37 protein-coding genes, 2 tRNA genes and 2 pseudogenes (1 of these 41 running past the window's edge) are annotated in these 57,671 nt (G+C 49.0%); 13 read left to right on the top strand and 28 right to left on the bottom strand.

The features are described 5' to 3' along the window. Window positions 1-418 carry the end of a TIGR04133 family radical SAM/SPASM protein gene (locus tag EV202_RS04120; RefSeq protein WP_131925640.1) on the top strand. The gene continues 650 nt to the left of window position 1, outside the view, so 418 of the gene's 1,068 nt are visible here — the last part of the coding sequence; its start codon lies off the left edge, out of view; it ends in the stop codon at window positions 416-418. Window positions 419-733: 315 nt separating this feature from the next. On the opposite strand, the gene EV202_RS04115 is transcribed toward EV202_RS04120, so the two are convergent. The 4 genes from EV202_RS04115 to EV202_RS04100 all read right to left on the bottom strand — a co-directional run bounded on the left by EV202_RS04115 (window position 734) and on the right by EV202_RS04100 (window position 8,501). After that, window positions 734-2,155: a sialate O-acetylesterase gene (locus tag EV202_RS04115; RefSeq protein WP_131925638.1), complete on the bottom strand. Its 1,422-nt coding sequence runs from the start codon at window positions 2,153-2,155 to the stop codon at window positions 734-736. 21 nt (window positions 2,156-2,176) lie between these two features. Next, window positions 2,177-4,654 carry a beta-galactosidase GalB gene (gene galB, locus EV202_RS04110; protein ID WP_394364506.1) on the bottom strand — a complete coding sequence of 826 codons (2,478 nt, stop codon included), beginning with the start codon at window positions 4,652-4,654 and terminating at the stop codon, window positions 2,177-2,179. Window positions 4,655-4,796: 142 nt separating this feature from the next. Further along, window positions 4,797-7,124: a glycoside hydrolase family 20 protein gene (locus EV202_RS04105; RefSeq protein ID WP_131925634.1), complete on the bottom strand. Its 2,328-nt coding sequence runs from the start codon at window positions 7,122-7,124 to the stop codon at window positions 4,797-4,799. A 258-nt stretch (window positions 7,125-7,382) separates the two neighbouring features. Next, window positions 7,383-8,501, bottom strand: a complete 1,119-nt coding sequence (locus EV202_RS04100; protein ID WP_131925632.1) for a Fic family protein — start codon at window positions 8,499-8,501, stop codon at window positions 7,383-7,385. A gap of 208 nt (window positions 8,502-8,709) precedes the next feature. Between EV202_RS04100 and EV202_RS04095 the strand changes: the two are divergent. Further along, a pseudogene (locus tag EV202_RS04095) lies at window positions 8,710-9,207 on the top strand (porin family protein); the annotation flags it as partial. A 160-nt stretch (window positions 9,208-9,367) separates the two neighbouring features. On the opposite strand, the gene EV202_RS04090 reads toward EV202_RS04095, so the two are convergent. Together EV202_RS04090 and EV202_RS04085 are read right to left on the bottom strand one after the other, a co-directional pair. Then, window positions 9,368-9,946, bottom strand: coding sequence for a hypothetical protein (locus EV202_RS04090; RefSeq protein WP_131925628.1), 579 nt, complete (start codon window positions 9,944-9,946; stop codon window positions 9,368-9,370). A gap of 21 nt (window positions 9,947-9,967) precedes the next feature. Beyond that, window positions 9,968-10,261 carry a DUF6804 family protein gene (locus EV202_RS04085; protein ID WP_131925626.1) on the bottom strand — a complete coding sequence of 98 codons (294 nt, stop codon included), beginning with the start codon at window positions 10,259-10,261 and terminating at the stop codon, window positions 9,968-9,970. Window positions 10,262-11,488: 1,227 nt separating this feature from the next. On the opposite strand from EV202_RS04085, the gene EV202_RS04080 reads away from it, so the two are divergent. Further along, a complete protein-coding gene (locus EV202_RS04080; RefSeq protein ID WP_131925624.1) occupies window positions 11,489-14,839 on the top strand; it encodes a glycosyltransferase family 117 protein in 3,351 nt (1,116 codons plus the stop codon). An 89-nt stretch (window positions 14,840-14,928) separates the two neighbouring features. After that, on the top strand, window positions 14,929-15,585 hold the full coding sequence (locus tag EV202_RS04075; protein WP_106069400.1) for a polysaccharide deacetylase family protein: 657 nt from the start codon (window positions 14,929-14,931) through the stop codon (window positions 15,583-15,585). 13 nt (window positions 15,586-15,598) lie between these two features. On the opposite strand, the gene EV202_RS04070 is transcribed toward EV202_RS04075, so the two are convergent. The 3 genes from EV202_RS04070 to kduI all read right to left on the bottom strand — a co-directional run bounded on the left by EV202_RS04070 (window position 15,599) and on the right by kduI (window position 18,669). Then, window positions 15,599-16,831, bottom strand: a complete 1,233-nt coding sequence (locus EV202_RS04070; protein WP_131925622.1) for a DUF4861 domain-containing protein — start codon at window positions 16,829-16,831, stop codon at window positions 15,599-15,601. 140 nt (window positions 16,832-16,971) lie between these two features. Continuing rightward, complete coding sequence (locus EV202_RS04065) at window positions 16,972-17,775, bottom strand: gluconate 5-dehydrogenase (protein ID WP_131925620.1); 804 nt, start codon at window positions 17,773-17,775, stop codon at window positions 16,972-16,974. 51 nt (window positions 17,776-17,826) lie between these two features. Then, entirely contained in the window at window positions 17,827-18,669 is an 843-nt protein-coding gene (gene kduI / locus EV202_RS04060) for a 5-dehydro-4-deoxy-D-glucuronate isomerase (RefSeq protein ID WP_131925618.1), read from the bottom strand. A gap of 814 nt (window positions 18,670-19,483) precedes the next feature. Between kduI and EV202_RS04055 the strand changes: the two are divergent. After that, window positions 19,484-22,086, top strand: a pseudogene (locus EV202_RS04055) (TonB-dependent receptor). 1,304 nt (window positions 22,087-23,390) lie between these two features. On the opposite strand, the gene secDF reads toward EV202_RS04055, so the two are convergent. The 5 genes from secDF to EV202_RS04030 all read right to left on the bottom strand — a co-directional run bounded on the left by secDF (window position 23,391) and on the right by EV202_RS04030 (window position 31,284). Then, window positions 23,391-26,399 (bottom strand): protein translocase subunit SecDF, encoded by a 3,009-nt coding sequence (gene secDF, locus EV202_RS04050; RefSeq protein WP_131925616.1) that lies wholly within the window; start codon window positions 26,397-26,399, stop codon window positions 23,391-23,393. 82 nt (window positions 26,400-26,481) lie between these two features. Further along, window positions 26,482-28,566 (bottom strand): M3 family metallopeptidase, encoded by a 2,085-nt coding sequence (locus tag EV202_RS04045; protein ID WP_106069393.1) that lies wholly within the window; start codon window positions 28,564-28,566, stop codon window positions 26,482-26,484. 39 nt (window positions 28,567-28,605) lie between these two features. Next, complete coding sequence (locus EV202_RS04040) at window positions 28,606-29,706, bottom strand: endonuclease/exonuclease/phosphatase family protein (protein ID WP_131925614.1); 1,101 nt, start codon at window positions 29,704-29,706, stop codon at window positions 28,606-28,608. A 23-nt stretch (window positions 29,707-29,729) separates the two neighbouring features. Next, entirely contained in the window at window positions 29,730-30,620 is an 891-nt protein-coding gene (locus tag EV202_RS04035) for a rhomboid family intramembrane serine protease (RefSeq protein WP_131925612.1), read from the bottom strand. Then, window positions 30,601-31,284 (bottom strand): rhomboid family intramembrane serine protease, encoded by a 684-nt coding sequence (locus EV202_RS04030; RefSeq protein ID WP_164996230.1) that lies wholly within the window; start codon window positions 31,282-31,284, stop codon window positions 30,601-30,603. Before EV202_RS04030 ends, EV202_RS04035 begins: the two co-directional genes overlap by 20 nt. Before the next feature lie 247 nt (window positions 31,285-31,531). On the opposite strand from EV202_RS04030, the gene EV202_RS04025 reads away from it, so the two are divergent. Continuing rightward, on the top strand, window positions 31,532-31,798 hold the full coding sequence (locus tag EV202_RS04025) for an HU family DNA-binding protein (protein ID WP_106069390.1): 267 nt from the start codon (window positions 31,532-31,534) through the stop codon (window positions 31,796-31,798). 128 nt (window positions 31,799-31,926) lie between these two features. Next, a complete protein-coding gene (gene argS, locus EV202_RS04020; protein ID WP_131925611.1) occupies window positions 31,927-33,744 on the top strand; it encodes an arginine--tRNA ligase in 1,818 nt (605 codons plus the stop codon). 322 nt (window positions 33,745-34,066) lie between these two features. On the opposite strand, the gene topA is transcribed toward argS, so the two are convergent. The 4 genes from topA to EV202_RS04000 form a co-directional block, all read right to left on the bottom strand. After that, the gene (gene topA / locus EV202_RS04015) at window positions 34,067-36,445 is read right to left on the bottom strand and encodes a type I DNA topoisomerase (protein ID WP_131925609.1); all 2,379 of its coding nucleotides are present in this window, start codon (window positions 36,443-36,445) and stop codon (window positions 34,067-34,069) included. A gap of 59 nt (window positions 36,446-36,504) precedes the next feature. Further along, window positions 36,505-38,142 (bottom strand): TonB-dependent receptor, encoded by a 1,638-nt coding sequence (locus tag EV202_RS04010; RefSeq protein ID WP_131925607.1) that lies wholly within the window; start codon window positions 38,140-38,142, stop codon window positions 36,505-36,507. A 35-nt stretch (window positions 38,143-38,177) separates the two neighbouring features. Next, on the bottom strand, window positions 38,178-41,219 hold the full coding sequence (locus EV202_RS04005; protein WP_131925605.1) for a tetratricopeptide repeat protein: 3,042 nt from the start codon (window positions 41,217-41,219) through the stop codon (window positions 38,178-38,180). Between the two features lie 280 nt (window positions 41,220-41,499). After that, entirely contained in the window at window positions 41,500-42,030 is a 531-nt protein-coding gene (locus EV202_RS04000; RefSeq protein WP_131752041.1) for an NUDIX hydrolase, read from the bottom strand. Between the two features lie 145 nt (window positions 42,031-42,175). Here EV202_RS04000 and EV202_RS03995 point away from each other — a divergent pair, with 145 nt between their 5' ends. Continuing rightward, on the top strand, window positions 42,176-42,679 hold the full coding sequence (locus EV202_RS03995; protein WP_131925603.1) for a 3'-5' exonuclease: 504 nt from the start codon (window positions 42,176-42,178) through the stop codon (window positions 42,677-42,679). Between the two features lie 19 nt (window positions 42,680-42,698). Here the strand turns inward: EV202_RS03995 and EV202_RS03990 are convergent, their stop codons facing one another. After that, a complete protein-coding gene (locus EV202_RS03990; protein WP_106069384.1) occupies window positions 42,699-42,968 on the bottom strand; it encodes a GNAT family N-acetyltransferase in 270 nt (89 codons plus the stop codon). Between the two features lie 666 nt (window positions 42,969-43,634). Between EV202_RS03990 and EV202_RS03985 the strand changes: the two genes are divergently transcribed. Together EV202_RS03985 and EV202_RS03980 are read left to right on the top strand one after the other, a co-directional pair. Further along, window positions 43,635-44,438 (top strand): inositol monophosphatase family protein, encoded by an 804-nt coding sequence (locus EV202_RS03985; RefSeq protein WP_106069383.1) that lies wholly within the window; start codon window positions 43,635-43,637, stop codon window positions 44,436-44,438. A 43-nt stretch (window positions 44,439-44,481) separates the two neighbouring features. Beyond that, complete coding sequence (locus EV202_RS03980; RefSeq protein ID WP_131925601.1) at window positions 44,482-45,186, top strand: ComF family protein; 705 nt, start codon at window positions 44,482-44,484, stop codon at window positions 45,184-45,186. A 40-nt stretch (window positions 45,187-45,226) separates the two neighbouring features. On the opposite strand, the gene EV202_RS03975 is transcribed toward EV202_RS03980, so the two are convergent. Together EV202_RS03975 and EV202_RS03970 are read right to left on the bottom strand one after the other, a co-directional pair. Continuing rightward, window positions 45,227-45,300 (bottom strand) — tRNA-Asn (locus EV202_RS03975). 23 nt (window positions 45,301-45,323) lie between these two features. Continuing rightward, window positions 45,324-45,397, bottom strand: a tRNA-Asn gene (locus tag EV202_RS03970). Window positions 45,398-45,478: 81 nt separating this feature from the next. Between EV202_RS03970 and EV202_RS03965 the strand changes: the two genes are divergently transcribed. Then, entirely contained in the window at window positions 45,479-46,465 is a 987-nt protein-coding gene (locus tag EV202_RS03965; protein ID WP_131925599.1) for an adenosine kinase, read from the top strand. 5 nt (window positions 46,466-46,470) lie between these two features. Beyond that, window positions 46,471-48,156 (top strand): S41 family peptidase, encoded by a 1,686-nt coding sequence (locus EV202_RS03960; protein ID WP_131925597.1) that lies wholly within the window; start codon window positions 46,471-46,473, stop codon window positions 48,154-48,156. Window positions 48,157-48,280: 124 nt separating this feature from the next. On the opposite strand, the gene EV202_RS03955 is transcribed toward EV202_RS03960, so the two are convergent. The 5 genes from EV202_RS03955 to rpoN form a co-directional block, all read right to left on the bottom strand. After that, window positions 48,281-50,146: a 4-hydroxy-3-methylbut-2-en-1-yl diphosphate synthase gene (locus EV202_RS03955; RefSeq protein WP_131925595.1), complete on the bottom strand. Its 1,866-nt coding sequence runs from the start codon at window positions 50,144-50,146 to the stop codon at window positions 48,281-48,283. Window positions 50,147-50,225: 79 nt separating this feature from the next. Further along, window positions 50,226-50,735 carry a 5-(carboxyamino)imidazole ribonucleotide mutase gene (gene purE, locus EV202_RS03950; RefSeq protein ID WP_106069378.1) on the bottom strand — a complete coding sequence of 170 codons (510 nt, stop codon included), beginning with the start codon at window positions 50,733-50,735 and terminating at the stop codon, window positions 50,226-50,228. Window positions 50,736-50,927: 192 nt separating this feature from the next. Then, a complete protein-coding gene (gcvH, locus tag EV202_RS03945; RefSeq protein WP_125238796.1) occupies window positions 50,928-51,308 on the bottom strand; it encodes a glycine cleavage system protein GcvH in 381 nt (126 codons plus the stop codon). 37 nt (window positions 51,309-51,345) lie between these two features. Continuing rightward, window positions 51,346-52,008: a phosphatase PAP2 family protein gene (locus EV202_RS03940; protein ID WP_165483504.1), complete on the bottom strand. Its 663-nt coding sequence runs from the start codon at window positions 52,006-52,008 to the stop codon at window positions 51,346-51,348. Window positions 52,009-52,035: 27 nt separating this feature from the next. Next, window positions 52,036-53,526, bottom strand: a complete 1,491-nt coding sequence (rpoN, locus tag EV202_RS03935) for an RNA polymerase factor sigma-54 (protein WP_131925593.1) — start codon at window positions 53,524-53,526, stop codon at window positions 52,036-52,038. Between the two features lie 1,025 nt (window positions 53,527-54,551). On the opposite strand from rpoN, the gene EV202_RS03930 reads away from it, so the two are divergent. After that, entirely contained in the window at window positions 54,552-55,925 is a 1,374-nt protein-coding gene (locus tag EV202_RS03930; protein ID WP_131925591.1) for an aminopeptidase P family protein, read from the top strand. A 162-nt stretch (window positions 55,926-56,087) separates the two neighbouring features. Here EV202_RS03930 and EV202_RS03925 read toward each other — a convergent pair whose 3' ends face one another. Together EV202_RS03925 and EV202_RS03920 are read right to left on the bottom strand one after the other, a co-directional pair. Then, window positions 56,088-56,936, bottom strand: coding sequence for a thiol-activated cytolysin family protein (locus EV202_RS03925; protein WP_131925589.1), 849 nt, complete (start codon window positions 56,934-56,936; stop codon window positions 56,088-56,090). 47 nt (window positions 56,937-56,983) lie between these two features. Next, window positions 56,984-57,671, bottom strand: a 688-nt coding sequence (locus tag EV202_RS03920; RefSeq protein WP_131925587.1) for an IS4 family transposase, incomplete at its 5' end; no start/stop codon positions are given.

The following is a 57,671-nucleotide window of genomic DNA, read 5'->3' as shown; positions in this document are numbered from 1 at the left end:
GGAGTTCCAATTGACGGATGAAGAGTTTACGGGGCTCATGGAGTTCATCAAAGCTGTACGTAAGGAGAAGAAGATGCACTTGAGCTATGGCTGCGAAGGGTTCTTGGGTAATTACGAGGGCGATGTGCGGGATAACTTCTATTCCTGCAATGCCGGCATCAGCGTGGGCTCTGTATTGATAGACGGTTCCATATCGGCTTGTCCCAGCATTCGCAGCAATTTCCATCAGGGCAATATCTATCGGGATGATTTCATGGAAGTGTGGGAAAATCGCTTCCACGCTTTCCGCAACCGCGAGTGGATGAAGAAAGGCGCATGTGCCGATTGCAGTTTCTTTCGCTACTGCGAGGGAAACGGGATGCACTTGCGTGACGAGGCGGGGGAGTTGTTGCTCTGCCATCTCAAGCGATTGTCCTGAAACTGCGCCCGTCTTCGTTTGCCGGGGCTATCCGGAAAGTCCGCGGGTGTCCCCCTCCCCCCCTCCGCTTATGCCATTCAGCCTCTTACTGCCGATGAATCGTGCCCCCGCACTTTAGCGGTTCCATGCCCACACTTAGTGAGCCGTAAGCCCGCACTTTATCAGGCATAAGCCCACACTTGGCGGACCGTATGCCCACACTTTAGGAGTCATATGCCCACACCTTAGGAGTCGTATGCCCGCACTTCGGGGAAGACGAACTGTGGGGAGACAAAAGCCAACCCACGCGAACTTTCCGGATGGCCTTTCCCGTGTCTACCAGTTGTCCGTGCGGAACGGAATGGTGGGAAGTTCATTCCCGCCAATCATCGTGCCGGGCAGGAAATCGCGGAAGCAATAGCGCACGGCAACGGGAACGGCAACTTCCTCCGAAGAGACCACCACCTCGTTGGTTTGCCAATGCAGCCACACTTTGTCTGCCGGATGGAACACACGGTCTTGGCCCGCCACCTCGAAACCGCGAAGGTCGTAGTTGCGGCAGATACCCATCTCGAGATGGTCGAAAGACACCCATGCTTCTTTTCCTTTCGCTTTCCACGACTTGTATTGCGGGCCGAAGCAATGTATCTGTTTCTGTCCGTACGTGAGGTTCAGTGCCAGATAGCTGAGGCGGCGTCCCACTGCCGTCTTGTTGCGGGGATGGATATTATACACTTCATACGGCTCCACAAGGTCGTTGGTAGAAACCATGCCGCTGTTCGGAATCAGGCTTTGGGCTTTGAACTGGGCTTCGCGCAGATAGGCGGCCGCTTGTCCCTGTTCTCCTCCGTAGGCATAAGGGGCAATCTCCACGAAATAGAAAGGAATGTCGCCCAGCCCCCACTCCGTGCGCCAGAGGTTCACCATATCGGCAAGGCGTCCGGCATAGGTGTCGTGGCGTCCCACGTTCGATTCGCCCTGATACCAGATAATCCCTTTGATGGTATAGTTCTGAAGCGGTTTCAGCATGGCGTTGTACATCAACATGGGGCGGTGCATGGGATGCCGTTTCTCAATGGAGTCACGATGCAGAGAAACGTCCGGATAAGTCTCCAGCAACTCGCGGTTTATCCATCCCTCCACCGTGGAGCCCCCATAGGAAGAGTTGATGATGCCCACGGGAATGCGGAGCGCACGGCTCAGCGAAGTGGCGAAGTGGTAGGCCGTGGCGCCGAAATCGGGTGCAGTCTCTATTGAGGATACTTTCCAACTGCTGTTGCAGTCGGCCTGCGGTTCGTACGTCTGATGCTTGGGCACGGTGAACATGCGCACGCCTTTGTTTTCGCCGGCGGCGATGATGTCGTCCACTCCGTTCAGGGTGCAGCAACCGGCAAAGCCTTTCAGGGGCATCTCCATGTTGCTCTGTCCGGAGGCAAGCCATACTTCGCCGATGAGGATGTTTTTCAAAGTGGTTTTCTCTCCGTCGTCGAAACAGATTTCATACGGTGTAAATCCTGCCGCCGGAGTTTTCACGGTGAGCAGCCAACGGCCCTCTTTGTCGGCACGGCACGTCCGTGTCTGTCCGTCCCACGAAGGAGTGACACGTACTTCGGCTTTCGGTGCGGCCGTCCCCAAAAGTTTAACTTCGGCTTGTTGTTGCAGTATCATGTTGTCGCCCATCAAGGCCGGCAGTTTCACTTTTGCGCCTATCGAGGCGGCACAACAAAGCAGGATGAATGCAAGAACTTTACTTTTCATGGTATATCTTCTATTGTTTTTTTATTTGCTTTCAATCGTCAGCACACCTTTCGCCAATCCTTTGGCGGTGGCTTCCAGCGTAATCTTTCCCGGAGTTTCGGAGGAAGCGACAATGGCGGTCATCATTCCACTGAAAACCTTCATCTTGGGAAGTTGGAAAGATTCGAGCGAAACGGGGTTGCCGTTGGCTCCTGCACGGTAGCTGCCAGCGCCTTTCACCTTGAATCTTATCTCGTTCTCGGCCATCGGGCAGAGATTGCCCTGTTCGTCCACCACACGGACGGTGACAAAAGACAAATCCTTTCCGTCGGCTTTAATCTGCGGGCGGTCGGGCGTCAATTCGATGTGATGGGGCTTTCCGGCGGTGTGTATCTCTTTCTCGGCCACAGCTTTGCCGTTTTCATCATAGGCAACCACCTTCACCGTGCCCGGCTCGTACTTCGTGTCCATCCACATCAACCGGTAGCGCTGTTGGCGTTTGAGGTTGGACATGGAAAGAGAATCCGCACTGTTATCAACCGTGACGGACAAGTCTTTCGCGCGCCTGCCCTGACTCTTGCCGTTGATGAAGAGTTCGGCCGACGGATAGTTGGTATATACGAACACCGGCGTCACTTTGCCTTCGCGTCCTTCCCAATTCCAGTGGGGCAGGATGTGGAGGGTCTCCTCTTTCTTGTTCCAATGGCTGCGATAAAGGTAGTAGCGGTCTTTGGGCAAGCCGGCAAGGTCTACGATGCCGAACAAGGAAGAGTGGCTGGGCCAATCGGTATAATAAGGAGTAGGCTCTCCCAGATAATCGAAACCGGTCCATACAAACTCGCCGATGCAATAAGGCAGGTCTTCGTGCTGTATGAAATCGTCTTCGGGCAGGTTCGACCATGAACAATGCTCCACATCGTAGGAAGAAGCCTGATGGTCGGGGTACTTCTGCATGGAGCGGCGAACCACCGGGAACTTATACACGCCTCGCGAACTGACCGTCGAGGCGGTCTCGCTGCCCAGAATAATCTGTTGCGGCAGCTTCTTGTAGTTCGTCTGATATTTGTGAGGACGGTAGTTGAATCCGGCCACATCCATCACGGCGGCCATATTGTTGTTTACCACGGCATCGGGCGCATCCATGCCTTGCGTCACCGGTCGCGAAGGATCTTCCCGGTGGCAGATGTCCTGCAAGAAACGGGATAACTTCGGCCCCCGGTCGCCGTTCCATTGGTCGGGCACTTCGTTGCCTATGCACCACATCACAATGCTCGGATTGTTGCGATACTGATGCAACAGATTCACCAAATCCTTCTCCGCCCACCGGTCGAATATTTTATGATAACCATTCTGCACCTTTGCCGCCTTCCATTCGTCAAACGACTCGGCCATTACCATCATGCCCATCTCGTCGCAAGCGCGAATCAGTTCCGGCGCGGGCATGTTGTGCGAAGTGCGGATGGCATTGCACCCCATGTCCTTCAATATGCGAATCTGGCGGCGGATGCCGGCCTCGTTGGCAACAGCTCCCAAAGGCCCTAAGTCGTGATGGTTGCACACGCCTTTGAACGGGGTGCGCTCTCCATTCAGATAAAAGCCTTTGTCCGGAATGATCTCGATGGAACGGATGCCGAACGGTGTGGTATATTCATCCTTCAGCACACTGCCCTCATAAATCTTTGAAACAGCCGAATAAAGCGTCGGCGAGTCGGGCGACCACAATGCAGGAGCATTCACCACAAACGCTTGCTCGAATACATTGCCGTCATGCGCTGTTCCTTGTCTCTCACCGGAGGTTACTACTTTCCCGTTCCCGTCTTTCAGCTCGGTGACGATGCGGTAGTCCGAAAAAGCCTTGTGTCCGGGAATGTTCAGGCGGGTTTTCAACACAATCTTGGCATATTCTTTCTTCACCACAGGAGTGGTGAGTTGCGTTCCCCACGTCGGGATAAAAGCATCCTCGTTGATAACCAAATGGACGTTGCGGTAAAGTCCCGCTCCCGGATACCAGCGCGAAGATTCCGTTTCGTTTTCCAGGCGTACAGCCAGCGTGTTTTCTTCACCGGCTTTCAGATAGGGAGTGGCGTCTATGTGGAAAGAGTTATAGCCGTAGGGCCAATAACCGGCTTCCTCTCCGTTGATGTATATGCGGGCATGGCTCATGGCGCCGTCAAAGACGAAAGCAGCCTTCCTGCCCGAAGCAAACTCCGGCGCTTTGAACTTCAGGCGATACCATCCCACTCCTACAAAGGGGAGTCCTCCCGTGCGTCCGGCATGTTCCATCGCTTCTTTCTGCCCGTCCTGAGCGATGGCCACGTGCTGCTTGTCGTTATTGATGCTGAAAGGACCGTAGATGGCCCAGTCGTGGGGCACAACAACCGACTGCCACTTGGCGTCGTCATATTCTTTGCGGCTGAAGTCCTTGTTGTCTTCACGGCAGAACTTCCATCCTTTCTCAAAAGTATGCCGAACACGTACTTGTGCGTGGGCAAACAGCGGGAAAACCATCAGAAAGGCCATGATGATTCCGCTTGCTCTATGCTTCTTCATTCTCTGCAAATTCTTAGTGTCATCTATGTTCTTTTATCGAACGACAACGTGGAGAGACAAGTGCTTAACGCCCGTTTCTCCACGCCGTTCGATACAGGTTTCTTCTATATGCTTATTCGATTATAATCTCATCGACAAACAAGAAAGCGGGTTTTCCCTTGCCACCGTGCCAAGCGGGTATGCTCTTCTCGGAAGAGGCCACCACGTGTACATAGCGGGCTGTCGTGGGATTGAAGGTGGATTTATGTTCGTGAAGTCCGTTGGGGGCGCTTTCTTTCATGGCGGGAAACTCTTCGGCGGACAGTCGGGTGAAGTTGGTTCCGTCGTCCGATACTTCTACGATGAAGCTACGGGCATCGAATATCCAATCGCCTTTTTCCACACATGTGGTGAGAGATACGGTTGAGATTTCCGTAGGCCGTTGCAAGTCGATGACCACGTCCATATCGTTGTTGTGGAATGCAATCCATTTGCCGGTTTTGTAGTTGCCGTTACCTCGCAGTCCGTCCACCAAAGTGGTGATGCCGTTGAAGCGATATTGGTCATTTACGGGCTGTTTGGCTACAATGGGCTTGGCTGTAGACTTGCTGAAGGTAAGTTCTTCGGTCAGCATGCGGCTGTTGCCTGTTTCGCGGATGGCAAGCGCCTTGAATACGCAGCTCTGCTTGATTGCAAGTACGGAATCGGCCACGGGCGAGGCTGCCGTAGGTTCTGTTCCGTCCAATGTATAATGTATGGGAGCTTTGTCGATGGTGAGCATGCTCACGTTTATGGCTTCTCCTTCGGGATCGATGTTGAAATCAGCCTTCACGTCGAAAACATGTGTGGCGTAGTTGTAACCTTCGGCTTTATACATCTTAACGAGTCTTGTCAGGCGGTCGAGGAAGCACTCATAGTTTTTCTTTTCTGGATTTGTCCACTGCACTTCGGCCAAGGCTGCCCAGCGCGGCAAGGCCATGTATTCCAGCTGGGAAAACGTGGGAATGTATTCCGTCCAAAGATTGGCCTGCACGCCGACGATATGCTTCTGCTCATCGGCGGTCAACGCGGCAGGCATCGGCTCGTAGCCATACACTCGCTCGACGGGGAGGTAGCCGCCGATGGCCAACGGTTCGTTGTCAGTGTCTTTGGTCTGATAATAATCAAAGTAAAGGTAGGTGTTGGGCGTCATGATGACATCGTGCTTCTGACGGGCAGCTTCGATACCTCCTGCTTCACCCCTCCATGACATCACGGTGGCGTTCGGTGCCAATCCGCCTTCCAATATCTCGTCCCAACCGATGATTTGGCGGCCGTGGTCGTTCAGGAATTTCTCGGCATGGTTGATGATGAAGCTCTGTAGATATTCTTCTTTGCTATGTTTGGAGTCGCTCTTGATGCCCAATGCCTTGATGCGTGCCTGGCACTTGGGGCAAGACTGCCATCTCACTTTCGGGCATTCGTCACCGCCTATGTGAATGTATTCCGACGGGAAGATTTCCATTACTTCCGCCAGAACATCGTCGATGAATGTCAGCACGCTGTCGTTTCCGGCGCACAGCACATCCTCCGATACGCCCCATTGCGTCCATACTTCATACGGGCCGCCGGTACATCCCAGATGCGGATATGCGGCCAATGCGGCCTGCATGTGTCCGGGAAGGTCTATTTCGGGAATGACGGTGATGTATCTTTCGGCGGCATAGGCAACGATTTCCTTCGCTTCTTCTTGGGTGTAGAAGCCATCGTAGGGCTTGCCGTCATACTTGCCGGAGTTTCGTCCGATGACGGTTTCCTTGCGTTTGGAGCCTATCTCGGTGAGCAACGGATACTTTTTGATTTCCAGTCGCCAGCCCTGATCTTCGGTGAGGTGCCAATGTAGGCGGTTCATGTTGTGGAGAGCCATCATGTCGATAAAGGTCTTCATTTCATCCACCGTAAAGAAATGGCGGGCTACGTCAATGTGCGCTCCGCGGTAGCCGAAGCGCGGGTAATCGTTGATTTCTACGGCAGACAGTACCGGGACACTGTTCTTTTCCATAGGGATGGACTTACGCAACGTCTGGATGCCATAAAACACGCCGGCCTCGCTTGCTCCGGTGATGGTCACGCCATCCGGCGTTACCTGCAACTTATAAGCTTCCGGATTTTCGGAGGTCAACCCCGACATGAGCAATATGTTGCCTTTTCCTTCCGTACCGGCTTCAACGGCGTAATCCGTTCCGGTAGCTTTTTTCAGATAATCGGCAAGGTAACCGGCATTGCGGCGCATTGCTTCGTTGTCTTCGGGATAGATGATTTTTACACTGCGGTTAAGTTCAAAACTTCCGTCGGTACTTTGGGTAATCTCTTGTGGCAAAGGGATAATACGGTAATCGGCTACCGTCTTCTTCGCATTACTACAAGAAGCCAATACTCCGGCCATAGCCAATACTCCTGCCAATTTAAATAATGTTTTCATGGGGTGGTTATTTGGTTAAAAGTTCTACTTATTACTATACAAATAAAGCCGTTACATCACTAATTTGCGAGTTTTATTATAAGTTTTTTTAAGATTATATAGACTGTACTTCAAAAACAACACGGGAAACAATTTTTTGTTTGTCAATACATTCCTCTTTCGTCTGATTATATGATGACAAACAACATGTGCAAAAATAAGGCTTTTTTGCTCATGTTGTTCTTTTCATGTGCAAAAAAGGGGTGTTTTTGCACATGTTTATATTGTGACCGATTCAATGATTTCTTCCGGCGACAATCCGATATGCTCCTTTTGGTTGGCAAGCAATGCGATGAGTGCATTGTTCAGAAAGTAGTTACTTTTGCCCCTTTTGGCTTTCTCCAGCAGTCCTTCTTTCACTATCTTGTCCAAAATGCGAGAAGCTGTAAAACGGCTCACTTCCAATTCTCGTTCTATAAATTCGATTTTTGTATAGGGATGGCGGAAAAGATTGTTCAGCAGTTCGTGCCGATAGCTTTTTCCTAACACGTTTTTCAGTCTTACTTTATAATCTTTCATCAAAATAGAAATCTCATTCACCAACCGGATGGTATCGATGGCGGTTTCTTCCACTCCTTTCAGCATAAACAATATCCACGGTTCCCAATCGCCGCTCTCGCGGACGTCTTGTATCTGCTTGTAGTATTCCGCTTTATTGTCAATGATGTATCTGCTCAGGTAGAGAATAGGCAAGTCGAGCAAATCTTTCACCACCAGAAAAAGGATATTGATGATGCGTCCGGTTCTTCCGTTACCATCATAGAAAGGATGGATGCTCTCGAACTGATGGTGAATGATGGCCATTTTGATTAGAGGATCTAAGTTGCTCAAGGCGTCGTCGTTCAAGAATTGTTCCAGATTCCCCATCAGTTGCTCTATGGTCTGTTTGTCTTGGGGCGGCTCGTAGACCACTTCTCCCCGTTGGTTTCGCAGCGATGTGCCCGGCACGGCTCTAAAACCCGCATTGTTCTGTTCCAGCCGTCTCTGTATCTCTTTTATCATAGAGAGGGACAGCAGTTTGTTTTTGCGCACCAGTGAGAAACCGTATTTCATGGCTTCACAATAATGCAGCACTTCCTTTGTCTGAAGGCTGACTACCAGATGCTCTGCATTGGCATCTGCCTGATAAAGTTCGTCGTGCGTAGTCACAATGTTTTCCACTTCCGAACTCTCTTTGGCTTCTTGCAGCACCAAGGTATCTATCAGGATATTCTCGTTGGGGATGGTTAAGGCAAGGCCTTTCAGCTCGGCCAGTTTGCGGTTGGCCCTGTTCAGTTGCTTCAGAATGGCAATCGTATCAAGGTCTTGTTGCAATGGAAGAGACGGAATCTTGTACATGGCTTTATATGTTTATATGAATAAGAACAACATGTGCAAAAATAAGGCTTTTTTGCTCATGTTGTTCTTTTCATGTGCAAAAAAGGGGTGTTTTTGCACATGTTCTCAAATAGCAACGATATTATAGCATGAAAAGTAGTGTCTGAAGAAAATCAACTTTAAAGAAAGTGGACTTTTAGTCAGAAAGTATTCCATCCACAGAATAGGCATCGAAGAGAAAGGCATGAAGACGGATGCAAGGGTGAAGAATTACAGCACGGAAATACTGAACGACGGCAACAAGGTGGCCGGACGGTGGACAGGACGGGTGGAGACGAACTATAACAGTACGTTCCTCACCTTGCCGGTGATGGCCAATTATCGGTTCAACGGCAGTTGGAAGGTGCGCGCCGGCATGTATGTGTCCTATCGTATGGATGGCGACTTCTCCGGCTCGGTGAGCGACGGCTATCTGAGGGAAGGTACGCCTACGGGCGAGAAGGTGGAGTTTACGGACGGCAAGTCGTCGACCTATGATTTCAGCTCCGACCTCCGCCGTTTTCAGTACGGGGCACAGATAGGCGGCACGTGGCAGGCATTCCGCCATTTCTCGGTCAATGCCGATTTTACTTGGGCTTTCAGCAATGTATTCAAGAAGGATTTCCAGACCGTTACGTTCAACATGTATCCCATCTACCTGAATCTGGGCTTCGGATATAAGTTTTAGTGAATGATTTTTTTTCGGATGCGGATGACGCGGATGACTCCGGTTTTGTCTTTTCAGACTCGGTGGCATCGGCGTCATCTTTTTTTGTGTCCCATGCTTCGGCCGCTCCTTTCTCCCTCTCTCAACACATACGATAGTAAGGGCGCGAAGCAGGCTTATTCTATTTTATACGCCACAATCTACAAAGTCGTTCGCATGCTTTTTTAAACCAACTTTTCTTTTTTTGATTTTTCGCTCTAGTACTCCTTAAAGGCTTCACACCAAATATAGCTTCAAAGATATCTGCTTGATTCCGTTTTTTCATACCCTTCTTATCATTGTAAAAATGGGTGTTGTCTATTTCACTTTCATCCACAATGACTCCGGATTCAACCGTTAAAAAGAGTTCTTTTTCATATAATGAGGCATATCCTTGATGTACATATTGCATCATTTCACCATACGGGATGCGTATTTCACCGGAATACCAATCTGCAAAAACTTTATTCTGTCCGGGAAATAAATAATCAATTCCGACTGTTCTACCATCAAAAAGAAACTTGCCGCTGTTGGCTTTTAAATCTATAAGATATAATTTATTGTTTTCAATAAGCCACTTTCCGCAATATCCTCTCCAACATGCTGTCGTAGTAGAAGGGAACTCTATCTTATGCTTTGCAAGATAGGGGGATAACGGTTCTGTTGCAAGAGAATACTCTTCATTGTTATAAATTAATCTTTCTCTAACCTGTGCTGTCATATCATACTTTATTTTGAAGGTTTATTTTTCTTTTTTATTAGAATACAAGATAATCATAAACAAGATTATTGCTACCAAAACGTCTATAATATTCCATATTGTCTTTCCTAAAGATATTTTTATAATAGGTTGAAACAATATTGCCAAAGTACCCCATACTAAAGCTAGATTTTCTTTTTTCTCTAAATAATATTGATATGCCATTGTTCCAAATAAAATGGCGCTGCCATATCGTACTAAAATATAGTACCCATAGGGCATGGGGGCTAAACATAATAATAGAGCAATGGCTAATATAAATTGTAATTTAGTCATAGCTCAATCCTCTTGCGTTTATTAAAAATATCCAATACCATGCTATGTCGAAAATAAAACATTCAGGTATCACTGCTAGAATAACCCCGCTGACTTTAGGTATCAGGTCAAGTAGAGGAGATGACATATAGGCAGGCGAGCTTATAGGTGGCTGCGCTTTTAGCATCATGTGACACTCAAATTTTCCTAGGTTTTCAAGAACAAGAATGAAGCACAACGCTTCTTACAATATCATTTCACAAAATATTGAAGCTAAAGACGCTTCTTAACTTCGGTTACAAAACTATTAAAAAAAGTTTGAATAACAAAAGTTTTTGCTAATCTTTATTTTGACAATTAAGTTTGGCAAAATTGAATAAATCTCTATTTTGAGAAAGAGAATTATTCCTCGAAATCAAGTTCTATCTTTTAAAATTTATCCTTAATACTTGAATTCGATATAACTCAATCAATGCTTTTTTGATTATTAGAAATATAGCGATAAAAGAGTTAAACTTATACTACCCAATTGTAACTTTCAAACGCTTGCCGCTATGCTCGTAAGTCCAAGCGAAATTTATTTTATGGCAGATTCCTTTTGCTGAAGGATTTTTTTTACCTCTTACAAGGGGATTATCCCCACTTCGGCTCGCTATATAGATTCCCCGTGCTGGAACTATAGATGCAGTGCGCTCCGCATATACATCCAGCACGGTGGAGATATATCTCCACCGAAGCCCACCTACAGGTATCTCTCGCAAGGGGAATCACTTGATGGCAGATTGGTGTTAATTCTTTACAAAGCAGTGCTCTGGTGGAACATGATTCTGAAAAGTCAAGCGTCATAAATGTAACATTTAAGGCTTAAAATGTAACATTTGGTACACATAGCACAGCATAGCATAGCATAACCCCTCCTCAAGAGTTCCCCCGAAATCGGGGGCACTGAGGGCGCGGCCGTTCCGTCCGCGGAGGAGGGATATGGCTGAAAGATAAATGGCGGCATGCTGTTTCTTTGAAAAGCCTCCGCCACTGCAAAATCAGTCCCTGTTTTTTTTAACCTATCCTAATAATGCGTCTCTTTGTCACTGATTTAGGATGAAATCATTATCTTTGCAGCCGTGTCTGTCGAGACGGTTGCATCTGCCGCGACAGGCACAAGCCTCTGAAAAGTCAAACACAAGTGTCTGACAAACGGAATACAAACAGTTGATTATTAAGAAATAACAAATAACGAATTTCATCCGAATGAAACAGTACAGAACAGTGAACAACCTGATGGGTTGGATTACATTCCTCATTGCGGCAACGGTTTATTGCCTGACCATTGAACCGACTGCCAGTTTTTGGGACTGCCCGGAGTTTATCACTACCGGCTATAAACTGGAAGTGGGACATCCGCCCGGCGCACCGTTCTTCATGCTTGTGGCCAATTTGTTCTCGCAATTCGCCGGCGACGCTTCCACCGTTGCCCGCATGGTGAACTACATGAGTGCTTTGATGAGCGGCGCATGCATCCTGTTCCTCTTCTGGAGCATCACGCACTTGGTGCGCAAATTGGTGGTGACGGACGAGAACAACATCACACGCGGACAGCTTGTCACCATCATGGGTAGCGGACTGGTAGGCGCACTGGCCTATACGTTCAGCGACACTTTCTGGTTCAGTGCCGTGGAGGGCGAAGTGTATGCCTTCTCGTCGCTGTTCACCGCCGTGGTGTTCTGGCTGATACTGAAGTGGGAAGATGTGGCGGACGAGCCTCACAGCGACCGTTGGCTGATTTTGATTGCTTACCTCACGGGGCTTTCTATCGGCGTGCATTTGCTCAACCTGCTCTGTCTGCCTGCCATCGTGCTGGTGTATTACTACAAGAAAACGCCCGATGCCGATGCCAAGGGTTCGTTACTGGCCCTCGCAGCCTCGATGGTGCTGGTGGCTGCCGTGCTCTACGGCATTGTGCCCGGCATCGTGAAGGTGGGCGGATGGTTCGAGTTGCTTTTTGTCAACACGCTGGGCATGCCTTTCAACAGCGGTGTCATCGTGTACATCGTCTTGCTGGCGGCCGCCCTCGTCTGGGGAATATATGAGAGCTACGCCGAGGCGAACAAGACGCGTATGGCGCTTTCGTTCGTCCTCACCATCGGCATGCTGGGCATCCCGTTCTACGGACACGGAGGCAGTGCGGTGGCTATCGGTGTGCTGGTCATCGCCGCCCTTTGGCTTTACCTCAACCCGAAGACGCAGGCGCGCCTCAAGGAGAGGTTCCGTGTTTCGGCACGCACGCTCAACACGTCGCTGCTGTGCACCATGCTCATTGTCATCGGCTATTCCTCGTATGCGCTGATTGTGATTCGTTCCACAGCCAATACGCCGATGGACCAGAACTCTCCGGAAGATATCTTCACGCTGGGCGAGTACTTGGGGCGCGAGCAGTACGGCACGCGTCCGCTGTTCTACGGCCCCGCCTTCTCGTCGCAGGTGGCGCTCGACGTGAACCCTAAAGACGGCTATTGCGAGCCACGCATCCAGACGCAAGGCACGAAGTTCATCCGTAAGGAGAAGGCCACGCCCGACGAGAAAGACGCATATATCGAAATTCCGGGACGCATCGAGTACGAATATGCGCAGAACATGTTCTTCCCCCGTATGTACAGCAGCACACACGCGCAGCAGTACCGTGCATGGCAAGACATCAAGGGATACGACGTGCCCTACGACAAGTGCGGCAACATGGTGATGGTGAACATGCCCACGCAGTGGGAAAACATCAAGTTCTTCTTCTCCTACCAGCTCAACTGGATGTACTGGCGATACTTCATGTGGAACTTTGCGGGCCGGCAGAACGACTTGCAGGGTAGCGGAGAGATTGAGCACGGCAACTGGATTACGGGCATCCCCTTTATCGATAACTTGCTGGTGGGCGACCAGAGTCTGCTGCCGCAGGAGTTGCAGCAGAACAAAGGGCGTAACGTCTTCTTCTGTCTGCCTTTGCTGCTGGGCATCATCGGTCTGCTGTGGCAAGCCTATCGGGGAGAGAAAGGCATCCGGCAGTTCTGGGTGGTGTTCTTCCTCTTCTTCATGACCGGCATCGCCATTGTGCTCTATCTGAACCAGACACCAAGCCAGCCGCGCGAACGCGACTACGCCTATGCCGCCTCGTTCTACGCCTTTGCCATCTGGATAGGTATGGGTGTGGCGGGACTTGTGCGCTTGCTGCGCCACTACACCAAGATGAAGGAGCTTCCGGCCGGCATCCTTGCTTCCGCAGTCTGCCTCCTCGTGCCCATACAGATGGCAAGCCAGACGTGGGACGACCACGACCGCAGCGACCGCTACATGGCGCGCGACTTCGGACAGAACTACCTGATGTCTCTTCAAGAGTCGGGCAACCCCGTCATCTATACCAACGGCGACAACGACACCTTCCCCCTGTGGTACAATCAGGAGGTGGAAGGCTTCCGCACCGATGCCCGCACGTGCAACCTCTCTTACTTGCAGACCGACTGGTACATCGACCAGATGAAACGACCGGCCTATAACAGTCCGTCGCTGCCCATCACTTGGGACCGTATGGAGTATGTGGAGGGTACCAACGAGTATATCCCCATCCATCCGGAATACAAGAAAAGCATCAACCAACTCTATGCCGAGGCCGAGAAGCAGGCATTGGGAGGTAACCCGGAAGCCTTGATAAACGTGAAGAAAGAGTTCGGAGAGAATCCTTACGAGCTTAAGAATATCCTGAAGCACTGGATACGCTCGCCCAAAGACAACGAGTTGAAGGTAATTCCGACAGACAGCATCGTCGTCAAGGTGGATAAGGAGGCGGTGCGCCGCAGCGGGATGATGATTCCGGGAGACAGCATCCCTGACTACATGCACATCTCCTTGAAAGGCAAACGCGCCCTCTACAAGAGCGAGCTGATGATGCTCGAGATGCTGAGCGAAGCCAACTGGGAACGCCCCATCTACATTGCGGTCAGCGTTGGTCAAGAGAACCAGTTGAACATGGGCAACCACTTCATCCAAGAGGGACTTACCTACCGTTTCACACCGTTCGATACGGACAAGACGGGGGTGAAGATAGATTCGGAAAAGATGTACGACAACCTGATGAATAAGTTCAAGTTCGGCGGCATCGACAAGCCGGGCATCTACATCGACGAGAACGCCATGCGCATGTGCTACTCGCACCGACGCATCTTCTCCCAGCTCATCCAGCAGTTGATGCGCGAGGGGAAAAAAGACAAGGCAAAGGCTGCACTGGACTATGTCGAGAAAATGATTCCTGCCTGCAACGTGCCATACGACTGGCAGAACGGCGCCATGCAGATGGCCGAAGCCTATTACCAACTGGGCGAAACCGCCAAGGCGGACGAAATAGCGAAAGCCCTTGCCGACAAGTCGGTGGAATACATGACGTGGTACATGAGTCTGGACGACAACCGCTTTGCCATCTCAGTCCGCGAGTTTGAATACCATTGGGCGGTGCTCGATGCCGAGGTCAAGACCATGAAGCAGTATAACTCCAAACAGGCCGACATCTACACCCCCAAAGTGGAAAGGCTGTATAATATGTATGTAGAAAGAATGAAATGAGCGGTTAGCGGTGAGTGATTGGTAACTACTACTAACCGCTAACCGCTAATCACTACTAACTAACCGCTAATCATTAACCGCTATCCCACGTGTTTATAGAGCAACCTCCCGAATTTATCCGCAAGCTATATTCCGGCGCCATCTGGCGGATGGACCCTAACGAAAGAGCCGTTTACCTGACTTTCGATGACGGTCCTATTCCCGGAGTGACTCCTTGGGTACTCGATTTGCTGGATAAGGATGATATCAAAGCCACCTTCTTCATGGTGGGCGACAACATACGGAAGCATCCTGAAGAGTTCCGCATGGTGGTGGAACGCGGACACCGCATCGGCAATCACACGTTCAACCATATTCGGGGATTTGAATACACGGCCGAGAAGTATCTGGGCAACACGGAGCAGGCACGCATCTTTATGGAGATGGGCGGAGACATCAACTGCAACGTGGAGAAAGTGCTCTTCCCGTTGCTGTTCCGTCCCCCTCACGGACATATGTTCGCCGCGCAATACCTGAAGCTGAAACGCTCTTACAAGATAGTGATGTGGGACTTGGTGACTCGCGATTACAGTAAGAAGCTGCGCGGCCCTCAAGTGCTGGCCAACGTGATGAGATATGCCCGAAACGGCTCCATCATCACTTTCCACGATTCATTGAAGTCGTGGTGTAACGGAAACCTGCAATACGCCTTGCCTCGTGCCATCGACTTCTTGAAAGAAGAGGGCTACGAGTTCAAGGCGCTGTAATGCGGAGACTCTTTTATTTCACCTCAACTGTTAGAGGGTTGCGTACTTTCTGCGCAAAGTCCGCCATGTAGCGGTTCCATGCATCGGCAGTCTTGATGTCTGCCCTGCTCCATGCAAAGCCCCAATAATACACATAGTCTGTACCCGGCTCATAGTGGCTGACGGCCAGTACATGCCCGTCGGCGCCATTGCGTCGCTTCTTCTCCTCGGCGGAGAAGAGCACGGTCTTGGCTTCTTTTACAAGAGCGGGGAAAGCGGCTCCCATGAATATCTTGCCGTTATCGGGGCCCGTAGTGGGGTCTACGTAAGTGATGTAACCGTTTGGCGCATCTGCCACCACGGCACCGTCTGGTTCGTGCAGCACAATGCCTGTAACCACCGGCAGAGCCTTTTTCAGGTTGGTGTAAGAGATGACGGTCTTATTCAGATGCGAACCGGCATCCAATGTAATCAGACGTGTCTCTATCACCGTGGTGTCGCCTTCGATGTTCAGCGGAGTGAACTCCATCTTCACCGTGAAGCGCAACGGCCCGTTGTCCAGCACCTCATGCGTCTTGTAGCACCACGGATAAACGATGGTGTCGTTCACCATCAACGCCGCCACACCGGCTCCCAGCGTGGGGCCTACTGCATAGCAGTCCATACCGAAGCCGTGGTCGACGTGATAAGAGATGGAACGGCTCAACTCGTCGGCAGCCTTGGGGTCGGTTTTCTTCAGTTCGGCGATGTTGGCACGTACCTCTTTATTTACCTCTTTCTCGTAGAGACTTTCCAAAATAGGCTCTGTGGTATTGCGTTTCGTGAACAGGTCGTAGCCGAAGCCGCGCTCGCCCCTTGCCTGCAAAGCCGGACCGTATGCGCGGAAAGCCACCAAGTCGTTTTCCCAAGCCATGTCGTCCATGCGCTCCGGGTATTGCCGTCCGCAAGCCCTTACCTGCACATCGGCGGGAACACCTGTACGGATGGTATAGACAGCCGAGGCGTTGGCTTTCACCGCAACGGGGAAGATAAGTGTTCCGTCGTAAGTCACTTGATAGGGCACTTGTTCGCCTTCGGCGTTCAACACCACGATTTGTGCCGTATCTGACAAATTCAGCCGGGAAGATATTTCGGCCATAGACACCTCTGCCATCTCGCCGGAACGTTCCATTTCCAGCGGGTTGGTCACCGTGACGGTGACGGTCTTGTTTTCGCTGCATGCCGAGCAGCACCAAACTGCCAGACATAATAAAAGAAGTTTCTTCATGGATTGAATTGTTTATCTTAAAAAAGCACGGATGACCCGGAAAAACACGGTCTCTTTATAAATAAAACCCGTGAAGTCCGTGTAATCCGTGCCTGAAAGAATATCAAAGAGGTGTGTGTTTACACACCCCGTTCTTGTTGTTATTTCGGTTGTTTGCCTATATATGCCAGAATGCCGCCGTCTACATAGAGGATATGTCCGTTCACGGCGTTCGACGCTTCCGATGCGAGGAACACGGCAGGACCTGTAAGCTCTTCCGGATCCAACCAACGGCCTGCCGGAGTTTTGGCGCAAATGAAAGAGTCGAATGGATGGCGGCTTCCGTCGGCCTGCTTTTCGCGCAGCGGAGCCGTCTGCGGAGTGGCGATGTAGCCCGGCCCGATGCCGTTGCATTGGATGTTGTATTCGCCATACTCGGAGCAGATGTTGCGGGTGAGCATCTTCAAGCCGCCCTTGGCTGCAGCGTATGCCGACACGGTTTCGCGTCCCAGCTCGGACATCATGGAGCAGATGTTGATGATTTTGCCGTGCCCTTTCTTCATCATAGCCGGCAGTACGGCCTTGGATACGATGAACGGAGCGTTCAGGTCGATGTCGATGACACGACGGAAATCGGCAGCTTCCATCTCGTGCATGGGCACACGGCGGATGATGCCGGCATTGTTCACGAGGATGTCTACCGAGCCTACCTCTTTCTCGATGCGGGCTATCATGGCCTGAACGGCCGGTTCATCGGTCACGTCGCATACGTAGCCGTGTACTTTGATGCCCTTCTCGGCATAAGCGGCCAGACCCTTGTCTACCAAATCCTGATTGATGTCGTTGAAACAGATTGTCGCACCTTGCTCCGCAAAAGCCGAAGCGATGGCAAAACCGATACCGTAAGAAGCACCTGTGACAAGGGCTACTTTACCTTCTAAAGAAAAATTCAAATACGGATTCATAACGTTAAATTATTAAGTTTAAGAATATAAGTTCAAAACGGTTCTGATGCTTTATTTCAGATCTGTAATCAGTGAGAAGTCCTGATCGGCATAGTCCAGATTCTCTCCTCCCATGCCCCAGATGAAGGTGTAGCTGTGCGTGGCAGCGGCCGAGTGGATAGACCATTCGGGAGAGAGCACCGCCTGCTCGTTTTTCATCCAGATGTGGCGTGTTTCGTCCACTTCGCCCATAAAGTGACAGATGGCATGTTCTTGGGGCAACTCGAAATAGAAATAAGCCTCCATGCGCCGGCTGTGCACGTGCGGCGGCATGGTGTTCCACACGCTGCCCGCTGCCAGTTCGGTCATACCCATTTGCAATTGACAGGTGGGCAGTACCTGATTGACCAGCATCTTGTTGACGCAACGGTGGTTGGAGCTCTCTAAAGCTCCCATCTCGGCAATGATGGCGTCTTTCTTCGTCACTTTCTTGTCCGGATAGTTGCGATGTGCCGGCAGGGAATTGAAATAGAATTTGGCCGGAAGGGCGGCATCCTTGCTCTCGAAGCTCACTTCACGGTTGCCCGAACCCAGATAGAGCGCCTCCTTGTAGTCCAGATTGAATACGGCATCGCCCGCTTTCACCACTCCCGGTCCGCCCACGTTGAAGATTCCCATCTCGCGACGAGTCAGGAAGTAAGGTGCTTTAAGCGGGTCGATGGCTTCCAGATTCAACACCTCGCCCACAGGCATGGCACCTCCCACTATCATACGGTCGTACATGGAATATACCATATTGACTTCGTTCGGAGAAAACACCTTTTCTATAAGGAAATCGCGTCGGATTCTTTTCGTATCATAGCCTTTAACATCATCGGGATGCGCGGCATAGCGGATTTCATAGTTTGTTTTCATGATTCTGCGACATTTTATATGTTATGGATTCGACCATCAATAGTTCTTCGTTTGCGTACACGGTACAAATGTAGCAAAAGAAAACGGAGAAGTACCATAAATTTGTACCAATTATATAGCATTATCGTTCAAAGGGCTATTTCAGAAGAACGAGGACACCTATAAATGGGTATTTGCGGGAGGCTGCACACAAATTCATGTATAGTGCCGGGTAAAACCGGCATCCTTAGAATGCTATTGAATAAAGTTTAATAAACAGGCTCTAAATTACATTCTTCGATTCTCAGCACGATTACATGCTTTATAATTTCATGAAACACCTTAAGCTACGATAATAGCCCCAAGAAGAGGGACGTTGTAACAAAATTTCCAAACCAATCCGTCTTTCTTAGCCAATCATCAGGATACAATCTCCTACCCTCGCCAGAACCCCTTCTGGCGAGGGGGTAGATCAGTATAGGACTGATGCCACATCAGTATAGGAGTGAGAAAAGACAACGCTGTTTTCGTTCTCAAAAGGAAAAGAAAAAGGACTTTTTTTGTAAATATATTATCCTGTTTCTTTATCAACACATCAGCAGGAATCAGGGTCAGTTTGTTCAATTGCTTCATTCTTCGAGATCGGCTGATAATAATTTCATGAAGAGATCGGGTATGCGTTATAATTATTCCGCCGACGGATACTTTTGCTAATTTTCAACTTGAATGATTCATTTTTTCATCAAGAAAAGTTTGCGGGAATATTTATAGTATTTAACTTTGCACCCCCAAAAAAAGCACGTATACTATACTCGTGCTTAAAAACAATAAAAATATTATCAATATGAGATTATTTAATTTAATTGTATTCTTTTGTTTGGCAACACTTTCTCTGCATGCGGAAGACTCCAATAAGAAAGTGAGGACAGATGCCAACATTGTAGGACATATCATCGAATCGGTTACGGGCGAACATGTTCCCGGAGTGAGTATTTTCATTAAAGGAACCACGATCGGGACCGTTTCCGATCATATACGGGACACTATCGGTTAATGGTTCTTCCGGTGGGAACCAAGACTATTGTGATGAAAGCCGTAGGTTATAAGACACAAGAACGAGATGTGGTTTTGGAGAGAACCGTTACAAAGGAAGTCAACTTTATTCTCGAAGAAGATGTTGCTGTTTTGGATGCCGTGGTCGTTTCGGCCAACCGTACGGAGACAACCCGTCGTCTGGCGCCCACGTTGGTGAACGTCATTGACGGCAAGCTATTCAGCTCTTCCAACGCTAACAACCTCTCGCAGGGACTTGCTTTCCAGCCGGGTGTACGCGTGGAGAACAACTGCCAGAACTGCGGCTTCAATCAGGTGCGCATCAACGGTATGGACGGACGTTACACTCAGATTCTGATAGATTCCCGCCCCATTTTCAGTGCGTTGGCGGGCGTATATGGTCTGGAGCAGATTCCGGTCAACATGATAGACCGTGTAGAAGTGGTGCGTGGAGGAGGTTCCGCCCTCTTCGGTTCTTCGGCCATTGCCGGTGTGCTGAACATCATCACCAAAGAGCCCACGCAGAACTCGTTTAGTCTGAATGAGTCATTGGGCTTCACCGGTATGAAGAGAATGGACAACAACCTTGCATTCAACGGTTCCATCGTGAGCGATGACCAGCGGACGGGCGCCATGTTCTTCGGACAGATGCGTACACGTAATCCGTGGGATAAAGACGGTGACGGCTTCTCTGAAATAGGTAAGATAGATTCCCGTTCGGCCGGTATTCATACATTCCTGCGTACGTCGGACTACAGCCGGTTGACAGCTGAGATACACGGTATTCAAGAGTTCCGTCGCGGTGGCGATCATCTGGATTGGCCGGAGCATGTGGCATCCGTGGCCGAACAGACCGACCACTCGATTTATAGCGGAAACCTGAAATACGACCTCCGTTCGGCCGACTCGAAACATCACTTTCAGGGCTATGTGTCGGGACAGATTGTGAATCGCAAGAGTTACTATGGCGGTATCGGTGCTTTGGATGGACTGGACGATACGGGCAATGAATATGGCAAGTTGGGATATCCCATTCCTAAAGAGTATTACGGTGAGAATGACGGTGTGACGAAAGGTCGTACTTACATGGGCGGTGTGCAATATTCATACGACTTCGACAAATTCCTTTTCATGCCGGCACAGGTATTGTTCGGGGCCGAATACACGCGGGACATGCTGAAAGATAAAATGCCCATTCGTAGCTGGACACCGGCAAAGAACGAAGACGGCACGCCGGTGAAAGACAAGAACGGAAATCTTATTCCTCTCTATCCCGAAACAGACCAGCGCATCAACAACTGGAGCCAGTTTGCTCAAGTGGAATGGAAGAATGCGAAATGGAGCCTCTTGTTGGGTGCTCGTTTGGACGAACACTCTGAGGTGGATAATCCTATTGTGAGCCCTCGTGCCACCCTGCGCTTCAATCCTACTAAAGACATCAACCTGCGTGCTACTTATGCCAAGGGCTTCCGTGCCCCGCAAGTATTCGACGAAGATTTGCACGTGGCCGTAATCGGCGGTGAAGCCAAGAAAATCACCAATATCGACGGACTGAAGCCGGAGGTGAGCCACTCGTTCAGTGTCAGTGCGGATACATATCACAGCTTCGGGGAGTTTCATATCAACCTGCTTGCCGAAGGATTCTATACTCGACTGAAAGACGTTTTCGGTGAAGAGGTGCAGGCCGACCAGCATGACGGCATCAAGCGTTACAACCGTGTCAATGGTGAAGGTGCAAAGATATTCGGTGTGAACCTTGAAACCAGAATGGCCTATCGCCGCGTGCAGTTGCAGGCCGGATTTACGTTGGCTTCAAGCAAATACGACTCTCCTCAAGAGTGGGGCGAGCGTACGACGCTGACGTCGGGAGACCAACCCGAAGTGAACGGCTCGAACTTCCAAAAAGACGCAAAAGGAGAATTCGTGAACGAGGGACAGACCGACAGAGCCATGACCCGCACACCCAATGCTTACGGTTACTTCACCTTTGGGTGGAATCCCGTCAATCCGTTGAACATTGCGCTGACCGGTACTTTCACAGGACAGATGAAAGTGCCTCATGTCATCGAGTGGGGAGCCGGATCTGCCTTGTCGGACATTGCCGCCCTCGATGCCAAGAAACGTACAGCCGTGGCAGATGCTTCGGGCGCTGCTCCTCATTGGGACGAACTGGAGACTACGCCTTCCTTCTTCGATTTGGGCGCAAAGATTTCTTATGATTTCCGGTTGTTCACTGCTACCAAGTTGCAACTGTATGCCGGATTGACGAATATCTTCAACTCTTTCCAGAAAGATTTCGATCGCGGCGCCGGACGCGACAGTGGATATATCTACGGACCTACTCAGCCGCGCTCCATTTATGTAGGGTGCAAATATAGCTTCTGATAGATTGCGAAGCTACGGATGTTTGAACAGAACTGCACACCCCAAAAGTTAGACAAAAACTTTTGGGGTGTGCTTTTATGAAGTACAGTTATGAACAACGACTTGTAATAGATGATATGTCAAGTAAAGCAGGGTGAAGCCATCGCCCATTTATCTAAGGAGTATCATATCAATACCTGAGTACACGGTATAGACGGTTGCTTTTGCTAAAGATGAGGGGCAGTATCCTATCGGGCGGATATTTCCTGAATACATCGGTTTACAGCGATTAGTCAGAAGAGAGCCTTTTACGCCGAGCACCCTCCCCCCTGTTTTGACAGCCGCAAGCCTTTGTCGTGACAGCCACAAGTGTTTGAGCCGTCAGACACAAGCCTCTGGCAGGATAGGGTTAAATATTTGATAACCAATAAACTTTGACTTTAAAATACAACTCTCCGGGTGAGGCTATCGACCAACTTCTTATCCCGGACTCAGGTATATCAATGAAACAGAGATATTGGCATGGGTGAGGGAATGTGGGACAAATATGGACGTTCCGGATTGGAATAACAACCACATTGCCGTCCTACGATTAAATTAAAGGAGGAAGTAATACGTATAATTCTGGAAAAGACGTTCCTTTGGCTCATGGAGAGACGAACTAAGGTCCGGTTATCCTCTCGACTTATTATTGGGGTTAAAAAAGATGGCTTGTTCCATGTTCTGCTGCCTTTTAAGCGTCTAAAAACCGCAGGCAAGTATGCTGATGAAAAAAAGGCTGTTAAATTGATTCTTATGAGCATAAAGGTGGACATGGTTATCGTTGTGTGATTGCCGAAATGCACAATCGCTGTTTACGTTAAAGCATAAGACCGTGCAGCAACTTATGGATGAGGCTTAAAAGCGAAATCCGTAAAGTCCGCTACCGCCCATACAAAGGCGAGGTCGGCAGGATAGCGCCAAATATCATCAATCGGGATTTTATTGTGGAAGCTCCAAGCCGCAAATGATGGGCGTCACACAGATAAATATCGGTTCTGTCAAACTCTATTTTTCGCCGGTCTTGGATATGTTCAATGATGAGATAATATCCCAAAATCTCTTAACTTCGAACAGATTTACGATATGCTTGACAAGGCTTTCTCACGGTTTGACTCTCTTGATGGGATTATACAGCATTCTGGTCACGGTTAAAAGGAAAGAGTCCGGTGCAATACCGAACTCTTTCAATAAACGGATGATGTCTAACTCGTTTCACTTTTGGGGTGCACTTCAAAACTCTGGCACAACCTCATTTTTATTTATAACCTTATCGGTAGTGTGAGTCACTTCATTTCTTCTGCTACAGTTTCTCCGGCTTTCTTATTCTTCATCAGCAGGTAAGCAACGGGAGATGCCACGAATAAAGAAGAGAGTGTGCCGAACACAACACCCAGAATCATGGCGAATGCAAAGCTGCGGATAGAATCACCACCGAGGATGAAGATACACAGCAATACGATCAATGTACTGAATGAAGTGTTGATGGTACGTGCCAACGTGGTGTTCAACGAATCGTTGAAGAGTTGGAACTTGCCGCGTTTCGGATAGAGACCGAAGAACTCGCGTACACGGTCGAAGATTACCACCTTGTCATTGATGGAGTAACCGATAGCTGTCAGGATGGCACCGATGAACGTCTGGTCGATTTCCAGAGAGAACGGCATCCAGCCCCAGCAGATGGAGTAAGCACCCAGAATAACGATAGTGTCGCAAGCTAATGCGGCAACAGAGCCGATACTGTATGCTATGTTGCGGAAACGGATCAGGATATAGATGCCGATGGCAATCAGTGCAAGTACAACCGACCAAATGGCGGATACCTTGATATCGTCTGCTATGCTCGGACCCACTTTCTGCGAACTGATGATACTACCACCGGTGTGGTTCTCACGGTCGATGAATGTTTCCAGCGTGATATTCTGAGTCAATACGGGCTTCAGAGTCTCGTACAGATATGCTTCAATTTCAGAGTCAACGTTGTTGCCTTCTTCCTCGATACGGTAGTTGGTGCTGATGCGCACTGTCTTGCCGTCTGTACCGATGGCGATAACACTTACATTGGCATCACCGAACTTGCTGGAAATCAATTCACGGATTTGTTCGGGTTCTACCTTGTTTTCAAACTGTACCTTGAAGTTACGTCCGCCGGTGAAGTCAATGCTTTGGCTCAATCCGCGAGTCATGAGGAAAGCAAGGCATACCACCACGGCCGTTCCAGTGATCGTCAGCCACAATTTGTTTCTTCCCATGAAGTTGAAACGTACATTCGCCATCAGGTTTTTGGAGATGCTTGAAGAGAATGTCAGGTTCAGCAACTTGTCTTTGCCCATGAAGTGATCATAGAACAGACGAGTCATGAATACTGCTGTGAAGAATGAAATCAAGATACCGATGATCAGTGTGGTGGCAAAACCACGAATAGGACCGGTACCGAAGTTGAACAAGATGATACCTGTGATGATAGATGTCAAGTTCGAGTCGAAGATGGCAGAGAAAGCGTTGGAATAACCGTCGGCCAATGCTTTCTTCACGCCCTTGCCGGAGCGAAGCTCCTCTTTGGTACGCTCGTAGATCAAAACGTTGGCATCCACAGCCATACCGAGCGCCAAAACCATACCGGCAATACCGGACATGGTCAATGCGGCTTGGAAAGATGAAAGAATGCCCAGCGTGAAGAACATGTTCAGTACCAATGCTCCGTTGGCAACCATACCCGGAATGAAACCGTACATTGTGCACATGTATATCATCAGCAGGATCAATGCTACTACAAACGACATGATACCGGCGTTGATAGAGGCTTGTCCCAACGACGGGCCCACGATGTCTTCTTGTACGATGTGGGCGGGAGCCGGCATCTTACCTGATTTCAATACGTTGGCCAAGTCTTTTGCCTGTTCGGGAGTGAAGTGGCCGGTGATCTGTGAGTTGCCGCCGGTGATTTCATTGTTTACATTGGGTGCGGAATATACATAATCGTCCAATACGATGGCGATGCTCTTTCCAATGTTCTGCTTGGTGAGCTGCGCCCAGCGACGTGCACCGTCCGTATTCATGGACATGCTTACGGCAGGTTTGCCATAGTGGTCGTATTCGTCTTTGGCATTCACCACTACATCACCTTCCAGCGGAGCTTTACCGTTGCGCTCGGTAGAGCGGATGGCATACAACTCGAAGGTCTGTGCTTTCGGGTCATATTCATAAGCCGATACTCCCCATTTCAAACGCAAGTCTTTCGGCATCTCGGCCATCACTTCCGGCATGGAGAGGTATTTGTTTATTTCAGCCGTATCTTTGGCATTGGCATAACCTGCTACGGGACCGTTGTTTGGGTTCACCTGCAAGATGGCCAACAAAGGATGCTCTTTCTTGATTTGTTCCAGGTTAGCGGTCTGTGCTTTGCTTTCGCCTTTCAGGGCTGCGGCAAGGCTATCGGCTGTAGTGGCTTGTGCCATGGCCGGTGCAACGCCTGCACTGTCAGAAGCAGTGCTGTCTGCTTCCGCCTGATCGCCGGTTTCTCTTGCCAAAATAGTGCGTAGTTTGGCGTCTGCCGACTGCAAGTAAGGAGCCACGTCTTTGGCTGTGTATGTTTCCCAGAATTCCAGATTGGCAGAACCTTGCAGTAGTTTTCTTACACGTTCAGGTTCTTTGATACCCGGAAGTTCCACCATGATGCGTCCCATCTTGTCTTCCAAGCTTTGGATGTTGGGCTGTACAACGCCGAAACGGTCGATACGGGTACGGAGCACGTTGTATGAATTCTCAACCGCTGCTTTTACTTCTTCGCGCAATACTTTTTCAACTTCAGCATCGGACGACTTCTGGTTTACTTTGTCTTTCAACTGTTGGGTTGCGAACAACTCGGAGAGCTTGCCTGCCGGAGCCAACTTGTGGTACTCCTTGATGAAGAGTGTGATAACGTCTTCCTGGCTTGTAGTAGCCAGTTTGGTGGCATTGGCCAAAGCTTGATTGAATGCTTCGTCCGTTTTGTTGTCTGCCAATACTTTGATGACGTCAGGCACAGATACTTCGAGGATGACGTTCATACCACCCTTCAGGTCCAAGCCCAAACCGATTTCCATCTCACGACAATCTTTCAGAGTCCAATTGCCAAAATACACTTTCTCATTAGCCAGAGAATCGAGGTAAGCTTGTTCCGCTCTCGCATCGCCTTTTGCGAACTCTTTTGCCTTATTGGTGTAATGGCGAGTTACAAAAGAGAAAGAGAGGTAGAATACGCACACCAGTGTGAGCAATATTGCAAAAACCCTTACAAATCCTTTGTTTTGCATGTTACTTTTAGTTTTTTATTATTGTTTTTAATTTAATTCTGCTGTATACAAGGCTGCAAATATAGTTTTTTTTTCACAATTCTTACTTCATACCGCGATTTTTTAACATCGGGTCTAATTGAGGCTCAGCGCCTCTGAAGTTCTTGTAGAGCACCATCGGGTCTTCACTGTCTCCTTTTTCCAATACATTTTGGCGGAAGAGAGCGGCGGTCTGTTTGTCAAAGATGCCGTGTTCTTTGAATGCTTCGAAAGCATCGTTGTCCAGAACATTTGCCCAAAGATAGCTGTAGTAACCTGCGGCATAACCTCCGATGATGTGGTTGAAGTAGGTGGTACGATAACGCGGTGCGATTTGGGGTATCAGGCCGAGTCGTTCCATTGCTTCTTTCTCATAAGCAACTACGTCGATTCCTTCGGTATTTTTCAGGTTGTGCAGGTTCATGTCGAGAATGGCTGCCGCCAATAGTTCGGTCGTTATGAAGCCTTGGTTGAAAGTCTGCTGGTTGAGGATCTTTCCAATCAGGGTGTCGGGAATTACCTCGCCGGTCTGGTAGTGCTTGGCGTATATTTTCAAAACTTCGGGTTCGGTGGCCCAATGTTCGTTGATTTGGGAAGGAAGTTCCACAAAGTCGCGTGCCACATTGGTGCCGGAGGTTCCTTTGTATTGGCATTGGGTCAGCAATCCGTGCAAGGCATGGCCGAATTCGTGGAACAAGGTTTCCACTTCGTCGATGGTGAGCAGAGAAGGGGTATCGCCTACGGGTTTGGTGAAGCTGCACACATTGCATATCAATGGACGTATGTTTCCTTGTTGTTCGCGATAGTTGTTCATCCAAGCACCGCCTCTCTTTCCGGAGCGCGGAAAGTAGTCTGCATAGAAGATGCCCAATTGTGAGCCGTCCTGGGCTTTTACTTCGAAAACTTCCACGTCAGGATGATAAACCGGAATATTGTCGAGTTTGGTCAGCGTGATGCCATACAGCTTGTTGGCTACATAGAAAGCGCCGTCGCGCACGTTGTCAAGTTTGAAGTAAGGCTTGATTTCGGACTCTTCCAGATTGTATTTCTCTTTGCGCAGTTTTTCGGTGTAGTACCACCAGTCCCATGCTTCCAGTTTTTCGCCTTTGCCCTCTTTGTCCATCAAATTTTGCAGTTCGGATGCTTCAGCTTTTGCTTTGGGCAGTGCGTAACCCCATAAATTGTTGAGGAAATCCATTACTGTGGTGGCGTTCTTTGCCATTTTGTTCTCCAGAACGAAGTTGGAGTAGCAGTCGAAGCCCAGCAGTTGTGCTTTTTCAAGTCTCAGGCTTATGATTTCGCTGATGATTTTCTTATTATCGTTTTTATCATTATTGTTGCCGCGGTTGATATAAGCTTTGTAAATCTTCTCGCGCAACAGGCGGTTGGCGGCGTATTGCAGGAAAGGCAGGCGGCTGGCGTTGTGCAGGGTGAACAACCATTTGCCTTCTTGTCCGGCGGCCTTTGCCTCTTCGGCGGCACTTTGGCAGAACCATTCGGGCAGACCGGCCAGATCTTCTTTCTTGTCGACAAACAATTTAAAGTCGTTATTCTCATTCAGGATATTATTGCTGAAGGTAATGCCGAGCGTGGAAAGCTGTTTGTTGATTTCGCGCAAGCGATTTTGCTTGTCGGCCGGGAGATTGGCTCCGGAACGGACAAAACCTTTGTACGTTTTTTCTAAGAGCCTCTCTTGTTCGCGGCTCAGGCCGAGCGACTCTTTCTGTCGGTAAACTGCATCTATTTTCTTAAAAAGTTCCTGGTTGAGCGAAATGTTATCCTCATGCTCGGCCAGCTCCGGAGCCAGTTTAATAGAGAGGGCCGTCAATTTGTCTGTGGTTTCGGCCTCTGTCAGGTTGTGGAATACACCACCCACACGATCCAGTATTGGTGAACTATTGTCGAGAGCAGCAATGACATTTTCGAAAGAAGGGGTCTCCGTATTGTCAATAATAGCTTGGATGTTGGCATTCTGTTCCTCCATTCCTTTCCGGAATGCGGGTTCATAATGTTCCAACTTGATTTTATCGAAAGGCGGTACGCCATTCGGGGTTTGAAACTCGGAAAGGAACGGATTGCTATCCGTCTTAGTGGCACAGGAGTACATCATACAACTTGTTGCTAAAATTAGAATACTCTTCTTTAACATTGTTTTCTTGGTATTAAATCGTTATTATTCTTTTGTTTTTTACTTTTCTTTGCTGATATAGCACCATATAGGGTAATGGTCGGAGACTTTGATAGAACGGTCTACGGTGCAATTATAAGCTTTCAGGTTCTTGCTTGTCAAGATATTGTCTATCCGGAAATAGAACTTATTTTGATTATAGGATATGCCTAACCCTCGCCCTGATTGGATGAACGCATCATCCAACCCTTGACTGATGACGCGGTGTGTGTAGGAGATGGGAGTATCATTGAAATCGCCGCAGACAATGATGGACGCATGCGGTGAGGAGGCTATTTCCTTTGCAATGGTGTCGGCTTGTGGGGCACGGATGGCAGATGCTTCTGCCAGCTTGCGTATCAATAGGCGTATGCCATGTTTCACTTTTTCCTTCTCGGGTGCCTTGAGCATGTCTTCATAGACGACCTTATCGGCTTGGGTCAGTTTGTTGGACTCCAGATGATTGTTGATAAGGGTAATGGTGTCTTCGCCGATCTTCACTTCGTACAATACCGAACCATTGTATCCGCTGACATAGTCTAATACCCGTGAAGAGAGAATGGGATATTTGGAATAGCAGGCTATTTTATTGGTAAATCCTTTCCCGCTGCCTATCGGGTGAATGGCATGGTATGGATATGCCTTGAGTGCCTTCTCCACATCCTTTTGTGAAAGATGGCGAGCCGATTCCATCGTGGCGTATTCTTGCAGACAAAGTATATCGGCATTGCTCTCTTTCAGGTAAGTCAGTATCGGATTCTTGCCATCTTGTTTGGTGGTACCATCGAATCCCATGATGTTGTAAGACAAAAGTTTTATGCTCCCTTCGGGTAGTTGGTTTGTGTGGAAATTGATGGGCAGGTAGGCGCGTATTTGCGAATAGCACAACAGGAAGCCCAGCAAAGGCAGCAATGCCGACTTGTAATGCTGTATGATCAGCCAGAAGACGAGGAATCCTCCGTTTATCACTACGAAGACGGGGAATATAAGCCCCAGACACGATTCTGCCGGATGAGCCACCGGCTGAATGTGCGGACTGTAGGCGGTAAGGAGCAACAGACCTGTGAATAAGGCATTGACCGCCAGAATCAGAAGGGCTACGAGATTTCCTAAATGCTTCACTTCTTTTTTTCTTGGCTTTAAACTTAGCGTTTACTGGCATCGAACAGACTTTTCTTTTCCTCTGCGGTCAGACTTTCATAGCCCGACTTTTTCAGTTTATCGAGAATGCGGTCCAGTTCATCGGATTGAGCCTTCTTTCGAGCGTTATAATCGTAATCTTTTTCTCTGCCGGTGCCATAATGTACTTTCATCTTCGGTTTTCGAGGCTTAAAGCTGAGTAATGAAAATAGTATGTCCAATGATTTATTTATCCATAGAACGATGTCTATTCCTTTGTTGAGGGAGGCTGCAAACCACAAGCCGGCTAATGCGCCTCCCACATGTGCAATGTGTCCGCCTGCATTGGCGGAAGTGATAAAAAATAAATCCATACCTATGACGATGAGTGCCAGATATTTCAGCCGAACGGTGCCGAACAGTAACAATTGTATCGGATAATTTGGCTCGCGGTATGCAGTGGCGGCCACAATGGCCAGTACGGAAGCGGAGGCTCCGAGCATGAAGCTGCCGTTTATCATAGGAGCGAAGTACGGGAATATGTTGTAGGCAGCCATGTATAGCAATCCGCCTCCGATTCCTCCAAGCACATATACTCCGCGTAGGTGCTTGGCCGAGAAAAGATTCTGGAACAGTGCGCCAAACCAATAGAGCCATAGCATGTTGAAAAGGATATGTACCAGGCCGGCGTGCATGAACATGTATGTCAGCAGTGACCAAGGTTGTAGGGCAAAGCGCTGAAACGACGCCGGTAGTTCCAGCCATTGGAATACTCCTGCCAGACTCCGGTTGAAAAGCTGGAGCATTACCTCCGTCAATGTGGTAAGGATAAACACGCCCACATTGATGTATATCAGCCGGATATAAATACTCCCCTTGCGAAAGTTTTCTTTCAGATCAGTTATAATAGTAGCCATTTCCTTTATTCTTATTTCTCCAGTACATAATCAGGATAAAACCGAATATCATGCCGCCCAAATGCGCAAAATGAGCGACATTGTCTCCGGCATTGTTGGCAAATCCGGCATATAACTCAATCAGTGCGTAACCGATGACAAAAAATTTTGCCTTGATAGGAAAAGGGAGTGGGAAGATGAACATTTGCTGGTTGGGGAATAGCATGCCGAATGCCAGCAAAATGGCGTATACCGCCCCCGAGGCACCTACGGTTGTCAGCATGTTGAGGTATTCTTTCATCGGGATGACAGATATCCCGGTGTTTACGCTGTCGTAGGCAGAAAGTACTGTCTCATAATGGATGTATTGCACCAGCTCCTGAATGATTCCTGCCCCTATACCGCATGCCAAATAATAAAACAAGAAGCGTTTCGGCCCCCATACCTGTTCCAGAATCCGCCCGAACATCCATACGGCAAACATATTGAAGAATACGTGCGAGAAACCGGCATGCATGAACATGTAGGTTATCAACTGTGCGGCGTTGAAGTCTTCGGCAAGAAAAAAGTGCAATCCCAAATATCGGGCAAGGTCCACACCGTAGCTTTGGGCTACAATGGTACCCAAAAACATCAGTGCGTTAATAATCAAAAGGTTTTTAGTTATAGTAGGTATTGTATTCATACAGTTTCCATTCCAAAATTTGCGGTAAGGATAAAACAGTCCCGCTTCTTTGCTTTTTCTGGCAAAAATACGAATAATTTCTGTTCTATAGCAGAAAAAGTATATTCTATTCTTTTTTTTCGTCGTTTTCCAATGTTTTTTTAAAGTTTTTGTTTGATATTCAGAAATATTACTCTATTTTTGTGGAACTTTGTGAAAGAAAGCAGAATGATTTTTTTTAAAACATAATTAATTAAATTGAAGTATTATGAATAAGGCGGAACTTATCAGCGCTATGGCAGCGGAGTCTGGTTTGTCAAAAGTAGACTCTAAAAAAGCATTGGATGCATTTGTTGCATCAGTAAGCAAGGCAATGAAAGCCGGTGATAAAGTATCATTGGTTGGTTTTGGAACTTTTTCTGTGGCAGAGAGAGCTGCACGTACCGGTATTAACCCTTCTACGAAGCAAACTATCAAAATCCCTGCAAAGAAAGTTGTAAAGTTCAAAGCGGGTACAGAGTTGACTGCTGAATAAGCGAGAGTTCATCATAAGGTATAATAAAAAGGGCGTTTCCGTGAGGCGGTGCGCCCTTTTTTGTTTGCAAAATTTTATTCTGCTTTTGTTTTGCATTATCTTTGTCCCCCGGAAAATACATTAAAATCATGGATATAGAACAGAAACTGGTAGCGTCCGTCATTGGCGGACTGAAATCGCTGTACGGGCAGGAAGTGCCTGCTGCACAAGTGCAGTTGCAGAAAACCAAGAAAGAATTTGAAGGGCATCTCACACTGGTGGTCTTTTCTTTCCTCCGTATTTCAAAGAAAGGACCGGAGCAAACGGCACAGGAAATTGGAGAGTACTTGCAGGCGAACGAATCTATGGTGGCCTCGTTCAATGTTATCAAAGGTTTTTTGAACCTGACCGTCGCATCTTCTGCGTGGATTGAACTTCTGAATGGTATTCAGGCAGACGAACTGTATGGCATTATATCTGCCACCGATGCGTCTCCGCTTGTGATGATTGAATATTCCTCTCCCAATACGAACAAACCTCTCCATCTGGGACATGTCCGCAACAACTTGTTGGGTAATGCTTTGGCCAACATCATGGCTGCAAACGGAAATAAGGTGGTAAAGACCAATATCGTCAACGACCGTGGCATTCATATCTGCAAATCAATGCTGGCGTGGCAGAAGTTTGGCAACGGCGAAACTCCTGAATCGTCCGGCAAGAAGGGCGATCACCTGATCGGTGATTACTATGTGGCCTTTGATAAGCATTACAAGGCCGAGGTGAAAGAACTGATGGCCAAATACCAAGCCGAGGGACTGGACGAAGAAGAAGCCAAGGCAAAGGCCGAAGCCGAATCGCCTTTGATGAAAGAAGCGCGGGAGATGTTGGTGAAGTGGGAAGCCAACGACCCCGAAGTCCGCTCTTTGTGGAAAAAGATGAACGACTGGGTGTATGCCGGCTTTGATGAAACATACCGTATGATGGGCGTTACTTTCGATAAGATTTACTATGAGTCCGACACCTATCTTGAAGGAAAGGAAAAAGTGCTTGAGGGTTTGGAGAAAGGATTTTTTTATAGGAAAGAAGACGGCTCCGTATGGGCAGACCTTACCGGCGAAGGTCTGGATCATAAACTGCTTCTCCGTTCCGACGGGACTTCCGTTTATATGACGCAGGACATCGGTACTGCCAAACTGCGCTTTGCCGATTATCCCATCGACAAGATGATTTACGTAGTGGGCAACGAGCAGAACTATCACTTTCAAGTTCTTTCCATTCTGCTCGACAAGCTGGGCTTTGAATGGGGCAAGGGTTTGGTACACTTCTCCTACGGAATGGTAGAACTCCCCGAAGGTAAGATGAAGAGCCGCGAAGGTACGGTGGTGGATGCCGATGACTTGATGGCCGAGATGATAGCGACAGCCAAGGAAACTTCCGGTGAGTTGGGCAAGCTGGATGGCTTGACACAGGAAGAAGCGGATAACATAGCCCGTATTGTCGGCTTGGGAGCTTTGAAGTATTTCATCTTGAAAGTAGATGCCCGCAAGAACATGACGTTCAACCCGAAAGAGTCTATCGACTTCAACGGTAATACCGGGCCATTCATCCAATATACGTACGCGCGTATCCAGTCCGTGCTGCGCAAGGCGAAAGAGGCAAACCTTGTGATACCTTCCCAATTGCCCGAAGGCATCGAGTTGAGCGAAAAAGAAGAGGGTTTGATACAGATGCTGGCCGATTTTGCAACCGTGGTGAAGCAGGCAGGCGAAGATTACAGTCCGTCTGTCATAGCCAATTATGTCTACGACCTTGTAAAAGAATATAACCAGTTCTACCATGACTTCAGCATTCTGCGCGAAGAGAACGAAGCGGTAAAGGTGTTCCGTCTTGCCCTTTCTGCCAATGTGGCTAAAGTGGTGCGCCTGGGCATGGGGCTGCTTGGCATCGAGGTTCCGGATAGAATGTAAGAACGAAACGGCTTGAAGGGCATTGTCACTCCTGCCCTGTTATAGATGGATGACGCTGAATGCGCAGAACTTACATGAAGAAAAGTCTGCGTGTTCAGCGTCATTTGCGTTTGAAAAAGAATCTTCTTGAGGTGCGAGTAAACTTATGCCTACATCTTGGCATTCCTATGCCCACACTTTAGCATTCCTATGCCCACACTTTAAGACCCGTAAGCCCACACCTTAAAGACAATATCCCCACACTTTGGGAGAGGTGCGCCCACACTTCGGGAGACATTAGCCCACACCTTGTGGAAAGTATAGCCGGGATGGATGATACCGGCTATTTCTTTTTAGTCGTTTTAGCAGCTTTTGCTGTACTTTTCACTGCTTTAGCCGTTCTTCTGGGCTTGCTCGCTTTTTCGCTTTGCAGCCTTACAAGCTCCAGGCAAGCGTGCAGGTTCAAGTCTTGCGGAACAATGTCCTTAGGGATTTTGTAGTTATTGCCTTTATAAGCAATGTAGGGGCCGTAGCGACCGTTCAGGATTTCGAGTTCCGGCTCCTCATCGAATTTCTTGATGTGCCTTTGGGCTTCTTCTTCCTGTTTCTTTTTCAGTAATTCGATGGCTTCTTCCAGCGCGATGGTCATCGGGTCCATAGTCTTGGGCAGTGAAGTGTACGTACCGTTGTACTGAATGTACGGGCCGAAACGTCCTGCCCCGATAACTACCTCCTTGCCTTCGTATTCGCCCAATGTGCGTGGAAGTTTGAATAGCTCCAACGCTTCTTCCAGAGTGACGGTTTCGAGAGACATTTCTTTCTTCAGTTGGGCAAAGCGAGGCTTTTCATTGTCTTCCGCAGTGCCTATTTGCACCACCGGACCAAAACGGCCTATCTTTACAGATACTTGTCTGCCGCTGACGGGGTCGTTGCCGAGAATGCGTTCGCCGGCTTTGTGCGCGCTCTTGGCTGCAAGTGTTTTCTCCACGGAGGGATGGAAGTCTTTGTAGAATGTTTTCAGAATGGCGGTCCATTGCTTGTCGCCTTCGGCTATCTCGTCGAACTGTTTCTCTACATTGGCGGTGAAGTTGTAGTCGAGAATGTTGGGGAAGTACTCGATCAGGAAGTCGTTCACCACGATACCAGTATCGGTAGGCATCAGCTTCGATTTTTCCGCTCCGGTGATTTCGGTGCGCTTGGTGTCCGTTACCTGATTGTTTTTCAGGGCAAGTACATTGTAGGCACGTTCTTCACCCGCTTTCTCGCCCTTCACCACATATTCGCGTTGCTGAATGGTGGAGATGGTGGGTGCGTAGGTAGACGGACGGCCGATACCCAGTTCCTCCAGCTTGTGCACAAGGCTGGCCTCGGTGTAGCGGGGCGGATGCTGTGTGAAGCGTTCGATGGCGGTGATATTATCGAATTGCAGTTGCTGTGCTTTCTTCAGGGGAGGGAGCAGGTGGGCTTCATTCTCCTGCGCTTCCGTATCATCGTCATACGATTCTCTGTACACACGGAGGAAACCGTCGAAGGTAATCACTTCTCCCACAGCCATAAAGGTGTCGGATGCGTTGCTGATGCCGATGGTCACGGTGGTCTTCTCCACTTCGGCATCGGTCATTTGCGAAGCGATGGTGCGCTTCCATATCAGGTCATATAGCTTTCTTTCCTGAGGTGTGCCCTCTATACGGGCGTTCTCCATATAAGTGGGACGGATGGCTTCGTGCGCCTCTTGTGCTCCTTTGGTCTTGTTGGCAAAGTGTCGAGGGTGTACGTAGCGTTCGCCCATTAGGTTGGCAATGGTTTCCTTGCAGCCGTTCACAGCCAGTCCGGAGAGGTTCACCGAGTCGGTACGCATGTAAGTGATGAGTCCCGATTCGTAGAGACGTTGCGCCACCATCATGGTCTGTGCCACGGTGAAACCCAATTTGCGGGCAGCCTCCTGTTGCAGGGTGGAGGTGGTAAAGGGGGCGGCAGGCGTCTTTTTCAGTGGGCGGGTGGTGATGTCGTTGATGGCAAAGGTGGCCGACTTGCAACTTTCCAGAAACGCCAAGGCTTCTTCTTTTGTCTTGATGCGGCGAGCCAGTTCGGCTTTCATTTCCACTGTCTTTCCGTTATTGTCGGGCACGAGGAAGATGGCAGTCACCCGATAGGCAGCTTCGGTTTGGAAAGCCTGTATTTCGCGTTCGCGCTCCACGATGAGACGGACAGCGACCGATTGCACGCGGCCTGCAGAAAGAGCCGGTTTCACTTTCCGCCACAATATCGGCGAGAGTTCAAAGCCTACGATGCGATCCAAGATACGCCGTGCTTGTTGGGCGTCTACCAGATTGATGTCGATGTTGCGGGGATTCTCTATGGCTTTCAGGATGGCATCTTTGGTGATTTCATGAAAGACGATGCGCTTAGTCTGTTCCGGCTTGAGTTTCAGAACTTCATACAGATGCCAAGCAATGGCTTCTCCTTCGCGGTCCTCATCGGAAGCCAGCCAGACGGTTTCGGCTTGATCGGCTTCTTCTTTCAGTTGGGCTACTACTTTCTTTTTGTCTGAGGGAATCTCATAGTGCGGCTCAAAGTCTTTTTCGACATTAATGCTGAACGCTTTCTTTTTCAAGTCGCGTATATGGCCGTAACTGGAAAGTACTTTATAATCTTTCCCCAAGAACTTTTCGATTGTTTTCGCTTTTGCCGGAGACTCGACAATTACAAGGTTTTTCTGCATAATTTTCTGTTTTTTAATGACTCCCACCACTGAATTCGGGCGCAAAAGTAGAAAAAAAATTAGAAATGGAAGCTTACTCCACCTACAAAGTTGACCCCTTGGGCAGGATACATCCAATAATATTGATAATTCTTGTTCAATAAATTATTGGCACGGGCATATACGGAGATTTCTTTGAACAACTCGTAACTGCCGCTTAAGTAGAGGTTGCCGACGGGGGCTGCTTTCGTGCCGTCCACCTTTTCGCGCGAGGTGTGCCGGTAGCCGATACCTACGAGGACAGACGATACGGGACGTACGTCCATGCGAAGGTCGGCTTCGAAAGCCGGTTTGAAGGAGAGCACTCTTGCTTGGAGCACTTCTTCTCCGTCGGCCCTCCAATTGCGATAAACGCCCGATGCCGTGAAGTGGATGAGGTCTTTGTAGTTGTAGCCTACTTCTGCTCCGGCATAGATGTTCTTCGTGTAGGTTTGCACCGCACGGAGCAAGAGGGCCGTGTTGTTGAAGTCGGGGAAGAACATGAGGTCATCCTTCAAACTTTGGTAGCCGCCGTAAAGGTGCAGCCAGACTCCGGGAGCGGGGTTTGCCTTGAAACCGAGGGCTCCATTCAGCTGTTCGTAGGTGGCGTCGGTCTGTTCCGTTATCAGCCCGTACGGATGGAAGGTTTCCAGACGGCGGAAGTCGTTCTGTATCTTACCGCCTTTGGCCTGTGCGTAGAGGGTATAACTGTCGGAAAAGGTATATTGGGCTGTCACGTCGGGAGCGAAGCGTACTTTCTTGCCAAATCCGAATGCCAAGTCGGTATGTGCGCCGATGCGCACTTTCCAATCCTCGTTCTGAATCTGATAATACGGATTGAAGTTCAGGGTGTGATGGTTTTGGAGCAGGCTGCTGTTATAAAATGTGTTGTCCATATGGAACGCCACGCCTACAAATTGGTTTTCAGATATATTTCCGGTCGTTTCCGCTTGAGTGCGGACGATGGTTTCGTTGATGCCGTTGCAGCCAAAGTCTTGTTGGCGCTCGTAGAACAGCAGGTTGGTTTCGGCCCGAAACCTGAGTATGAAATCGTCAGTGGTAGACTTTACGCCGAAGTGGATGTCGCCCGAAGTGAATTTCTGCTTGTTCCTTGCAGAGAAGGGCATGAAGTTGAAATTGCTCAACCCGAATTTTCCGGCAATGTCCATATCGACTTTGTCGAAGGCATGGGTGTAGCCCACCGAGGCGTTGGTGCGGTAGTAGTAAGAACCCCACTTCTCCTCACTTTCGGGCAGCTTCAGTTTGCCGTTCATGCCATCCATCTTGAACATCAGGTTGAGGCGATTCTTGTCGGACAAGGCGAACAGATAGTTGGCATGTACATCAAGATTTCCATAGTTGCCATGTCCCAGACGTACATAGCCGGGGTGCGGCTTTGCCTGCGTCTCCTTTCCGCCATACACTTGCATGATGCCTGTGGGGATGTTTCCGGCGAGAGCGAGCGAGGCGTCATATTCCACTTCTTTTTTGCTTGCGGCAGGCTGCTCTACTTTGGGCAGTACGTTTATCTTCGAGGCATCCATGATGTCCGGATTATACTCCTGTTCCACAATGACCGTACGGTTCACGGTAGTGTCTTTGGCCTGCGTTTGCGCCACGGCTGCTGAAGAGGCGGTTGTCAGTGCCATCACGGCGAGGATATATCTTTGCTTTCTCATATTCTTTTCTTTTACGACGATGCGTAAGCGTCTTTTTATTTCAGTTTTTCCAGTCTCTCGTTAATCATTCTCTCAATGTCGTCATCGGCACGATAGTTCTGCTGCAAGCTCAACAGATATTGGCGGGCATCTATCTTCTTGTTCATGGCCACATACACATCCGAGAGCAGGATGAAGCTGCGTGCCAGCCAGTAGGCGTGAGGCGTGCTCTGGTCGATGAAGTCGAGTATCTCCTTTTCGGCGGCGGCATACTCATGCCCTGCATAGAGTTGCTGCGCCACCAAGTATTTGGCTTCCGCACCATAAAGGGTGCGGGTGTCTTTGGCCAGCGATCGGAGGTCGTCTGTGGCTTTCTTGTCGGCCTTCTGGTTCAGATAGGCCTTGGCACGGTAGTAGAGTGCTTCGTTGCGCAGTTCCGGAGTGAGTTTGGCCTCGGCCAGCAGAGCTGTGGCGGCATGAATCACTTCGGCATCGTTGCCGGTCAGTGCTCCGCAGCGCAGTATGCCGATGGTGCCCAGCCGGCGGTGTTCGGCGGTGGAGGCTTTGGCCTGCAGCTTCTTGTAGTCGGCAAGTGCCTCGGCATATTGCCGGCGGTTGAAGAGGACTTCGCCGTGCATCAGTAAGGCTTCTTCGGAATAGGGGTTATCCGGATATTCCAGCAACTTCCCCGCATGTGTCAGCACGGCCTCTTCGTCTTTCTGCTCTTTTCCCGTGAGGCAGAGGTAGTAGTGCGCGTTGAGGCTGAAAGCACCGTTGGGATAACTTTGCAGATAGCGGACAAAGCTGTTCTTGGCTGCGGAGACTTCGCCCCTCATATATATCTTTTCGGCGGCGATGTAGGTCAGCGAATCTTGTTCACCGGCCTCGAAGCGCACGGCTTCGGGCATCTGCGCGGCAAGGGCTGCAAACTCGTCCACACGGTCGGCATCCACATAGATGGATTTCAGGTCGCGCATGGCAAGGCGGGCCTCTTCGCTTCCCGGATAACGGATGACCACGTGTTTGTAGGCTTCGATGGCACGGGTGTAGTCGTCGTTCTGATAGTAGAGCAAGCCGATTTCTGCGGCAGCTTTGCGGCTGAGCGGACTTTCGGGATACTTGTCCAGCAGTTCGCGAAAAGCGGAGATGGCCTGACGGTTGTTGCTGCTCTGCACATAAGAGCGTCCTTTCTCGTAGAGGGCATTGACGGCGTAGGGAGAGTCGGGATATTTGCTTGCCAGACGTTCCAGCAGGGCTATCTTGCCTGCATAGTCTTTCTGCAGGCCGGTCACTAACGCCATTTGATAGTAGGAATAATCTCCGGCGGGAGTACCCAGACTCTCGGCTTTCGTGTAGCTTTGCTTGGCCTCATCGAAGCGGCGTGCGTACATGCTGCAATCGCCCATGCGGTTGTAGGCATCGGCCAGCACGAGGGGATGCTCTCCTTTATCCGAACGGACAAAGTTGCGGAAGTTGTTTTCTGCCGTTGCATACTCTTTACGGTGGAAGGCGATGTAGGCAAGGTTGTAGTAGGCAAGGGCGAACATCTGCGTATTCCTCTGTCGGGTGAGCGATAGATATTCGTTGAAGTTGCGCGAGGCCTCACGCATCCGGTTCAGGCGGTAGTAAGCCTCGCCGAGCCAGTAGGCCGCGTCGGCTTTGGTCTGGACGTTGTATTGCCCCAGAGCCACACTGCGGTCGAAGTAGCCGATGGCCTGTTCGAATTGTGTATTGGCGAAAGACTGCGTGCCGAGTTGGAACAGAATCTTCTGCTTGGCTTCCAGAATGGATCTACCGGGTTGTGCAATACGTTCTATGGAGCGGAGGGCGGCATCATAGCTACGTGTATTCATATAAACCTCCACAAGGTAGCCGCTGACCTTGTCGGCATAGGGTGAGGAGGGGAATTCGTTCAGGAAATTCTCGAAGACGGTCACCGATTCGCCGAAAGCGGAATAGGACGTCTCGTGGATGCACAAGGCATGATTGTAGGCTGCCTGCTCCTTTATCTTGCGGTCGGCGTTGCCGGCGGCTGCCTGCTCAAAGGCCATGCGTGCGTTGGTCTTGTCTGCCAGTTGCAGATAGGCCAGGCCCATGTGCAGCCACGCATTCTGCGAGAGGGCGTCCGGTTCGGTGGTCACCCGACTGAGGACAGGGGGCACCTGCGAATACACGCCGCATTGGTAGCGGGACATCCCCAGCATGTAGAGGGCGTCTCTTCGGGGCGTGGCTTCGCTGTTGTGCTCCATGTACGTGTCAAGAGACTTCATGGCTTCGTGATACTTTCCGGAATGGTATTCGGCTGTTCCCAGCACACGGTTCATCTCGGCCGTACGCGTGTATGACAGTCCGTCGGGGTGAGCGGCCAAAGCGTTCTTGGCCACCGTTTCCGCTTGGTCGTACCGCTTCTTTATCAGATAGATTTCGGCGATGTAGTAGGGGGCGAGGCTTCTGTATTTCTCGTTTTGCTGCAAGGTCAGGAAGCCGTTGAGTGCTTCGTCATACCTGCCTTGCGTATATCGGATGTAGGATATATAATAGGTGCAGTCATCGGCATACCGCTTGCTTGTGCTGCGCAACGTCTCGAACCATACGGCAGCTTCTTTGACGTTGTCGGTCTTCAAGTAAGAGGTGGCCAGACGGTAGGTCATATCGTCTCGTTCCTCAGACGCCAGCAGGTCAAGGCGGGCGGAGTTGAACATGGCAAGTGCCTCGTCGTATTTCTCTTCAAAGAAGTAGGTCGAAGCAATGAGCGCGTAGATGCGGTTGGCATGGGGCGTGTCGGGATAATCGTCCAGAAAGGCTCGCAGCAGCTCCGTGCTCTTAGGGTCTCTCAGCTCGTAGGCGGCACATGCCAGCATGTATTCCGCTTCCTGCCGTTGTCCGGTGTCAGGCAGCGGTTGTCCGTCCGCCCGCATTTGGCGTACATACATCTGTAGCGGATAGACGGCAGCGGCGTAGGCTTTCTGCCGGAACAAAGTGCTGCCTTCCTGATAAAGTCTTTGGGGAGATGTGCTTTTCTCGCCGGTCTGCGCTGTTGCGAGTAAAGGTGCACAGCAAAGTGCCGCGCAAAGTATTCGAGATATTCTATTTTTCATCCTTCGTTTTGGAATAGGTGTTCTACAAACATACGGGTTTTAAACTGTATTTGTTCCATCCGTTTGTTTTTTTTAGGATATTCGGGGTGTCACTGTCAAGAAGTAACAGCCTCTTTTTCGCGAAGATACAGTTGCTTTGCTGGATATATAGATCCACCGAGCTGGAGATATACATCCACCGAGCTGGAGATATATGTGCACCAAACGGGAAATATAGTCCCATCAAACGGGAACGACAGAGGGGGGGGAGTTCCTCTCCGTATCACGCCATGAAACGGGCTTATTTTGAGATATATTCGTCGATGAACATCTGCACCCCTTTGCGGATGGAATGCAACCCGAACTCTTCCGGACGTACGTCTTTCAATGGAAGAAAGAATGCTTCCGCCGCATCGTCCATCGCCTTGAAATGCAGCATGTCGGCCACTTTGCACAGGAAAAACATGTCAAGCGTGTGTACGGAAAAGCCGGAATAGACGTAAATGTTGGGCAGCGAGAAGAGGTATTTCGCATTTGTCACCTCCATGCCCGTCTCTTCTTTTACTTCGCGGCTCACACCTTCCTCACCCGTCTCTGCCATGTCGATGAAGCCGCCGGGCAAATCCAGCGTGCCCTTTGCGGGCTCTTTGGCACGGCGGCATACAAGAAGCTCGTCCCGTTCGTTCAGAATGAAAGCCACCGTGGCTGCCGAGGAGTTGAAGTAGTAGACAAAACCGCAATCGGCACATTGCTTTGACTTGCTGTTATGGGGCTCGAAACGGGCGGAACCGCACTTCGGGCAGTACTTGAATTGAGAGAGAGGATGTTCCATTATGCTCTGGCTTAATCTGATGGAAGGCAAAGATATTGCAAACCGAGGGGATAAAAAAGCGCTTGTTCTTTTTTATTTTTTTTGAGATTCATTTTGCTGTTCGGCCGGATTTTTCTGACTATTTTTGGCATGATATTTTTAAGGAATGGAAAATTTTGCAGCGATTGATTTTGAAACGGCCAACGAACAGCGTTGCAGTGTGTGCAGCGTGGGAGTAGTGGTGGTGCGGGATGGAGAAATAACGGACAGTTATTATAGCCTCATTCGTCCCGAACCGGAATATTATACATGTTGGAACAGCCGCGTGCATGGCCTGACGCAGGCCGATACGGAGCGTGCGCCGGTTTTTCCCTTGGTTTGGCAGGAGATAGCTCCACGCATCGAAGGATTGCCGTTAGTGGCGTACAACAAGGCCTTTGACGAGAGTTGCCTGAAGGCTGTGTTCCGGGTATATGGCATGGATTATCCCGATTATGATTTCCATTGTACCTTGCAGGCGGCACGCCGTGTCATCAAAGGTTTGCCTAATTATCAACTGCACACGGTGGCAGCCTGTTGCGGCTATCAGTTGGAACAGCATCATCACGCTTTGGCCGATGCCGAGGCGTGCGCATGGATTGCGAGGAACGTATTCGGTGGCTTGTTTTAAGCTCGCTCCTCCCCCTTCTTTAAAGTTTTTTGTTTGTATATTCGGGATGCTTTGCCAACCGGCTTTTTGCATAAGAACAAGTTGCCATTGGGCGTAATCCATTGCTCAAAGCGTAGTTGTAAGCCACATTTACAAGGGCTGAGGCAATACCTTTCCCTTCCAGTTCTTTAGGTACGATGGTGTGTTTGATGTCCAACGTGCCACTGTGTATTTTGTAACTTACGTGGGCTGTCGCTCCATCTGTCTCGGTAACGAACTGTCTCTGTTCTTGATTATGCAGAATTTCCATTTGATAAAATCTTTTGTTTTTAAAAGCATCAGGTTGCACCGGAACAAGGTTTAAAAAAGAACCGAGTTTTGCTACAACCTCATGAAACTGCTTCTGTCAATCCTCCAAATAGCCGAATTTTCCATGGTTAAACATTACGTAAGAATGTTGTTGTTTAAAACATCCACAGCACAGAAAAAGAACATAATGTGTCATTTAAGCTTGCCGGCATAGTTTCTTCAGAAAGAGAGAAAAAATGGGTGCAGACGGTTCTTTTCATCCTGTTGCTGTTTTCCGCTTCCGGCGGTAGGATGTGCTAAAATGCGCTTTTATATACATGCGGATAAGGGATGACGTGTTGGTAATAAATTGCAACAAGAAGAATTTCTGTAATCGTCTGATAATCAAGGTGGAGAAATTTTACTAAAAACTCCCCGGATTTTTACTAATTTTTCCCGGAATTTTTAGTAAAAATCCGGCGAGTTTTTAGTAAAAACAGAACGGGTAATTAGTGTAAAAGTTATGTTTTTTCTTTTTTCTATACAAATCCCCTGTTTAGAACTGTCCTTTGCGTTTGTCTTCTGCCAACTTTATTTTCGCTTGTCTTGGATAAACTTCCGAGTCGGGCAAGCGACAAATCACCGATTTGTTTCTACCTTTGCAGGTGGATACGATTAGAATGGAAATATGGAGAACTTGAAAACACTGACAGAATCTGTATGCCGAATAGCACGTGAAGCGGGGCATTTCCTGAAAGAAGAGCGGAAAAGCTTCCGTAGAGAGGCGGTGGTGGAGAAACATGCGCACGACTATGTTTCTTATGTAGATAAAGAGTCGGAAAGGCGGGTTGTGACCGCACTCAGACAGCTTCTTCCCGAAGCGGGATTTATCACGGAAGAAGGCTCGGCCGTTTATCAAGACGAGCCTTATTGTTGGGTGGTAGACCCCTTGGATGGAACCACGAACTACATACACGACAATGCTCCTTATTGTGTCAGCATTGCTTTGCGCGATAAACATTCCCTCCTTTTGGGAGTGGTTTATGAGCCGTGCCGGGACGAGTGCTTCTATGCTTGGAAGGGAGGAGGAGCCTATGTGGATGGGGAGAAAATGTGTGTTTCTGCCGTTCGGAATGCAGAAGAGGCTTTTGTGGTCACGGAACTGCCTTATAATTTTAAGCAATACGCCCGTACGGGTGAGCATTTGATACATGAACTGTATGGAAAGGTAGCGGGTATTCGCATGAACGGTTCGGCTGCTCTTGCCCTTTGCTACGTGGCTGCCGGGCGTTTTGACGCTTGGCTGGAGGCATTTATCGGCAAGTGGGATTTCTCGGCGGCGGCCCTCATGGTATTGGAAGCTGGCGGCAAAGTAACCGACTTTTATGGTAATGAGAATTTTATGGACGGGCATCACATCATAGCCACCAACGGACCTCTGCATCCCCTGCTCTTACAGTTGGTAAAAGAAGTTCCACCGCATAATATGTAGGCATGTCCGTTTGCGACATACCGGCCGATTGGATTTCAAGGAAATGGAAAATATGCTTAAAACTTGGCTTGTGTCTTTTGTCCGATTGTTTTTCCCATGCCGGTGCGCGGTATGCGGAAACGCCTTGCAGGAGGGAGAAGAAGGCATCTGTATGAAGTGCAATATGGATATGCCCCGGACGAACTTCCATCTCCACGCCGACAATATCGTGGAACGCATGTTTTGGGGAAAAATTCCTTTGGTACGTGCTTCCTCCTTCTTTTATTACCGCAAAGGCAGTGATTTTCGTAACATCCCGCATCTGCTAAAGTATGGCGGACGGCAGGATTTAGGCAAAACAATGGGACGTTTTATGACGGCAGAGTTGCTGCCTGTCGACTTTTTTCGGGATATAGACGTCATACTTCCTGTGCCTTTGCATCCTCGTAAGCAAAAGTCGCGCGGATATAATCAGAGCGAGTGCATCGCCCGTGGCATATCCGATGTGACAGGCATCTCGGTCGATACCTCTTCCTTATCGCGCAAGAAGCATACCGGAACACAGACACGGAAGTCAGCCTATGAGCGTTGGGTAAATGTGGACGGTATCTTCTGCCTGCATTGTCCGGAGCGTTTCGCCGGAAAGCATGTGTTGATTGTGGACGATGTGCTGACTACCGGCGCCACTATCACGGCTTGTGCCGATGCTTTCAAGGATGTGGAAGGTGTTCGATTCAGCATTTTGACGCTGGCTGTGGCAGATTCGTAAGTGGAATAAAAAAGGCTCGCCGCAATGACGAACCTTACTGCTCTTCCTCTTGGACTTGAACCAAGGACCCTCTGATTAACAGTCAGATGCTCTAACCGACTGAGCTAAGGAAGAATGTGCATTCAAGGAGTTTTTCGCTCTTCCTCTTGGACTTGAACCAAGGACCCTCTGATTAACAGTCAGATGCTCTAACCGACTGAGCTAAGGAAGAATGTTGCATTTCCTTAAATGCGGTGCAAAAGTAATAGGATATTTTGAAATATGCAATATCTTTGCGAAAAAAATATCGCTGATGGACAAAATAATAGGATTAGGCAACGCTCTGGTAGATGTGTTGGTGACCCTTGAGAATGATGAAATATTGACGGAAATGCAACTTCCTAAAGGAAGCATGACTCTTATAGATGAGGTAGGATTGTTGAAAATCAATGAATACTTCAGCCGGATGAAGACACATCTTTCCACCGGAGGTTCTGCCGGCAATGCTATTCGAGGCATGGCGCATCTTGGGGCAGCGACAGGATTTATCGGAAAGGTGGGAAACGACTTTTACGGAGACTTTTTTCGCAATAGCCTGTTGGAGCGTGGCACAGAGGCTAATTTGCTGCTCTCATCCTTTCTCCCTTCAGGTGTAGCCTCTACTTTTGTTTCGCCCGACGGAGAGCGCACCTTCGGTACTTATTTGGGAGCGGCTTCAACTTTGAGAGCGGAAGAACTTACGCTGGACATGTTCAAAGGATATACTTATTTATTTATAGAGGGCTATCTGGTACAGGATCATGACATGATTCTCCGTGCCATCGAATTGGCTAAAGAGGCCGGACTACAAGTATGTTTGGATATGGCAAGCTATAACATCGTGGAAGACGATCATGTATTTTTCTCTTTGCTTATGAATAAATACGTGGATATCGTGTTTGCGAATGAAGAGGAAGCCAGAGCCTTCACCGGCAAGGAACCGGAGAAGGCGCTGGACATCATTGCCGGAATGTGCAGCATAGCCATCGTGAAGATGGGAGGACGCGGTTCTTTAATCCGCAAAGGCACGGAAGAGGTGCATGCGCCGGCAGAATCCGTCGATAGGGTGGTTGATACCACAGGTGCGGGAGACTATTTTGCTGCGGGCTTCTTGTACGGACTTACGTGCGGTTACTCGCTGGAGAAATGTGCAAAGATTGGCTCCATGCTCTCCAAAAATGTGATACAAGTGCTGGGAACGGAGCTGTCGGCGGCTCAATGGGAAAAGATTAGAGAAGAAATATTAATAATCAACGATTAGAGAATATGAGGAGATTTTTACAAATACGCTGGGTGGCTGCCTTGCTCGTTGTGGCAGGTGTTGTCTGTTTTTTCGGTTTCAGAAGTGGCGACAGCCGTAATTTCAGGATAGCTAAGAACTTGGATGTGTTTAACTCGATAGTGAAAGAACTGGATATGTTCTACGTCGATACCATTAATCCCGATAAGACCATTCGCGAGGGCATTGATGCCATGCTTTATTCCTTAGATCCTTACACAGCCTACTATCCGGAAGACGATCAAAGTGAATTGGAGCAAATGTTGAAGAACTCTTATGGCGGTATCGGTTCCATCATCACATGGAATGCAAAATTGAAACGCTCCATGATTGCCGAGCCGTATGAGAACATGCCGGCAGCCAAGGTGGGGCTGAAGGCCGGAGACGTCTTGATGGAGATTGACGGTAAGGACCTTGCGGGGAAAAACAATCAAGAAGTCAGCGAGATGCTTCGCGGTCAGGTTGGCACGAGCTTCAAACTGAAAGTGCAGCGCCCGGGCACGGAGAAGTTGTTGGAGTTCGATATTGTCCGCCGTTCCATTCAGTTGCCGTTTATCCCTTATTACACGGTATTGGATAACAACATTGGCTACATCAACCTGAGTACTTTCTCAGGAAATCCTTCCAGAGAATTCAAGCAGGCTTTTCTGGATTTGAAGAAAAAAGGCATTACCTCTTTGGTGATTGACTTGCGGAATAACGGAGGCGGATTGCTGGAAGAATCTATCGAGATTGCCAATTTTTTCCTGCCTCGCGGCAAGACACTCGTGACAACAAAAGGTAAAACAAAGCAAGCCGGCAATACTTATAAAACTTTACGTGAACCATTGGACTTGGAAATGCCTTTGGCGGTTCTTGTCAACGGAGGTACGGCTTCTTCTTCAGAGATTCTCGCAGGTTCTTTGCAAGATCTTGACCGTGCCGTTATCATCGGTAATCGTACTTTCGGCAAAGGCTTGGTGCAAACTCCCCGTCCGTTGCCATATGGCGGTACGATAAAACTGACCACTTCCAAATATTACATCCCCAGCGGGCGTTGCGTACAGGCCATAGACTACAAGCACCGGAACGAAGATGGCAGTGTGGGACGTATTCCCGACAGTCTGACAACCGTGTTTCATACGGCTGCCGGACGTGAAGTGCGCGATGGCGGCGGGATTACTCCGGATATTACGGTGAAACAGGAGAAATTGCCTAATATTCTGTTCTACCTTGTCAATGACAACCTGATTTTCAACTATGCTACGGACTATTGTCTGAAGCACCCTGCCATTCCTTCTGCCGAGAAGTTTAAGGTCACGGATGCTGATTATGCGGATTTCAAAGCAATGGTAAAGAAGGCCGATTTCAAATATGACCAGCAGACTGAGAAGATACTGAAGAACTTGAAAGAGATGGCGGAGTTTGAAGGTTATCTGGCCGATGCCTCGGAAGAGTTCAAGGCACTGGAGCGAAAACTGCGCCACAACCTCGACCGTGACCTCGACCATTTCTCCAAGGAGATAAAGGCGATGATTGCCATAGAAATCGTCAAGCGTTATTATTATCAGCGCGGCAGCATCATTGAACAGTTGAAAGACGATGACGATTTGAAGGAAGCGGTGAAGATATTGACTGCCCCGGCAAAGTATAAAGAAATGTTGAGTTTGCCGATAACTTCTGTGGCTAAGTAAAAAAAAGATAGCTTAATATTTTGCGACACGGATTGCACAGATTAGGTTCATGGAAGTCATGTTCATCTGTGCGATCTGTGTCTGAAAGAAAATCATAAGGTGTTTGGATGCGCCTTGCAAAGCCTTATTTATAATCTCCGTTCTTCTTTATCAACTCTATCAGTTTTTCCACAGCCTCTTCTTCGGGAATGTTCTTCTCAATGCATTCTTTCTTTTTATAAAGACTGATTTTGCCTCGTCCGGCACCTACATAGCCGTAGTCGGCATCTGCCATCTCGCCGGGGCCGTTGACAATACATCCCATAATACCTATTTTGAACCCTTTCAGATGGCCGGTGGCGGCTTTGATTCGGGCAATGGTGCTTTCCAAATCATAGAGTGTGCGTCCGCAGCCGGGGCAAGAGATGTATTCGGTCTTGCTGGTGCGTACACGTCCGGCTTGCAGGATGCCGAAAGCGGTGGCATCTACCATTTTATCGCTTATCCTGCCATCGCTTCCTTGATTGAGTAGGAAAATACCGTCGCACAAACCGTCGAAAATGAGTGCTCCCATGTCGGCGGCCGATTTGATTTGAAGATTTTCCACTTCATTTTCTGCATAGTGTTCGAAAAACACGACCGGGTTCTTCAACCCTTCTTGCATCATCTGATGCACCAGTGCACGCTGTTCGCCCAAGCGGTTGGGGTGGTTGCTTTGCGAAATGAGCACGACTTCCGGATGATATTTCAGACAGGCAATGGCCTCGTCATTCAGTCCCATATAGGTAATGAAAAGGAATTTCAAGGAAGCGTTGCAACTGCTCAGGAAAGGAAGCTGGTCTCCTTTGAAGGCAGGCCAAGCGTTACTCTGCTCTATGCCGTTGTTGTGTTGTTCCATCCATACATCGGCGTCTATGATGCATTGCATGCCTGCCGGACATTGAACGGGTATGGCGCGTCCTGTATAGACATAGTCAGGTATGAACTGTGGGTTGAAATCCATGTTGCCATCCAGACGTGCGGTAATGACTACGGGTAAGTTTGTTCCGCCTATGTTGCGCACGGCTGACGTTTCGCGGCGGGTTGGAGACAGATAGTTAAATTGCGGAGTCTCTGTTCCGGGAATATAGGGATGGTCGTGGCGTTGTACGATGTAGTCCACCAATTTTCGTGCAACAGGAATTTCCGCTTCAGGGGCTTCGCTCAGCGAGACCCGAATGGTATCTCCCAATCCGTCGACCAATAAGGCGCCAATGCCTAAAGCCGACTTGATGCGTCCGTCTTCTCCGTCTCCGGCTTCCGTCACACCGAGATGCAATGGGAAGCGCATGTTTTCCCGCTCCATCACGGCGGCCAACAGGCGTACGGTCTTCACCATCACCACCGTGTTGGAGGCTTTGATGGAGATGGCAACGTTCATGAAGTTCTCTTGTACGCAGATGCGCAAGAATTCCATGCACGACTCAACCATGCCTTCCGGCGTATCGCCGTAGCGAGACATGATACGATCGGACAGCGAGCCGTGGTTCACGCCGATGCGGATGGCCGTATGGTTTTCCTTGCAGATATTAAGGAAAGGCACGAAGCGGTCGTGTATCTTCTTGAGCTCTTGCGCATACTCCTCATCGGTGTATTCCAGATGTTTGAAGGTGCGTGCCGCATCCACATAGTTTCCGGGATTGATGCGTACTTTCTCCACATACAATGCCGCCACATCCGCCACTTTCGGGTTGAAGTGAATGTCGGCAACAAGCGGTGTCATATAGCCGTCTTGTCGCAAAGCGGCATTGATGTTCATCAGGTTTTCGGCTTCCTTGATGCCTTGTGCCGTAAGGCGTACGTATTCACCGCCGGCATCGACGATGCGCTTTATTTGTGCCACGCTGGCTTCCGTGTCCTGCGTAGCCGTATTCGTCATACTCTGTATGCGGATGGGGTTGGAGCCGCCCATGGGCGTGGCTCCGACATTTACTTCGGATGTTTCCCGTCGGGAGTAGTTGAATAGATTCACGTTGGTTAGTGTTTAGTGGGTTAGCGATTAGTGGTTAGTGAGTGCTAATCGTTAATCGGCTAACCGCTAACCGCTGATTTCAGTTTGTTTTGTATTCGTACTTCACTTCTTTCAGATCCTCGTTTGCCTTGACGATTTTTTTCTTCAGTCCCTCTTTGTAAGAGGCAAAAGTTTCGGCCAGTGAGGTGTCGTTCAATGCCAGCATCTGTACGGCAAGGATGGCGGCATTCATGGCGCCGTTGATGGCAACGGTGGCTACCGGAATGCCCGGAGGCATTTGTATGATGGAATAAAGGGCATCTACGCCATCGAGTACGGAACCTTTTATGGGGACGCCGATAACCGGCAAGGTGGTGTTGGCAGCAATGACACCGGGCAGGGCGGCCGCCATGCCGGCTGCGGCAATTATCACCTTGATACCGCGTTGGCGGGCATTCTTGGCGAATTCCTCCACAGCTTCCGGGGTACGGTGTGCAGACAAAGCATTCATTTCGAACGGGACATGCAGGTCGTTGAGCAACTGTGCGGCCTTTTCCATGACAGGAAGGTCGGAAGTACTGCCCATGATAATGCTGACAATTGGTGACATGTTATTAGGGTTTAGTGGTGAGTGATAAGCGGTGAGCGGGCGAGGGCGGGGATGTTGCCGGGCACTCGTCGCCCACTGCTTAAGTTTATTATTTGTTATTCATATTGATCGTTTAGGTTATCGGCTTTGCTAATCGTTAGTGAGCGGTCGTAAACAACTAATCACTCATCGTTAACAATTAACCGCTAACAACTATCCGTTAATCAACGCTTTGTATGCTTCCGCATCCAGCAGGCTGTCGAAATCTGCGTCGGCATCAGGCTTAATCTTGATGAGCCAGCCTTCTCCGTATGGGTCTTTGTTCACCAATTCGGGCTGGTCGGCAAGGGCTTCGTTCTGTTCCAGCACTTCCCCGCCCACGGGCAAGAACAGGTCTGAGATGGTTTTTACTACTTCGATGGTGCCGAATACTTCATCTGCGGCCAGTGTCTCGCCTTCTGTCGGGATGTCGACAAACACGATGTCGCCCAGTTGCTCCTGTGCATAATCGGTAATACCTACATAAGCCACGTCGCCTTCTTGGCGAATCCATTCATGCTCTTTGGTGTACTTCACATTAGTCGGAAAGTTCATAATCATTAGTTTTTAAAGGTTGATACTATATCTTAATTTAAAAAAGAAAAATTCGGAATAATATATTGCTCACCGGATGGAGCACCAGCAAGGAACAGACGAGCCCTACGGCAAATCCGCCCATCACTTCGCCCGGCGTGTGGTGTTGCAAGATGATGCGTGCCGTGCCCAATACGCCTGCCACCAGAATAAAAAGACAGAGCCACCATACGGGATTATAGCCGAATAGTGCACTGAAGGCCACCAGCCCGCCTACCACCGCTCCGGCACCTGCCATGTGTTCGCTGAGTTTCCATTTCAGGTTGACGACGACACAGATTACCATCGTTATCAGTGCGGCAAGGATGATGCCCGTCATGTACCAAGGGATATTCAGCCGGTGCATCATCAGCAGGCAGAAAATGTAGGAAGTGATGGTCAGGATAAAGGGAACGTACCTTTTCTTTCTGTCCACCAAATCTTCCTGACTGAAGCCGTTGATTTTGCGGAAGATGAAAATCGTCAGTGTGGGCATCAGGATGGTGAAGCAGTAGACCACGCCTAATACAATCAGCTTGTATTGCAACGGCATAATGCGCAGGTACGAAAAGATGAACAGTATCAGAAAAGCGGCGAAAGGAATAGAGAACGGCGTGAATATGGCCGAAATGACTTTCGCGGTTCTAATCAGAGTTCTATCTGCTATGATATGTTCTTCCATTTGTTGCGGGTTACAAATATTACAAATTTATCGTCTCAACCTTGCCACCGGTATGTTCATTTGCTGGCGATATTTCGCTACCGTCCGGCGGGCTATCGGATAACCTTTCTCTTTCAATATTTCGGTGAGTTCGTCATCCGTATAAGGCTTCTTCTTGTCCTCGTTGTCGACGCACTCTTTCAATATCTTGCGAATTTCGCGCACGGACATTTCCTCGCCGTCTTCGGTGGTATAGCCATCGTTGAAGAAGAACTTCAACGGATATATCCCGTAGTTGGTCTGCACGTATTTGCTGTTGCTTACGCGGGAAATGGTCGAGATGTCCAACCCGGTGCGTTCGGCCACATCTTTCAGTATCATGGGGCGGAGCAAGGACTCGTCTCCTTCGAGGAAGAACGGGCGTTGCAGGTCGATGATGGCCTGCATACTGGTCATCAGCGTATTTTGCCGTTGCTTTACGGCATTGATGAAGCCCTGTGCGGCGTCCATCTTTTGCTTGAGGAACATCATGGCCTCCTTGGATTCTTTGGACTGGTTCGCCTTGTTCTTGGTGTGTTCTTCCACCATTTCAGTGAAGTCGCGGCTCATACGCAGTTCCGGCACGTTGCGGTTGTTCAGGGTCAGGTTGATGGTGCCGTCGTCATAAGTATCTACGATGAAGTCGGGCACAATCTGCTGCATGTTCTTGCCGATGGCTTCGCCCAAAGAAGCTCCCGGACGAGGGTTCAGTTTGCAGACCTCCTTGATGGCCCGGTCGAAGACAGCTTCTTCCAGATTCAATCTTTGCCGGATTTTGTCCCAATGCTTGCGGGTGAATTCCTCGTAGCATTCGGATACGATGTCCTCTTCAATGCGCAGCAACGGATTCGGAGCGGAGTGTTGCTGTTCTATCTTGCGGCGAATCTGGATGAGAAGGCACTCCTGCAAGTTGCGGGCACCCAGGCCGGCGGGGTCGAAGTCTTGAACAATCTCCAGCACCTCTTCCAATTCCTGCGGAGAAGCGTCGATGCCCGCATAGATGGCCAGTTCGTCGCTGATGCTTTCCAGCGACTTGCGCAACAGGCCGTCGTCGTCGAGCGAACCGATGAGGTATTCGGCCAGTTCGCGTTGCCGTTCGTCAAGGTTTCGTTCGCCCAACTGCTCTTTCAGGGTTTCGTAGAACGAAGTCGTGTCCGAGAAAGGGATTTCTTCGGCCTGTTCACCTTTGCTCCGGTTGTTTTCCTGCAATTTGTAGTCGGGGATATCGTCTTCGGTCAGATAGTCGCTCAGAGAGTCGTAGTCGGTGTCTCCTCCGTCGTCCAAACCGGTTTCCGATTCGGAAACGTCGGGGTACTCATCTCCCGCGGTCTCTTCTTTACCTTCTTCCAATGCCGGATTTTCCAAAAGTTCGGCACGTACGCGGTCTTCCAGCTCCATGGCGGGAAGTTCCAGCAGTTTTACCACCAGAATCTGTTGCGGCGACAGCGTCTGTATCTGCTGTTGCGCTTGCGTCTGTACCTGTCGGGAACCTTGTGCCATGCTTTTTCTGTTTAAGAACTACGAAACAACGTAGTTGGGCAATTTTTACTGCAAAGATAATGTAAACCGCGTGAGAATAAAATGAACGAGGGTATTTTTTTAGTCAACATGCACTTATCTTTCCTATACTTATAAAACATCGTCCTCTTTTGCCTTTACTGATTGTGTCGTTTCTTAATCGCGCGACCATTGCTTTTGTTGGGAGAAGAGTATGAAGCCAACAAACGATTCTGCTGTTGCCTGCCATCTTTTTTAACGGATGCTGACCGCTTCTGCACGCCACCGCAAAGACGCGGAGCATCTGTCTTGTTGAAGCACTTCTTGTGTCTTCGTCCATGATCGTTTCGGCTTAGGTCGGCAGTAGCGAGGATAATGGTGTCAGGAACCTGCTTTCCTGCATGTCGGATGTATGGTATAAACTTCGTGAATTCAAAGAAAAAAAATGTATGTGACAAAGAGTAAACCTGTTACCTGCCCGGATAAATCTCTGTTCGCGCCGTGCGAACGGATATCCGCACGGTGCGAACAAACTGTTGGGAAGGGCAGACGGAGCGATGCCTCTATGATTTGCAGAGAAAGAAAATTGACAAGATGGCCTGTCATTTCATTGGCGTGGAATGAATTGATAGTTGTCATCACTACTCTGTTCGAGGTTGATTCCGATGATGTGGCTTCTGCAGGGTTTTATCTTATATTCAATATCAAATTCATTGTTTTTTTATCAAAGCCTTTCCAAAAGCGAGGTTTTATGATGACAATCAAATGCAATGAAAAGTTCTGTTCCCTTATAAGAAACAAACCGGGCCATGTTGACGGGATATCTTTTATTCTGCCTTTAGTGGAGACAAGCAGTCCGGCGAACGGAATAGCTGCTTGCATCCGTCTTTTTCTTTACATCGTCTTGTTGTTGGGTGGCTAAAAAAGAAAAGAATGGATTCGTGCTTGGCTTTTTGTAACAGTTAGCTTCCGACCTTTTCAAATTTCTGTTTATCTTTGCATAAAGTCAATTTAAAAATAACAGCGTTATGTTTGCTAAAGAAACGTATGTGCAGCGCCGGGCCCTGCTGAAGAAAACTATCGGCTCCGGAGTGTTATTGTTCTTGGGTAATGACGAACAAGGGTTGAACTACGAAGACAACACCTTCCGTTATCGTCAGGATTCCACCTTCCTCTACTTTTTCGGTTTGTCGTTTGCCGGACTATCGGCCGTTATAGACATAGACGAGGATAAGGAAATCATCTTCGGCGATGAACTGAGCATCGACCATGTCGTCTGGATGGGAACCCAGCCCACGCTTCACGAGAAAGCTGCGGCAGTGGGCATCCGGGAAATACGTCCCTCGGGCGATATTGTGGCCTATCTGCATAAGGTTGTCCGGAAAGGGCAAGCCATAAACTACCTTCCTCCTTATCGTGCCGAACACAAACTGAAGCTGATGGATTGGCTGGGTGTTCCTCCTTCCCGTCAGGAAGGTTCCGTCCCGTTCATCCGTGCGGTGGTGGCGCAACGCAACCATAAGTCAGCCGAAGAGATTGCCGAGATAGAGAAAGCCTGCGATGTGACTGCCGACATGCACATCACGGCCATTCAAACAGTCCGTCCGGGAATGTACGAATACGAGGTGGTGGCCGAGATGAACCGCATAGCCGGGCTGAACAATTGCGAACATTCTTTCGCGACGATTGCCACCATCAACGGGCAGACCTTGCACAACCACTATCACGGCAACAAGGTGAAGCTGGGCGACCTGTTCCTGATTGATGCCGGCGCCGAGTTGCCGTCGGGCTATTGCGGCGACATGTCTTCCACCGTTCCTGCCGACAAGACTTTTACTCCCCGCCAGCGTGCCGTTTACGAAATACAGAATGCCATGCACTTGGCTTCTGTCGACGCGCTCCGTCCGGGCATTCCCTACATGAAGGTATATGAACAATCTGCCCAAGTGATGGTAGAAGGCCTGAAGAGCCTCGGCCTGATGAAAGGCAATGCCGAAGACGCCGTGCGCGAAGGCGCCCATGCTCTGTTCTACCCCCACGGTCTGGGGCACATGATGGGACTGGACGTGCACGATATGGAGAACTTCGGCGAGGTGTGGGTAGGCTACGATGGCCAGCCCAAGAGCACGCAGTTCGGGCGCAAGAGCCAACGGCTCGCCATGCCTCTGCAACCCGGTTTTGTGCTCACCGTGGAGCCGGGCATCTACTTCATCCCCGAACTGATAGACCTTTGGGAAGGGCAAAAGAAGTTCACGGATTTCATCGACTATGATAAAGTGGAAGAATACCGGAATTTCGGCGGCATCCGTAACGAAGAGGACTATCTGATTACCGAAACCGGGGCACGCCGTCTGGGCAAGAAGATCCCGTTGACGCCGGAAGAGGTGGAGACGCTGAGATAAAGGCATATATGTATTTTCTCCCTTGAGGCTGTCCGAAATGAATAGTATGCTTTCAACATAATAAGAGGCATACTGCTTTTCGGAGAGCCTTCTTTGTATCGGGGGCAGCGTTGCTCAAACTTAAAATCTTTTAGTTGCTCATGGTTCGTGATGTACGGAAAGTTATTTATTCTCAAACACCGAATTGTCTTTTGCCCATGCGGCTGTAAAGATGATAGGGGATATAAAATCACTGCCGGTAATCTTCTGGTTAAAATATAGAAGTAGCTCAGTCAGGGCATTACCGCTTTGTACGTTCATTTGGGCATTTCCGCCTACAATCATTACCCGGATATTGGAGTTTGACAATATAGCGTGAGATGTATCGGCTATTTTCTCCGGGTTGTTATAGTTTTGCATCACGTTGTCTATCGCAGCCTTCAATTTGCTCAAAGGTTGTTCCGATTCAATTAAGGCAACTGCTTTCCTGCCGAATGTGACTGAGTTTAAATAAATCTGCTTGTTCGTGTCATACTCCAGTTTCTTTCCTTGCAGAACCGGCGTATCGGGGAGGTCCATATAGATGGAAAGGAGCTTTTGTTCCAAACTGACGACAAGCAGGTTTTGCTTGGAGGCCTTATCGGTAGGGACATCGAAAAGTAATGTCGGATTAATCTTCTGTCCAAACAAAGCATTCAATTCGTTATAGGATTTGATTTCTTTGATTGCATGCGAAAGGCCTACATTTTGCATTGGTATTTTGCCGTTTTCAATGAGGTTTTGCACAACTTTAGTCATCTCAATATAAGAGGGAGTTATTGTCTGTGACTTGATGGAGTGGCTGAAGCTGATGGTTATTGGGGCAAGTGCAACGTCAATAAACCGATGAGTGTCCTCGTTTATGCTTTCGGCCTGCATAATGGCTCCGATAAATGTTTTATCGGGATTTTTTGCCATGAAACTGTCAAATCCTTGGGCGTACAGGGATGCGCCTAAAAGGAGGAATAAAAGGTAAAAAACTGTCTTTTTCATTGCTTATATCTCATTAGTGTCCCGTTAAAATGGGACGAGTTAAACAATTAATCAAATAGCCCCGGAATCAGGGGTTCATTTAGATCTTTGACATCATTGAAATTAGTCTTGTCGAACAGGTCACGCAAGTGGGTTTTGTCAGTCAATGATATGCTGAGAATCTGCAAAACTTCATAGGTTGAGCGTTTCAACTTCATATCATGTTGGACAATAGCCACAAGACAGTATGTGATAATAGCCACACTGATTTGTATGCGAACAGCGTTCTCTGTTGTGCCCCAGAATTTCTTTATCTTGAGATGCTGCTTGAGCCATTTGAAGAACAGCTCGATCAACCATCTTTTCTTATAAAGATTGGCGACATCCAGTGCAGAAAGTTGTTTCGCATTCGTCAAAAAAGTGAACTCACAGTCATCTTCTTCATCGTGATATCGGACGAGTCTGAATGACTCAGGATATTTTTTCTCGGAGAGATATCCGGTCAGTTTCACTTCCGCATTTGTCATTATGTGCTTTGGTATTCTTCGCTTCCATTTGACTGTCTTATACTTTAAGTTCGTCTTGGCTCTGACAACAAAGAAAGAGTCTGTAAGATGTATCCTATAGAGTTCTTTAAAGGAGTCATAAGCCCTGTCGAATATATAATAAGCATTTGGCTCATAATGGATTGAAGACATTGCTGTAGAATCGTGCTTTGATGCAGTGGTTACAGTATAGAAGGCAGGAACTTGTGCT

The organism is Prevotella heparinolytica (assembly GCF_004342845.1).
GTDB classification, from domain to species: Bacteria; Bacteroidota; Bacteroidia; order Bacteroidales; family Bacteroidaceae; genus Bacteroides; species Bacteroides heparinolyticus.
This window is presented reverse-complemented; position numbering and strand designations above follow the sequence as displayed.

Excerpts from the sequence above, each read along its gene's own strand:
- EV202_RS04115 (WP_131925638.1), bottom strand. The coding sequence starts at position 2,155 with ATGAAAAGTAAAGTTCTTGCATTCATCCTGCTTTGTTGTGCCGCCTCG.
- galB (WP_394364506.1), bottom strand. The coding sequence starts at position 4,654 with ATGGCCTTTCTGATGGTTTTCCCGCTGTTTGCCCACGCACAAGTACGT.
- EV202_RS04105 (WP_131925634.1), bottom strand. The coding sequence starts at position 7,124 with ATGAAAACATTATTTAAATTGGCAGGAGTATTGGCTATGGCCGGAGTA.
- EV202_RS04100 (WP_131925632.1), bottom strand. The coding sequence starts at position 8,501 with ATGTACAAGATTCCGTCTCTTCCATTGCAACAAGACCTTGATACGATT.
- EV202_RS04090 (WP_131925628.1), bottom strand. The coding sequence starts at position 9,946 with ATGACAGCACAGGTTAGAGAAAGATTAATTTATAACAATGAAGAGTAT.
- EV202_RS04085 (WP_131925626.1), bottom strand. The coding sequence starts at position 10,261 with ATGACTAAATTACAATTTATATTAGCCATTGCTCTATTATTATGTTTA.
- EV202_RS04080 (WP_131925624.1), top strand. The coding sequence starts at position 11,489 with ATGAAACAGTACAGAACAGTGAACAACCTGATGGGTTGGATTACATTC.
- EV202_RS04070 (WP_131925622.1), bottom strand. The coding sequence starts at position 16,831 with ATGAAGAAACTTCTTTTATTATGTCTGGCAGTTTGGTGCTGCTCGGCA.
- EV202_RS04065 (WP_131925620.1), bottom strand. The coding sequence starts at position 17,775 with ATGAATCCGTATTTGAATTTTTCTTTAGAAGGTAAAGTAGCCCTTGTC.
- kduI (WP_131925618.1), bottom strand. The coding sequence starts at position 18,669 with ATGAAAACAAACTATGAAATCCGCTATGCCGCGCATCCCGATGATGTT.
- secDF (WP_131925616.1), bottom strand. The coding sequence starts at position 26,399 with ATGCAAAACAAAGGATTTGTAAGGGTTTTTGCAATATTGCTCACACTG.
- EV202_RS04045 (WP_106069393.1), bottom strand. The coding sequence starts at position 28,566 with ATGTTAAAGAAGAGTATTCTAATTTTAGCAACAAGTTGTATGATGTAC.
- EV202_RS04035 (WP_131925612.1), bottom strand. The coding sequence starts at position 30,620 with ATGGCTACTATTATAACTGATCTGAAAGAAAACTTTCGCAAGGGGAGT.
- EV202_RS04030 (WP_164996230.1), bottom strand. The coding sequence starts at position 31,284 with ATGAATACAATACCTACTATAACTAAAAACCTTTTGATTATTAACGCA.
- EV202_RS04025 (WP_106069390.1), top strand. The coding sequence starts at position 31,532 with ATGAATAAGGCGGAACTTATCAGCGCTATGGCAGCGGAGTCTGGTTTG.
- argS (WP_131925611.1), top strand. The coding sequence starts at position 31,927 with ATGGATATAGAACAGAAACTGGTAGCGTCCGTCATTGGCGGACTGAAA.
- topA (WP_131925609.1), bottom strand. The coding sequence starts at position 36,445 with ATGCAGAAAAACCTTGTAATTGTCGAGTCTCCGGCAAAAGCGAAAACA.
- EV202_RS04010 (WP_131925607.1), bottom strand. The coding sequence starts at position 38,142 with ATGAGAAAGCAAAGATATATCCTCGCCGTGATGGCACTGACAACCGCC.
- EV202_RS04005 (WP_131925605.1), bottom strand. The coding sequence starts at position 41,219 with ATGAAAAATAGAATATCTCGAATACTTTGCGCGGCACTTTGCTGTGCA.
- EV202_RS04000 (WP_131752041.1), bottom strand. The coding sequence starts at position 42,030 with ATGGAACATCCTCTCTCTCAATTCAAGTACTGCCCGAAGTGCGGTTCC.
- EV202_RS03995 (WP_131925603.1), top strand. The coding sequence starts at position 42,176 with ATGGAAAATTTTGCAGCGATTGATTTTGAAACGGCCAACGAACAGCGT.
- EV202_RS03990 (WP_106069384.1), bottom strand. The coding sequence starts at position 42,968 with ATGGAAATTCTGCATAATCAAGAACAGAGACAGTTCGTTACCGAGACA.
- EV202_RS03985 (WP_106069383.1), top strand. The coding sequence starts at position 43,635 with ATGGAGAACTTGAAAACACTGACAGAATCTGTATGCCGAATAGCACGT.
- EV202_RS03980 (WP_131925601.1), top strand. The coding sequence starts at position 44,482 with ATGGAAAATATGCTTAAAACTTGGCTTGTGTCTTTTGTCCGATTGTTT.
- EV202_RS03965 (WP_131925599.1), top strand. The coding sequence starts at position 45,479 with ATGGACAAAATAATAGGATTAGGCAACGCTCTGGTAGATGTGTTGGTG.
- EV202_RS03960 (WP_131925597.1), top strand. The coding sequence starts at position 46,471 with ATGAGGAGATTTTTACAAATACGCTGGGTGGCTGCCTTGCTCGTTGTG.
- purE (WP_106069378.1), bottom strand. The coding sequence starts at position 50,735 with ATGTCACCAATTGTCAGCATTATCATGGGCAGTACTTCCGACCTTCCT.
- gcvH (WP_125238796.1), bottom strand. The coding sequence starts at position 51,308 with ATGAACTTTCCGACTAATGTGAAGTACACCAAAGAGCATGAATGGATT.
- EV202_RS03940 (WP_165483504.1), bottom strand. The coding sequence starts at position 52,008 with ATGGAAGAACATATCATAGCAGATAGAACTCTGATTAGAACCGCGAAA.
- rpoN (WP_131925593.1), bottom strand. The coding sequence starts at position 53,526 with ATGGCACAAGGTTCCCGACAGGTACAGACGCAAGCGCAACAGCAGATA.
- EV202_RS03930 (WP_131925591.1), top strand. The coding sequence starts at position 54,552 with ATGTTTGCTAAAGAAACGTATGTGCAGCGCCGGGCCCTGCTGAAGAAA.
- EV202_RS03925 (WP_131925589.1), bottom strand. The coding sequence starts at position 56,936 with ATGAAAAAGACAGTTTTTTACCTTTTATTCCTCCTTTTAGGCGCATCC.